The following is a 57,671-nucleotide window of genomic DNA, read 5'->3' on the forward strand; positions in this document are numbered from 1 at the left end:
AATCGAAGTTGTCAACTAAATCCAGTACACATCATTGTGTAAGATGTACATATAAAACATGGGGATGTTGTGTGTGAAAACATCCCCATGTTCTGCACTGGAACATCCCCATGTTTTATATAAGAACATCCGGATGTTTTGGGAATAGAAGTTTAATTTGGGGGTTGCATGAAGTAGGATTAATGGTTGTTGATAAGTATATAGAATATCTTGTGAAGACGATAATGATCCACTCTCTGAATTAGGGCCATTTTTTATACTTCTTTTATTGAAGGATTTTATGTGTAACCCAAAAAAACGTACCTTTGTGGTCTAAACATATGATATAGAAGTATGAATCAGATAAATTCCGTATGTGTTTACAGCGCATCGAGTACCAAGATAGATAAAGTGTATTTTGAAGCAGCCGGCCGGTTGGGCAAGTTGTTTGCCGAACGGCGTATCCGTTTGGTGAACGGTGCTGGAAGTATTGGATTGATGCGTTCTGTAGCCGATGCTGTCCTTGAAAACGGAGGTGAGGTTACGGGGGTTATTCCCCGGTTTATGGTGGAGCAGGGATGGCATCATACAGGATTGACCCGGTTGGTTGAAGTGGAAAGTATGCATGAGCGGAAGCAGCTCATGGTGGATTTAAGTGATGCTGTCATAGCTCTACCCGGCGGATGCGGTACATTGGAAGAACTGCTTGAAGTTATCACCTGGAAACAGTTGGGGCTTTATCTTAATCCGATTGTGATATTGAATACAAACGACTTTTTCGATCCGTTGCTCGACCAGCTTAAGCGGGCTATTGACGAGAATTTTATGCGGAGACAGCATGGCGATATCTGGCATGTAGCTGCCACTCCTGAAGAGGCTGTCGAACTGGTGTATAGGGTTCCCGTTTGGGATGCGTCCATCCGTAAATTTGCGGCTATATGAGTGCGTGGTTGATGCTTGTATCGGGTTTTGAGGGGATACCCCTTCCCTATTCTCCCCGTACGGACGATGTAATTGCATTGGTTCTGCTTGCCTGTTTCTTCTTCTCGTCCTTTGCGTTGGCACGGAGCAAGAAGTTTCTTTCTCAACAAGCAAAGGACTTTATGCTTCATCGCGAACGTACAAGTATTTTTGCTGCCTCTACGGCGGCGGATGTCCGTTATCTGTTGTTGCTGGTATTTCAGACCTGTATCTTGAGTGGTATCTGCATTTTTAACTACTTTAATGATGTGCAGCCGACTTTGATGGAAAAGGTTTCCCCTCCTCTCCTATTAGGAATTTATATTCTTATCTGTTTGCTTTATCTTTTACTAAAGTGGCTGTTTTATTCTTTCTTAGGGTGGGTGTTTTTTGATAAAAATCGGACAACTATATGGTTGGAGTCTTATTCTACACTGATTTATTACCTCGGATTCGTTCTTTTTCCGTTCGTTCTTCTCCTTGTTTATTTCGATTTGAATATCTTGTTTTTAGTTTCAATCGGGCTGTTCTTGATAATTTTTGCTAAAATATTGATGTTTTATAAGTGGATAAAGCTTTTTTTCGATAAGATTAGCAGCCTTTTCCTTTTAATTTTGTACTTTTGTGCCCTTGAAATCATGCCCTATTTACTTTTGTATCAGGGCTTGAGAGAACTAAACAATATATTGGTAATAAAAATTTAGGACGTTGAAAATTAAGAAAGTACTTGTGTCGCAGCCAAAACCTGCTTCAGAGAAATCTCCCTATTACGACATTGCCGAAAAGTATGGCGTAAAAATAGATTTCCGCCCCTTTATCAAAGTAGAAAGTGTTTCTGCTAAAGAGGTCAGACAACAGAAAGTGTCAATCCTTGACCACACAGCTGTCATATTTACTTCGCGTCATGCGATTGATCATTTTTTCCATCTTTGCACGGAGCTTCGTGTGACTATTCCGGAAACAATGAAGTATTTTTGTGTAACGGAACAAGTTGCACTTTATATTCAAAAGTATGTGCAATACCGCAAGCGCAAGATATTCTTTGGCGCTACAGGTAAGATTGAAGATCTGATTCCTTCTATTGTGAAACATAAGACTGAGAAATATCTCGTGCCGATGTCGGATGTGCACAATGATGACATCAAGAACCTGTTGGATAAACATAATATCCAGCATACGGAGGTAGTGATGTATCGCACTGTTAGTAATGACTTTGGCAAGGATGAAGAATTTGACTATGATATGTTGGTATTCTTTAGTCCGGCCGGTGTTTCTTCGCTGAAGAAGAATTTTCCGGATTTTGATCAGAAGAATATTAAGATCGGAACATTCGGCTCTACAACAGCACAAGCTGTTCGTGATGCCGGGCTTCGCTTGGATTTAGAGGCTCCTACCGTACAGGCTCCTTCTATGACAGCCGCTTTGGATATGTTCATTAAGGAGAATAACAAAGGAAAGTAATTAATAAATGACAAACGACGAGCTACAAGTGCTGCGCACCGTGCGTGTGCTTGTAGCTCGTTGTTTTTTATATCGTACGGATGAATACATTGTGTAAAGCTGAAAGGCTTCATAGTAAGATTGTTATTGAAAAGATGTTTGCGGGCGGTTTTTCACGTTCGTTTTCCGTCTTTCCTCTGCGTGCGGTGTATATGTCTGTGGAGCAGCAGGAAGTGCCTGTGTCTATCCTTATCAGTGTCCCCAAAAAGCGGTTTAAGCGGGCGGTAAAGCGTAATCGGGTAAAACGTCAGATACGTGAGGCTTACCGGAAGAATAAGGGGCCGTTGTGGCAGGTTCTGCAAGAAAAAGGACTTGGGTTGACGATTGCTTTTATTTATCTGTCGGATGAGCTGTGTCGTACTGAGGAAATAGAAGAGAAGGTAAAAGTGTTGTTGGCCCGTATCGCGGAAAGGCTGGAATGAAGCGTCTGTTGTCGTACATATTATTGATTCCTATCTATTTTTACCGGGCATGTATTTCTCCTATGCTCCCTCCCTCCTGCCGTTTTACTCCGACTTGTTCGCAGTATGCCATCGAGGCAATTAAAAAACACGGTCCTTTTAAGGGTTTTTATTTGGCTGTAAGACGGATACTGCGTTGCCATCCCTGGGGTGGTTCCGGATATGACCCTGTACCTTAGTTGATTATGAAACTGTTGGATATACATTCTCATCATTTGTCCGAAGATCCTTTCCGGGCAATCTTGAATATTCGTTTTCCGAAAGATAAGTTCTTTCCGGAAGCAGGACGGTTTTATTCTGTAGGCGTACATCCGTGGGAAGTGACGTTGGAAAATCGGATAGACTGGACTTTGTTTGAGGAGTTGGCCGGGCATCCGCAAGTGCTTGCTATTGGCGAATGCGGTATGGATAAACATGTTTATCCGGAGTTATTGATGGCTCAGGAACGCATTTTCTCGCGTCAGTTGGCTGTTGCGGAAAAGTTAGGAAAACCGGTTCTGATTCATAATGTGAAGTCTACCGGGATTATCGGACTTCTGAAAAAGAACGCTTCCGGTCATATCCCCTGGATTCAGCACGGTTTTCGCGGAAAGCCGGAATTGGCTTTGGAAATGCTGCGTTCGGGCTTTTATCTTTCTTTGGGGATTCGTTATAATGAGGATTCTTTACGGGTAATACCGCTTGACAGACTCTTTTTAGAGACGGATGACAGCGAGACGGATATCTGCCAAGTATACGAGAGGGCAGCTCGTACGTTGGGAATCTCCGTAATCAAACTTACGGAGCAGATACAGCATAATATCAAGAAAGTTTTTTTTAATGGATAAGAGTTGTTTCTTCAAAGAAAGAGTCGTACTTTTGCCCTGACTAAATATTTAAAAACTAATATCATTCGATGAATTTTGTAGAAGAATTAAGATGGCGTGGCATGCTGCAAGATATGATGCCGGGCACAGAAGAATTGTTAGCTAAGGAGCAAGTAACAGCTTATCTCGGGATTGACCCGACGGCTGATTCATTGCATATTGGTCACTTGTGTGGCGTAATGATGCTCCGCCACCTCCAGCGTTGTGGTCATAAACCGTTGGCACTCATCGGTGGTGCGACAGGTATGATTGGTGATCCGTCCGGTAAATCGGCAGAGCGCAATTTGCTGAATGAAGAGACTTTGCGTCACAATCAGGCTTGTATCAAGAAGCAGTTGGCCAAGTTTCTGGATTTTGAATCGGAGGTGCCGAATCGCGCAGAGTTGGTGAATAATTATGACTGGATGAAAGATTTCACTTTCCTTGATTTTGTTCGTGAAGTGGGTAAACATATTACTGTGAACTATATGATGGCAAAAGACTCGGTAAAGAGACGTCTGAACGGGGAAGCCCGTGACGGGTTGTCATTTACGGAGTTTACTTACCAGTTGCTTCAGGGATATGACTTTTTGCATTTGAACCAGACTAAGGGTTGTAAACTTCAGATGGGTGGTTCGGATCAGTGGGGCAATATCACTACGGGTGCCGAGCTGATACGTCGCACGAACGGAGGAGAGGTCTTTGCTTTGACTTGTCCGTTGATTACCAAAGCGGATGGCGGTAAATTCGGTAAGACGGAATCGGGTAATGTATGGCTCGATGCGAAATATACTTCACCGTACAAATTCTATCAATTCTGGTTGAATGTCAGCGATTCGGATGCGGAACGCTACATCAAGATATTTACTGCTCTTTCAAAAGAGGAAATCGATTCATTGATTGCAGAGCATCAGCAAGCCCCGCATCTGCGTGTGCTTCAAAAACGTCTGGCCAAAGAGGTGACGATTATGGTTCACTCTGAAGAGGACTATAATGCGGCTGTAGACGCTTCTAATATCTTATTTGGTAATGCTACTTCCGATGCATTGAGAAAACTCGATGAAGACACGCTATTGGCGGTTTTCGAAGGTGTTCCGCAGTTCGAAATGTCTCGTGATGTACTGGTTGAAGGTGTGAAGGCGGTCGATTTGTTTGTAGATAATGCGGCTGTATTTGCATCAAAAGGTGAAATGCGTAAGTTGGTACAGGGCGGAGGCGTCTCTCTGAATAAAGAAAAGTTGGCCGCATTCGACCAGGTGATTACTACGGCAGATTTACTGGATGAGAAGTATTTACTTGTTCAACGGGGCAAGAAGAACTACTATCTGATCATTGCTAAATAAAAAAAATGCCAAAATATTTGGAGATTTAGTTGCATAGCACTATCTTTGCACCGCTTTTTAACAGAAAGCACAGCGAGTTTGTCCTATGGTGTAATGGTAGCACAACAGTTTTTGGTTCTGTTTGTCTAAGTTCGAATCTTGGTAGGACAACACATATATTCTTGGTGGGACAACAACCTTACCAGCAAAAAATTACAAAGCCCGCTAAATTTAGCTTTTAGCGGGCTTTTTCTATTCTAAGCAAAAACCGAATAATTACGCAATAAAGAAACGTCAAGGTTTCAGTTGAGGTTTCAGTCGCGTTTTTCAAATCCCCTTCCACGTACTTTCAGAGCAATGTTTCCTCAAAATCCCATTGTTATGAAACAAAATCAAAAAGTAAATATCCTATTTCAACGGAAACACGGGGAAAGATACATGAATATTTGTGATTACTGAACTTTTCGTTTGTTTATATGTAATATATACGTTACCTTTGCGATATGGTGAAGAAGGTCAGGGAACTCCTTTTGTATAAGTCGTACTTTAAAGAGTTCTATAGAGAGCAATCTCCGAAAGTACAAAATAAGATTATTAAAATCTTAGAAATCTTAGAATATATAGAATGTATTCCGACGAAGTATCTTAAACACATGGAGGGTACAGACGGTCTGTATGAAATACGTATCACCTTGAGTAGCGATATATTTCGTGTCTTCTGTTTTTTCGATAAGGGACAATTGGTAGTTTTGCTTTCCGGTTTCCAAAAGAAAACGCAGAAAACCCCTAAAAAAGAGATAGATAAGGCTGTCCGATTGATGGCTCAATATTATGATGATAAAAAAAGGAGGTAATAATGGATATAACAACATTGGATCAATTTAAAGATGAAATTTACGGTGTAAAAGGTACACCCGGACGAGACAATTTGGAGCGTGAGTTGGAAACACTGCGCATTGGTGTTCAAATCCGTAATGCCCGTCAAAAGAAGGCGATGACACAGGCTCAACTGGCCGAACGTATTGACAAGAAGCGGCCATTTATCTCAAAGATAGAGAACGACGGGAGTAACTTGACTCTGAAAACCCTGATAGATATAGTTGAAAGAGGGCTTGGCGGTAAGCTGAATATTGAAGTACAAATTTAAACGGTTTTGCCCGGATGATGGTCACATTATCCGGGCGAATTGTTTTTTATCATCCGGTTCGTTTTTTATTCCCTAATTCGTATTATAGTTTGTTAAACGCTTCGTTTATTATCTGTCTGTGGACAATATTGATAGATAATAAGAACAAAAATGCAAGGTTTTGCCATTTTCTTTTTCTATTTTTGCATCGTGTACGCAAACGACGTGCACCTGAACTGTAATATTATAAACTATTTAAATAAATAAAGTATGAAAACGAACTATGAAATTCGCTATGCTGCGCATCCGGAAGATGCAAAAAGCTACGACACTACGAGAATCCGTCGTGACTTCTTGATTGAAAAAGTATTCTCAGCTAACGAAGTAAATATGGTATATTCTATGTATGACCGAATGGTGGTCGGTGGTGCAATGCCGGTAGGAGAGGTGCTTAAACTGGAAGCGATCGATCCGCTAAAAGCTCCTTACTTCTTGACTCGTCGCGAAATGGGTATTTTTAATGTAGGTGGTCCCGGTGTGGTGAAAGCCGGTAATGCAGTATTCGAACTCGATTATAAAGAAGCCCTTTATTTAGGTTCGGGAGACCGCGAAGTGACTTTCGAGAGCAAAGATGAAAAGAATCCCGCCAAATTCTATTTCAACTCATTGACTGCCCACCGCAATTATCCGGATAAGAAAGTGACGAAGAAAGATGCTGTGGTTGCAGAAATGGGATCGTTGGAAGGTTCTAACCACCGTAATATTAATAAAATGCTGGTGAATCAGGTATTGCCTACCTGTCAGTTACAAATGGGTATGACGGAACTGGCTCCGGGAAGTGTGTGGAACACAATGCCGGCACACGTCCATAGCCGCCGTATGGAAGCTTATTTCTATTTTGAAGTACCCGAAGAGCATGCTGTATGTCATTTCATGGGTGAGGTGGATGAAACACGTCACGTATGGATGAAGGGTGACCAGGCTGTCCTGTCTCCCGAATGGTCTATTCATTCGGCTGCCGCTACGCACAATTATACATTTATCTGGGGTATGGGAGGAGAAAACCTTGACTATGGAGATCAGGACTTCTCGTTGATTACAGACCTTAAATAAGGATACAATGCACTGATGTGCCAATGTATCAATTTAAACAGGCTCTAAGAAATAGCTTAATAAGAACAATTAATTAACAATCTTCGTGCTGGATGTGTGAATTAGTACCTTTGCCGGTATGTTGGCACATTGGCACATTAATAAATTATTATTATGGTAAACTTTTCATTAGAAGGTAAAGTAGCACTGGTAACAGGTGCGTCTTACGGAATCGGTTTAGCTTTGGCCACTGCTTTTGCTCGGGCCGGTGCAAAGATTGTGTTTAACGATATCAAGCAGGAACTGGTGGATAAGGGTCTTGCTGCTTATCAGGCTGAAGGTATCGAGGCTAAAGGATATGTATGTGATGTGACCAACGAAGAGCAGGTAAACGCTATGGTAGCTCAGATTGAAAAAGAGGTAGGCGTTATTGATATTCTGGTAAACAATGCAGGTATCATCAAGCGTATTCCGATGCATGAAATGACTGCTGCCGAATTCCGTCAGGTAATCGATATCGACTTGAATGGCCCGTTCATCGTGTCAAAGGCTGTTATCCCTTCTATGATTAAAAAAGGTCACGGTAAAATTATCAATATCTGCTCGATGATGAGTGAGCTGGGACGTGAAACTGTATCGGCTTATGCTGCTGCTAAAGGCGGCTTGAAGATGCTGACTAAAAATATCGCTTCTGAATACGGTGAATTCAACATCCAATGTAATGGTATCGGCCCGGGCTACATCGCTACTCCACAGACTGCTCCATTACGCGAGATCCAACCGGACGGTTCGCGTCATCCGTTTGATTCGTTCATTATAGCTAAAACTCCGGCTGCCCGTTGGGGAACTCCGGAAGATCTGGCAGGACCTGCTGTGTTCCTGGCATCGGATGCTTCTGACTTCGTAAACGGGCATATATTGTACGTTGACGGCGGTATTCTGGCATACATCGGAAAACAACCGAAATAAGAGACAAAATACAGTTATATACTGTAGGGCGGGGGAGAACTCCGCCCTTTCGGGTTTTTATAATCAAAATAACGACAGAAAGATGAAAAAACTATTTTTCTTTATTGCAACTGCTCTTGTATGTTTCGCTTGTAATGAGAGCAAAACGGTTACTGTAACGGTAACGAACCCAACTGCTATGGAGCGTGCCGGTGAAATGGTGGAGGTATCCATGAGTGATGTTACTTCTAAATTGCAATTGGCCGATACGGCACAAATTATTGTACTCGATGCTGACGGGCAACAAGTACCTTATCAGATTACTTATGATGAGAAAGTGATTTTCCCGGCCACGGTAAAGGCAAACGGGACTGCCGCTTATACTATTCAGGCAGGTGTGCCGGCTGTTTTCGATACGAAGGCATGCGGACGCTATTATCCCGAACGTGTGGATGATGTGGCATGGGAGAATGACCTGGTTGCTTTCCGTGCTTATGGCCCGGCTTTGCAGGCTACCGGCGAACGTGCTTTCGGCTATGATGTATGGACCAAATACAACACAACGGAACCGGTTGTAGAGGCCCGTTATGCAAGCGAATTGAATCCGGAAACTAAAGCGAAGATCGATGAGTTGAAGAAGACGGATCCGAAAGCAGCGAGTGAGCTTTACCGCTCTGTTTCTTATCATGTAGATCATGGTAATGGGTTGGATTGCTATAAAGTAGGGCCTACACTGGGTGGCGGTACGGCTGCCTTGATGGTTGATGACGAGATTGTTTATCCCTATTGCTATGCTACGCAGGAAATTCTGGACAATGGCCCCTTGCGTTTTACTGTGAAGTTGGTGTATAACCCATTGACAGTGAAAGAGAATACGGATGTGGTAGAAACTCGTCTGATCTCTCTGGATGCAGGTTCGCATATGAACAAGACGGTTGTTGCTTACAGCAATCTGAAAGAAACGACTCCTGTAGTTACCGGTATTGTTCTCCATGAACCGGATGGTGCTGTTGTAGCCGATGCCGCTAACGGTTATATCACTTATGTAGACCCGACGGATAACGTAAACAACAATAATGGAAAGATTTTTGTTGGTGCGGCTTTCCCTGCTACGGTAAAAGAGGCTAAAGTTGCTCTTTTCCCGGAGAAAGAGAAGAAAGAATTGCGCGGTGGGGCAGATGGCCATGTATTGGCTGTCAGTGACTACGAGCCGGGTTCGGAATACACTTATTACTGGGGAGCTGCATGGGACAAGGCTGATATCAAAACGGTTGATGCCTGGAATGAGTATGTAGCTGCGTTTGCACAGAAGTTGCGGGCCCCGTTGACGGTGACCGTACAGTAAGATTAAGAATACTTCAAATAGAAAAAAAGACCGTTGTGGAGCATGATGCTGTGCGGCGGTCTCTTTTTTATGCTCGGAAAATGACTCTAATCATCGTGCATGATGCTTTTTACCTGTTCTCAGGTATGGACGGCGCCATTTTTCTGGGGAGTTCCGGGAGTACTTCTTCCGTTCTTTATATACTGCTGTAAGAGTGCTCTCAATTCTTCTACGATATCCGGATGTTCTTTGTATACATTATGTTTTTCTCCCGGATCCTGATCCATGTCATAAAGTTGGATGGGAGGTAATGAGGCAATTGCTTCTTTGTCTGCATTGGGTTTCGGATAGCTCCAGCCACCGGATCTGGGTGAGCATAGTAATTTCCATTTCCCTCTTCGTATGGCAAATTCTCCACGGATGGAATGATGTACGGTGGCTTCCCGTATTGTTTCAGGTTTGGCGGGATCCTTGATTAACGGCAGGATATCGTAACCTTTTATTTCTTTTATTGGCATTCTCTCAAAAATTGTCACTGCCGTCTCATGTTTGACTTTGCCGGATAGGGGCGATGCGATTGGAGCTTATTCGTTACTTTCCACCTGATGTATGTTTCTCATTAGTCCGGCATATTTGGCCCTTTTTACGGCACTTCCTTTAAAAAGAGTTCTGTATTGCTCTTCTGTCAGTGTGTGCCAGTCTTCTTTCTCCATCTGCATAAAGAGCTCTGTGGGTTGCAGGTCCGGTGCCTGGCAAGGGGTGGCAAACTTGTTCCAGGGACAGGCTTTCTGGCATTCGTTGCAGCCATATATTTTATTGCCCATTTTTTTGCCCTCTAAGAGAGGAATGGCGTCGCGGTTCTCAATGGTAAGGTAAGACAGGCAACGTCTTGAATTGAGCAAAAAAGGGGCCTCCAGTGCTTTCGTAGGGCAGGCCTGTATGCATCGGGTACAATTGCCGCACCGGTTTTTCTGTGGCTGGTCGTATTCGTCTACTTCCATATCGAGAAACAATTCTCCTAAGAAAAAGCAGGAACCGGCATGTGGAATGATGAGCTGGGTGTTTTTTCCTATCCAGCCGAGCCCTGCGCGATAGGCCCAATAACGCTCTAATACGGGGGCGGTATCACAGAACACACGGCTTTGCAAGGGTAGGGGAGAGTGTGCGGAAATGTATGCCTGCAACGCGGTCAGTCTGGTTTTCATCAAGTCGTGATAGTCTTTGCCATAGGCGTACCAGGCAAACTGGTATTGGTCTTCCCGTAATTGCCGGGCAGGATAATAATTGAGAGCTACGGACAGAATGGTCCGTACCCCTTCCATCAGCAGGCGGGGATCGAGGCGTTTGTCAAGATAGTTGCCCATATAATTCATGTTCGCCTGCATTCCTTGTGCCTGCCATCGGCTGAAAGCGTCGGCAATGGCTGTGTTTACCGGTTCTGCCGGCGCCATTCCGCATGCAGAAAAGCCGAGGCGTAGAGCTTCGGCTTTTATTTGACTTGCAGAAAGGGTTTTTACCTCCATGGTTTTGCTTTCACGATTTTATTTTCTGTTATTGCCGTCGTCCGGTGAGCTTCTCCGGGCAGGAAGCACTTTAAAGGCATAGCCCTGTTGTTTCAGGTATTCGATTGAACGGGGCAAAGCGTATTGCAGATTCCCATTGTTCCACGATTTTAGTGAGTCGTGGAAGGTGATGATGGAACCATTGCGCACATACCGTTTTACATTGGCCAAGACCTGCTCGGGACGTCTCTTTTTACTGTAATCACGTGTCACTAAATCCCACATGATGATATCATAGTGTTGTTTTAGTGTGTGATATTGCTTGAAGCCCATATGTCCGTGTGGCGGGCGAAAGAGGTCGGTCTTCATTTCCCGGTTAGCGAGATCGGTGTTTTTTAGGTATTCGTCGGCAGAGTATTCGAATCCGCGAATATGGTTGAATGTATGATTCCCGATCCGGTGCCCGCGTTCGACGACCATTCTGAATATATCCGGATATTTCCGTATATTATCGCCTACCATGAAAAAGGTGGCCTTGATGTCGTATTTATCCAGCAACTCCAATACCCACGGAGTTACTTCCGGGATGGGGCCATCGTCGAAGGTCAGATAAACAGCCTTCTCGTCGGGACTCATCCGGAAGATAGCTTTCGGATATAGAGCGCGGAAAATCCACGGTGGTTGCTCTATAAACATTGCCTTTTATCTTGCTCCTTTCATGCGGGAAACATACATGCCATACAATTCGTCCAGTTTGCCGGAATAGTTGTCTGACAGTTTTGATTTATATTTCTCCATGAGTTTCAATTCTTCGTTCAGCAGAGCGATGTGGTATTCGAATTCCCGTGATGATACGAAGAATTGCGAATTGTCCAGACTGAGATACCAAGTGAGGTATTCGATGGCTTTATTGGCCAATGCGTCCATAATCTTATCTGCTTTTTCTGTCTCTCCCAACTGGTAATAGGCTTCTGCCATTTGTACGGCACCGTTCTGCCAATCGTAGGGAACATTGTAAGCAGGGATCATCTTCTCTGCATAATCCAATGCTGCGAGGGCTTTGTCTTTTTTGCCCTCTTTCATCAACTGCTCTATCAACTGGGCGAACACACGGCGGTGTGTGTAGCACATGCGCATTACGTTTTCGTCAATGTAGATGCCCGGTTTGTCGATGCCGCCGAATTTGAACTTGTTCATCAGGTTGTCGTACATCTTTTCGCTGTCCACGGTTGTTCCTAACTTTTTGGTTTCGAACGGTGTGAAGCGGGAAGCGAGACCTTCCTGGATAAAGTGTTTGTCCATGCCTAACTGATTTTCCCGGCCTACGGTGATGGCCATATACATCGGCCGTTCCCAGTTGGCATGCGCCAGCATTTCGAGCATCATCAGCTCGCTTTTGTAAAGTGCGCGTTTGGGTCTTCCGTTGTCATCTCTCAGCAGGATATTCATGTGATCGGGGATTGAATCGCCCAATGCTTCCGGAATCTTCATACCACTGCGGCGTACGGCTTCTTTATCGATTTTGATGACGATACTGTCAGTCGGAATAACGTGTAACCCTTCTTTCTCGGAACGTATCCAGTATTTGAGGATGTTCTTTAATTCGTAGGGATCTTCTCCGAACTCGTTACGGACATTCTGCAAGGCCTCCGGATTGTCGCTGCTGTTTGCCTGGGCATAGAGGGCGTCGATGGTCTGTTTGATTTCCGGACGGATCTGAATGTATTCATTGGTTCCTTCTACGTATTCTACGCGGTCCCATGTGATGGGGAGTGACGGGGAATCGTAAGCCGGGCGTTTCATTTGGTCGATGTACCAGTCCGTTTGCAGATAGCTCAGGTTGCAGGTACGGGCATCGGTACGGAAACCTTCCGTCTCTTGATTGTACCATAAGGGGAATGTATCATTGTCACCATTGGTAAAGATGATCGGATTGCCGCTTTCCTGTAAAGACATCAGGTAGTTTTGCCCGAAATCACGTGCGACGTAACGTCCCGAACGGTCATGATCATCCCATGTCTGGCTTGCCATTTGGATGGGAACCAGCAGACAGAGTACTGAAACAAGGACAGACGCCGGAAGTTCCTTCATTTTGGCGTAGTCCTGCAAGAGCTTGATGATACCTGCCACGCCCATACCTACCCAGATGGCAAAGGCATAGAAGGAGCCTGCATATGCATAATCTCGTTCACGGGGCTGGCTCGGGGTCTGATTCAGATAGAGCACAATGGCAATACCGGTCATAAAGAACAGGAAGAATACTACCCAGAATTGCTGTACGCCTTTCTGTCCCCGGTAGGCTTGCCAAAGGAGGCCGATAATACCTAAGAGCAGAGGCAGGCAGTAGAATACATTGTGTCCTTTGTTGTCTTTCAGTTCTTGCGGAAGCAGGCTCTGGTCGCCTACCAGCCAGTTGTCGATGAACGGGATGCCTGTAATCCAGTTGCCATGTTCTATTTCACCGCTTCCCTGGAGGTCGTTTTGACGTCCGGCAAAGTTCCACATAAAGTAACGCCAGTACATGAAATTGAGCTGGTAGCGGAAGAAGAACTTAATGTTTTCCCATTGGGTCGGAATGTTGACCATGATGGCATTGCCGCATTCGTCGTAGGGGACGTCGACACCGTTGATATCTACCCATCCTTTGTATTGTGCTGCGTGTGCGCTGCTGTACATACGCGGGAAGAGCATGTTTTGTGCATATTTATATTCCACACGTCCGGGAACCTCGATGTACGAGTCTTTTTCGTCTGCGGATGTTTTTTCTTTACGGATATATTTGGTGGTACTGTTGGCTTCTACAGGAACGCAATATCCGTCTTTGACTTCCAATTCTACTTTTGAAGAGTAGGCCTGTCCGTAAAATAACGGACGGGTTCCGTACTGTTCACGTCCCAAGTATTCGCCCAGTGTGAAGATATCTTCGGGAGAGTTTTGGTCCATCGGAGTGTTGGCCGTTGAACGGATAACGATCAGGGCATACGACGAATAGCCTACCATGATCATCATGGTACAGAGTAGGGCGGTATTCATGGTGCGTGCAGATATCTGGTATTTCTGATCGAGTTTTTTTGCGAACAGGTAAAGTCCCAAGGCTGCCAGTACGATAATACCGATAATGACGCTGCTTGCTCCGTGTCCGTAGAATGGGATACCCAACAGGGCAATGGTAAGCATAAAAGAGATATTCATGCGTGGGCGGCTGGTTTCCGTATAACTTTCGTATACTCCCCAGATGATGCTCGCTGCAAGTATAATGATATAAACAATAACACCGGTATTGAATGGCAGCCCCATGCTGTTGACAAAGAGCAGTTCGAACCATCCGCCTACTTTTACAACTCCCGGTACAATGCCGTAAAGTACGATTCCTACCAGTACCATAGAACCGAAAAGGGCCAAAAGCGAACCTTTGGCATTGGCGTTGGGAACTTTTTTATAATAATATACCAATACGATGGCGGGTAAACAAAGCAGGTTCAGCAAGTGAACACCGATGCTTAATCCTGTGAGATAGGCGATCAGGATGATCCAGCGATCACTGTGTGGCTGGTCGGCCACATCCTCCCACTTCAGAATCAGCCAGAATACAACGGCTGTGAACAGGGATGAATAGGCGTAAACTTCACCTTCGACGGCACTGAACCAAAAGGTGTCGCTGAAGGTGTATACCAATGCACCGACAAGTCCGCTACCCATAATGGTGATCAGTTGACCGGTCGTAATGTTGTTTTCGTCCTTGATAATGAGTTTGCGTACCAGATGGGTGATGCTCCAGAAAAGGAACAGAATACAGGCACCGCTCATCAGGGCGCTCATGTAATTCACCATTTTGGCCACGGTGGTGGCATCGGATGCAAATTGTGAGAATAGGTTGGCTGTCAGCATGAAGAAAGGTGCGCCGGGCGGGTGACCGACTTCCAGTTTATAGCCGGTAGTAATGAACTCGGGACAATCCCAGAAACTGGCTGTCGGTTCTATTGTCATGCAATAGACCGTGGCAGCGATAATGAAAGTAAGCCAACCGACGAGGTTGTTTACGGTTTTGTACTGTTTCATTAAAACGATAGTTGTTTATTCATTAACATGTTAAGTGGGCGCAAAGATAATGATTTACATGTATAAAGAAGTGGAAAGGGAGGAATAATTATAAGATTTTAGGAAGAAGCCTATACGGGATGTCCGTCGATATGCTTTGTTTGCGGAGTGTGCAGGTTGAATAAAGGTGATAAGGCAGTCGCTCTTTTATGTTTTTTCTATTGCTTTTTTACTGTTTCACAATTGTGAGGAGAGCGTCTCATGGTTGTGAGACGCACGTCTCTCATATGTGAGGAACTCGTTTCACAACTGTGAAACGATTAAGACTCTTATTGGTTTCTCTCTTTCCTCTAATGATGATGGTGATGCTCTCCCAGTACGCGGTGTGGCAATGTGCCGTGCCCTAATAATTCGATAGGGCAGTTGAAGTTACGTTCCAGCCACTCTGTCGTGACTTCCGTATCCGGGTGATAATCCAGTGTTTCGTTGACGCAGGCGATGGACTTGACCTGTTGCAGTACCGTGCCGATGTCGTGACTCACAAGGATAATGGCGCATTCTTTGTTTATTTCTGCCAAAAGCTCGTATAGGCGGGCTTCGAAACGTTTGTCTATGTAAGTACTCGGTTCGTCGAGGATAACGACCGACGGGTCACTGACAATGGCACGCCCCAATAAAGCACGTTGTAATTGTCCGCCACTGAGTTGTCCGATCGCACGGCTTTCCAAGCCTTCCAGTCCCATACGGGCGATGGTTGAACGCACTTTCTCGCGTTGTTCGTCTGTAAATCTACTGATGAGTGACTTTTTGGAACTGAGTCCGGATAATATTACCTCTTCAACGGAAATAGGAAATTTACGGTCGATCGTATTGTATTGCGGGAGGTAACCCATAGTCGAAATATTGTATGTAATCTTTCCGGCTGTAGGTTTTAATAACCCTAAGATGCATTTGATGAGAGTTGTTTTTCCTCCTCCGTTGGGGCCGATAATGCCTAAGAAATCATTTTCATAGACAGTAAGGTCGATGTCATGCAGCACGGTACGTCCGTCATATCCGGCGGAAAGTCCGTGAACTTCTATTATCGGTTGTGTCGTCATCGGATCGTTTATTGTTTATCGTTGTTTGCCAATGCCCGGGCAACTGCCTGCATTTCTGCTTCCCAGTCGTAACTGAGAGGATGGATGGGGATAATTCTTGTCCGGGTTTCTTTAGCTATGATTTCTGCATTACGATGATCAAACTCGGGTTGGATGAAAATAACACGGACGTCTGCCTGGCGGCAAACATCTACCAACTCTTTCAAATGGGCAGGAGAGGGCTCCTTTCCGCCCTCTTCGATGCTGATTTGTTGCAGTCCGTAATCGCGGGCGAAATAGGAAAGGGCCGGATGATAAATCATAAATGTCCGGGTAGCACCGGGCTCTTTCAAGGTTTCCCGGATAATGCTGTCTGTCTGTATGATACGTTGGCTCAGACTGTCGTATCGGGCCAGATAATAGGCTTCGTTCTCTTTATCCAGCTGACAGAGCGCTTTGTACGTATTACGCGCGATGATGAGGGCATTGCCGGTCGAATTCCAGATATGTGGTTCCACGCCTCCGGCATGGCGGTGGTCTCCGTGAATCTCTTCTTCTTCAAAAATGAGGTCTACATCTTTCGACGTATCGAATACTTGAATGTGGGGGGTATTGTCTGTGAGACGATCCATCCAGACTTGTTCGAAGCCAATATAGCCGATGCGGAAATAGGCTTTGCTGTCTCCAAGTGAAACGAGCTGTTGGGGCGTCGGATCGTAGGTTTCCGGACTGCTGCCTTTGGGTACGATGCTGATGACATCGAATTTATCTCCGGCAATGGCTTCGGTGAAATAACGTTGCGGCTCGATGGTGACGGCAATAACCGGCTTCTCGTTATTTTGTTTTGACTTTCCTGTATTGCACGATGTCAGGCAGATGATTATCAGGAGAAGAGCGAAGATATGTCTCATATATATTGTTTCTTTTTAGATGGTTATTTTTTCTCCGGCGGACAGTCTTTCCGGGCTCTTAGTATTTCTCGTTTTCCTCCTGGGGGGCCGGGAAGGCGTTCCACTGTAAAGCCTGCTGCCTGTAACATACGGCGTACTATCCCTTTCGCACAATAAGTGGTGAGTATGCCTTTCGGATTCATTATAACATATAGCCGGTTGAATAGTTCTTGCGACCACATCTCCGGTTGTTTCTCGGGTGCAAAAGCATCAAAATAGATAATGTCCCAATGTGTTGCCGTGCCGATCCCCCGGTTACTGTCAGGTATCACCGTGTTTTCAGCAGATAGATTGCCACATGGACACATAAATACATTGTTTACATCCGCTTGTACTTTTCTTAACGTAAAGTGGGGCGTTATTATTGCATCCTCACCCCAGGGAATCATATGTAATGTTTTGAACAACGGGTTGTTACTATATCCCAACGGCTCTACTATATCCCAGGAAAGCGGGTAGAGTTCGATACCGGTATAGTGCACTTTCCGAAGGGATCTTTCTGCTGTTTCAAGTGTAAGCAGAGCATTAAATCCCGTTCCGAAACCTATTTCGAGAATATGTGGCTCTACGGCTTCGGAGGCATTCAATCCCATGTCGATGAAAATATGTTGAGACTCGGTTCTGGCGCCTTTCACAGAATGATAATGTTCGTTCAACTCCGGAACGAAAAGAGTGGCGCTGCCATCGGCAGTCAGTTCAATGATTCGTTTCATACCATTAAGTCGATCAGCCCCCTCGCTGCAAGGATTACTAATATATAACGCAGCATTTTTCCGGCCAGCATAGAGATGGAAACTACCCATATATTGCTTCGCAGAAATCCCAGTGCAACGGCTATTACGCTTCCGATAATGGGAAGAAAAGCGAAGAAAGCCATGAAGCCGCTTCGTCCGTTAAGGTAGGCTTGCATACGTTCTACCTTTTCCCGTTTCATGTGGAAGTATTTTTCAAGCCAATCCATACGGCCCATGCGCCCCATTGCATAGCAGGTCAGGCTACCTAAAAGGTTGCCTGCCGAAGCTGATAACAGGCAGATAACAGGACTCAAACCTGTACTGGGCAGAACCAATGCTGCCAACACCGCTTCCGAGCTGAAAGGAACAACGCTCCCAGCCAGTACGGCAGAAAGAAACATGCCTAAATAACCCCATTCAATAAGAAAATTTATAAAAGCGTCCATACATTGAAACAGAATAAGAGAATTAATCCGGTCATGGAACCGATAAAGAATAGATTAGCGGCTTTACTGTTGGTTAAAACAAACAAATGTCCCACAAGAATACTGACTCCTATCAGAAGTAACGATAGTAGGTCCATGCAGTGGGCCGGTTGCAGGAATATGAACAGGAATATGCAGAAATTTATGAAAATCAGGAAATGCAGATAAGAACGGGTACGTATCTTGTCTTCGAATCCACTGACAATGCAATGCGCTGCGCTGACTATGAACAGGATGAATAGATAACCAAGCGTAACGAGCTCCCAAAGTTGAAGGTCCTTGCCGGGATTGACCGGTTGGAAATGAACCAGCTCGACGAATGGTTGGTAGAACAGCTCCATCTGGCCGTAGAAGAACGCATGGCCGAACAAAAACCAATAGGAAACACTCAACCCTATCAATGCGGCACAAAAACTACGGGCTGTGAGTGATTGGAAGTAATAAGCTCCTATCAGCCAAAGGGGAATGAAATATAATAATTGTGGAAACAGCAGGCTTCCCGCTCCTATAAAAACGAAAGAATGGAATATATAACTCACCGGACGGGGGTGCTGATAACTTTTAAATAAGAAAAACAGAGAGATGAGGAAGGCTACGGCGGCTATATCTCCTGCATACAACAGGTGCATGCCCGGACAGATGGTTACCAATAAAAAATAAATGGAGGTCTGTACCGAAGCCCGCATACGGATAATGGCGAACGTATTGTTGAGCTCGATCAGAAAATATCCGATGGCGGCGTATAGCATAAAGCTGATGACCCTGTCGGCCCAGGCAGGGAGATAAAGTGTGCAGACCGACTGCCACAATGCATATCCGGCTTCTTTTTCCGAACTCATTGCAGGCAGCAGGATGGAAGTGCCTATCCAGCAGACGATGCAAATAAGGATAACAGCGGGCAGTGTGAATCTGCCTGCTGTTATCCGGCCTTGTAGTCTTCTATTTCTCATTATAAATCAAATCCGATATCGTGCCGGAGGTTTTTCTTTTCAAATTGTATCATCTCGGACACTTGATAGCTCTTTGCAAGTGCTTCTTCTTTGGAATTTCCATACGAACTGATGGCAATGACACGTCCTCCGTTGGTTACGATTTGACCCTCTTTTAAGGCCGTGCCGGCATGAAAGAGAATGCTTTCCGTATCTTGGGCCTGTTCAATGCCGCTGATAGGAAATCCTTTCTGGTAAGTTTCCGGATAGCCGCCGCTTACCAGCATGACACATGCTGCCGTGCGAGGATCGATCTCGAGCGTTTTTGTATCTAAGTTTTTCTGGGCTACTCCCTCGAAAAGCTCTACGAGATCGCTTTTGACGCGAAGCATTACGCTTTCTGTTTCCGGGTCTCCCATACGGACGTTGTATTCGATCACCATCGGTTCTCCTTTTACGTTGATCAGCCCCAGGAAGATAAAGCCTTTATAAAGAATGCCCTCTGTCTTTAGTCCGTTGACGGTAGGTTCGATGATCCGTGTGCGGACTTTTTCCATAAACTCTTCATTGGCAAAGGGAACCGGAGTAACGCTGCCCATACCTCCCGTGTTGAGACCTTTGTCGCCTTCACCGATACGCTTGTAGTCTTTGGCTACAGGAAGTACTTTATAGTGTTCGCTATCCGTCAATACGAATACGCTGCACTCGATTCCACTGAGAAACTCTTCGATAACCACTGTTGCCGATGCGTCTCCGAACATACCGCTAAGCATCTCTTTCAGCTCTTTTTTTGCTTCATCCAGAGTCGGAAGTATCAATACTCCTTTTCCGGCACAGAGTCCGTCGGCTTTCAATACATAGGGTGCTTCCAGACTTTCCAGAAAAGCAAATCCTTCTTCCAGGGTATCGGCTGTGATACTCTTGTACCGTGCGGTCGGAATGTGATGGCGTTGCATAAATTCTTTGGCAAATTCTTTACTGCCTTCCAAACGGGCACCTTCGGCAGTAGGCCCGATAATGGAGATATGCTTTGTTTCAGGGCTGTTTTGGAAATAGTCATAAATACCTTCTACCAACGGATCTTCGGGGCCGACTACGATCATATCGATTTTCTTTTTAAGAGCAAATGCTTTCAGTGCATCGAAATCTGTAGCTTTGATGTTTACGTTCTCACCGACCGAAGAGGTTCCGGCATTACCGGGAGCGATGTATAACTTTTCCACTTTGGGGCTTTGGGCTATTTTCCATGCTAAGGCATGTTCACGGCCGCCCGAACCTAAGAGTAACAGTTTCATATTGATAATTGGGTTAATATGCCGATATACCAATGTGCGCGTCCGGCACCGGATATGTGGCATTTGTTCTTACTTATAATTTATTTATCGCATCTTTAAAACAGGCACCGGTTTACAGGTTATCTTCAAAATAGCGGGTTATCTTTTCGTGTAAATGTACGCGGTCGCGTCCCATTACATTGTGTTTATGTCCCGGGTAAATGAAGAGATCCGGATAAGTACGGGCGTCTACGCAGGCTTTCATGAATGAAAGTGTATGCTGGGGCACACAGGTATCATCGTGGTCATCATGGATGATGAGTAGATGCCCTTTCAGGTTGCCGGCCAGATTTTTCAGATTACACTGTTCATAACCTTCGGGATTGCTTTGAGGGGTATCCATATACCGTTCTCCGTACATTATTTCATAATAACTCCAGTCGATAACAGGACCACCGGCTACACCTACTTTGAAAATCTCCGGATAGCGGAGTAGCAGTGCAGTAGTCATGTGGCCGCCGAAGCTCCATCCATGCACGCCGATCCGGTTTTTATCTACATAAGGCAAGCTTTGTAGAAATTCGGCTCCTTTTACCTGGTCTTTTCCTTCTTCGATACCTAATTGGCGGAAGGTAACATTTTCAAATTCCAGTCCACGATTAGAGCTGCCGCGATTATCCAGACAGAACATGACGTATCCTTTATTGGCCATGTAAATATCCCATCCGCGGGCACCGTTTTGCCAGCCTCCTGTGACCATTTGAGCATGGGGACCTCCGTAGACATATACAATGGCGGGGTATTTTTTGTTCGGATCCATGTCAGCAGGTTTGATAAGGCGGTAATACAAATCGGTTACACCGTCTGCGGCTTTGATCGTACCGGTTTCGATAACCGGCATTTTGTAGCCGTCGAACGGATTGGCTGCTGTGAGCAAGTTGATGTTCTTTCCCGTTTGAGTATCGATGATGTCAATTTTTCTGGGAATGGTGGGAGTAGAGTAACTGTCAATCACATAACGGCCTGATTGACTGGCTGTAGCATTGTGTACTCCTTCGGTATCTGTATGCATACTGAAAGGCAGACTGCGTTTGCCTGTTTTTACATTTACGGAGAAGTTATCCCGTCCTGTAGCATCGTTGACACTGAAAAGAATTTCTTTCTTTTTTTCATTGAAGCCCAAGATGCTATTAACCAGCCATTGCCCTTCGGTCAGTTGCTTGATCAGCTTGCCGGTGATGTCATACAGATATAAATGATTGAAACCGCTACGTTGGCTTTGGTAGATGAACTTAGTAGAATCCCAAGGTAAGAAAACGATGGGTTGCTGAGGTTCTACATATTTGGGATGTGTCTCTTCGAGGAGGGTAGCGGCCAGTTCTCCGGTTTCTACATCATATCGGCACAATTTTGCATGGTTCTGATCGCGGTTTAATTCTATCAGATAGAGGCTTTTTCCGTCCGGTGACCAACTGATATTGGTAAAATAACGGTCAGTAGGGTCTCCGGTCTTTAAATAGTGCGTTTTGCCGGTAGTCGGATTGTAGATACCTATCATGACTTGATGGCTGGTCATTCCCGCCATTGGGTAACGGATGTTGTTTACTTCTCCTATACGGGCGGTTATATCTACCAGTGGATATTGAGTCACCATACTTTCGTCCATACGGTAAAATGCCAGCAGATCGCCTTTGGGATTCCAGAATGTGCCTTTGTAGATGCCGAATTCGTTTCGGTGTACGGATTGACCGCAAACAATGCCTTCGGGCTCATCGGTAACAGGATTCTCGTTTACGTACAGATTGTTCCCGACCGTATAGGCCACGTTTCTGGTAGCGGTACAATAATCTTGATTAGAAGCACCTTTTGCCAATGTAACGGTAGAAACGATCCGGTTGTTTTTGAAGTCATAGACAACATATTTGCCGGGCAGTTCGATCAGCATTTCTTCTTTATCTGCCCAAGGGAAACTTGTGGAATAGAAATGCGGCAGTTTTCCTGTCTGTTCTTTTTCCAGTACTTTGTTTACGGTTTCCCGTATGGCGATGATCTTCTCTTTTCCTGTTTTGGGATCGATAACGAATAGAGTATCTATACTTGGTTTGATACATTCATCCCCCCACCATTGTAAGCTGTAAAGATTTTCGGCATAACGGTAGGTCTCGCCGCCGGGAATCAGATCTTCCAGTGTCGGCGTTTTTAATTCTTGCGACATGATATTTGTGATAAATAGGCTATAGATCAATCCTATCAGTAGATAACCTTTTTTATTCATCATTTTCTTATTTATCCTCTTGGTTTTTGAATCCTTGTATCTTGACCCTGTTTAAAGGAGCCGTTTTAGATTGAATGATGGCACTGACTTTGGCAAAGGCTGTGAACAGCTCTTCGAACTGTTTTTCATAGCTTTCCCGATCGGAGGATATATCTTCTTCGAGATATTCCACACGTTTTCTTAATTCGTCCAGTTCTTGCTTGGGGATGTTCGAAAGCAAATATTGGCGCATGTGGACAAAGGCACGGATAATATTGATATTGATTTCAATGGCCGTTTTGCTTTTTAGTACACTTGATAACATCACTACTCCATACTCTGTAAAAGCAAAAGGAAGATATTTAATGTTATGTCCCTGTCCTGTTTTCAAGGTCACAGATTGTGATCTTGAAAACTCTGCTTCTTCTTTAGTAAGTTCAAACATGAATTCTATTGGAAAACGTTCGATGTTGCGCCGTACAGCTTGTTTTAATACTCGAGTCTCTACGCCGTACATTTCTGCCAGATCAAAGTCCAGCATTACTTTCTGTCCTCTGATTTCATAGATCTTATTTTCTATGATAGCTAATTCATCCATCATTGCTACTTTTCAGCCTTCGGCTTCTAATTTTTTTTGAATTCTCTCGGCTTTCTGTCGCCATTATTGAAGCTTTGTCCTTCTCTTGGCCTTCTGTCTCCGGAGAAACTACGGCCTCCTTCTTCACGGCGTGGACGGAATTCTTTTCTCTCTCTCGATGTTTTTTCTCCATTCTCTTCGCCGCTTTCCTGACTCTTGAATTCCTTGTATTTACCGTCGAATATTTCGTATTTACGGAACTCGCATTCCAGTGCTCCGTTGAAAAGTGGGGTCTTTTGACTGGGTTTTAATCCTATCTGGTCGAAACATTCTTCACGATACGAGAGTATCCATGCATCATTGCCCACAAATGCATGCTTTAATCGTTCGCCGATCATGCTGTACAGTCCTAAAAGGTCATTGGTGGATATACGTTCACCATAAGGCGGGTTCGTGATGATAATTGATTTTTCGGCCGGTTGTTCGAATTGCTGAAACGGTTGTAGTTTCAAAACGATGTCTTTTGATACACCGGCAGCCTTGATGTTATGCATGGCAATTTCATTGGCTTTCGGGTTGTTGTCATAACCGTATATTTTATGTCCGAATTCCCGTTCCTGCGTATCGTCGTTGTAGATATTGTCAAATAGTTCCTGATCGAAGTCTACCCATTTTTCAAAAGCGAACTCCTTGCGGAATACACCCGGTGCGATATTACGGGCTATCAATGCAGCTTCGATGGGGATTGTTCCCGATCCGCACATCGGATCGATGAGATCGCATTCGCCCTTCCATCCGGTCATTAAAATCATACCGGCTGCCAATACCTCGTTTAGCGGTGCTTCAACAGCTTCTTGACGGTAACCGCGTCGATGTAGGGATTCGCCGGATGAATCGAGGGAGAGAGTACAGGTCGTTTGTGCGATATGGATATTTAATAGTACATCCGGTTTGTTGATACGCACGGATGGACGTTTGCCGTTCAATTCGCGGAAATAGTCAACGATAGCGTCTTTCACTTTATAAGAGACGAATTTGGAATGACGGAATTCTTCACTGAATACAACGGCATCTACGGCGAAGGTCTTGTTTACATCCAATATATTTTCCCAATCGATGGCTTTGATTTGATCATAAACTTCGTCGGCATCCTTGGCTTTAAAATTTTTGATGGGCTTCAGAATGCGGATGGCGGTGCGCAGGCAAAAGTTCGCTTTGTACATCATCTCTTTATCTCCGGTGAATGAGACCATTCTTCGACCTATCTGTACGTCATTGGCTCCTAATGCCGTCAACTCCTCTGCCAGTATCTCTTCCAATCCCTGGAAGGTTTTGGCAATCATTTCAAATTGTTCGCTCATAATGAATAATGTGCCAATATGCCAATGGGGGTAATGTGCCGATTGGCTGGCGCGTTAATTTGTTAATTATTCAAGTTATTAATTTCTTATTCTCTTAATCGGTACATGGGCATACTTGCACATTGTTTCCTTTATTTTTTGGCTTTGGTCTGGACGATTTTCGCTCCTGCAGGTACGTCTTCCGTCACCCAGATGTTACCGCCTACTGTCGCATTTTTACCAATAGTGATACGTCCTAAGATAGTTGCGTTGGAATAGACGATCACATTGTCTTCCAGTATCGGATGGCGGGGAATGCCTTTGATCGGCTTGCCGTCGGCATCCAACGGGAAACTTTTGGCACCTAACGTAACCCCTTGGTACAGTTTCACGTTCTGTCCGATGATACTGGTGGCTCCGATTACCACACCGGTTCCGTGGTCTATGGTAAAATAGCTTCCGATCTGAGCACCCGGATGAATATCTATGCCCGTTTCACTGTGTGCCATTTCCGTAATGATACGGGGAATGAGCGGTACACCTAATTCCAATAATTCGTGGGCAATGCGATAATTACTGATGGCTCTGATGGCCGGATAACAGAAAATCACTTCGCCGAAGCTTTGGGCTGCAGGGTCGCCATTGTAAGCTGCCTCCACATCCGTGGCCAGAATACGACGCATATGTGGTAACTTACTGATAAACTTTGCGGCAAGACGGGCTGCTTCTTCGCGCTGTAATTCGTTGCAAGTACCGCATTCTTCATTTTTTCCGAAACACAATCCTGCCAGAATCTGTTCTGACAACAGGCCGAATAATTTTTCAATATTAACTCCGATGTGATAATTGATTGTCCGGCTGTTGATCGTGGAATTACCGAAATACCCGGGAAAGAGAATGGAACGTGACAACTCGATAATTTCGCACAATACCCGTGCAGAGGGCAAGGGTTCGCCGTCTTTGTGTTGATGAAACAGTCCTTTATATGATTCGCTTTCCGAAAGCTCATCGACTGCCTGTGTCAGAATGTGAGTGAAGTTTAATGGACTCATTAGATTCCTGTATTCTATAATATTGGCTACAAAGATAAGTAATTTTGCTTATAATTTCTATCAGAATATATATATCATTCAGAAAAAGAATGTATTTTTGTTGCAATATTCTATAGATAAGGAGATGGTAGATAGATATATTCAGGGAGTTATTGTATTCATCTGTTCATTATTGTTTGTGTGTGGATGTGACGAGCATGTAGACATATCAGAAACGGGTGGCGAAGATGATATTGTGACTTTATTGGAAAGAAAAGCGATGGATTCTCTGTTCACGAATAATGCCTATTCCCGTTCTTTATTGCGTAAGAATATGTCGCAGACTGCAGATAGTTTGTCCTATTATCGATTAATGAATGTCTATTCTAAGGCCTGTTTTGCTGCTTCTCAGTTTGATTCGGTTGTGTATTACAGCCGGATAATTCTTCATTTTTGTCAGAAATCTTCTGACTCTCCACAAATACACGATCTCTTTTCTGCCACTTACAATATGATGGGAAATGTATGGGGGAGATGGAATTTTCCGGATTCTGCCGTTGTGTATTATCAGAAAGCTTATGAACATCGCAAGCAGGGTAATGAATTGTCTTATTTGCCTGATATTTGCATAAATCTGGCCGACGGTAATGTTCATAAAAGCGATTATACCGATGCGGCTTATTATTATCGGCGTGCGTTGTTCCTTTGTGATTCATTAGGCTTGCCCGACCGCAATAAGTTTCCTATTTATTATGGTTTGGGACAGACGTATATGGAATTGCGTGATTTCGATCTTTCTAATCATTATTATGAGATGGCCGGTCGTTACTTTTCGCAGATGAGTGTTCCTGAGAAGTTTACTTATCTCAACAATCGTGGTAACCATTTTTATTATAAGAAAGATTACCGGGAAGCTTCTTGCTACATGGAGCGTGCTTTAGCTGTTGTAGCTCCTTATTCTCAGATGATTTATGAACAGAATCTGTGTAAAGCCAATCTGGGTGAGTTGTATGTATTGACTGATAAGTTGGATTCCGCTCAACTATATCTGAATGACAGTTATCGTTTCTTTTCCGGTATGAATAATCGTTCGGCGATGTATTATATTGAAACTCAAATGATAGAACTTGCACTCCGACAGGGTGATGTGTCACTTGCCAGCCGGATGATTGCGCGTACTGTTCCTGACGGGCATGTCGATGCCAATATGATTAATATCCGTAATCAGTATTTGCAGCACTATTTTGAGCAGACAGGTGATTATCGGCGTGCTTATGAATATTTGAGACGTGATCAGGAGTTGAATGATTCTATCCGGAACGAGCAGATACGTACTCGTGTTGCGGAGTTAGACATGCGATATAGTCAGGACACGATTGTAATGCGGCGTGAACTTTTGATTGAAAAACAGTCGGGAGAGATGAAAGTCTTGCGGCTTACATCGTACATTTGGGCTATTGCCTGTGTTGGCTCTATCGCTGTATTATTTTTTCTTTATCGTTTGATGAAAAAGAAACGTGCTTTTTTGCAGGAACGTCTTCTTAACCAGATAAGCCGCCTTCGTATGGAGAATATCCGTAATCATGTTTCACCTCATTTTACTTTTAATGTGCTGAATCGTGAGATTAGCCGTTTTAAAGGGACTGACAGAGAACGTTCGGGATTGGTTGATTTAGTGAAATTGTTGCGTAAGAGTTTGGAAATGACAGAGAAACTAAGTGTGCCGCTACGGGAGGAATTGGATTTTGTACAGACGTATATCGGCTTGGAAAGGGACCGGTTAGGTGAAAACTTTATATTGGATTTATCGGTCGATACGACCTTGGATGTAGAGAAAATCATTGTACCTTCCATGATTGTGCAGATTCCGGTAGAGAATGCTATTAAGCATGGACTTGCTGGTATGGAAGGGGAGAAGCGGTTAGAGATATCTGTTATGCCTGAAGGGAATGGCGTACGGATAATGATTGCAGATAACGGACGGGGATATTTACCTCAGGTTATGTCGCCTACCCGGGGAACAGGCACAGGTCTGAAAGTGCTTTATCAGACAATTCAGTTGTTGAATGCAAAAAATAAAGGAGAAAAGATACGTTTTGAAATAACAAACCTTGCTGACGGGATGCGAACCGGAACTGGTGTTTCTGTGTATATCCCATGCAATTATTCTTATGACCTATGATAACAATGAATGGAATTTGCAAAGTAGTGATTGTGGATGATGATCGTACGGCGATAGAAAATCTGTGTCGGGAATTGGCGTTATATCCCGAAATGGATGTCAGAGGGACTGCTGTCAATGGGGCTAAAGGAAGAAAATTAATCATGGAGCAACATCCTGATCTTCTGTTTTTAGACGTAGAATTACCGGATATCCAGGGGATCAGGTTACTGAGTGAAATGCGCGACGAGGTATTGTGGGATATGAAGGTTGTTTTTTATACAGCCTATGACAAATATTTGCTTCAGGCATTGCGGGAATCGGCATTTGATTATTTATTGAAACCCTTTGTTTCAGGAGATCTCGAATTGATTATTGAACGTTATCGGAAAGCAGCGCTTTCCCATCCGGCGATTCCGGCCTTTGCGGCGTCTGTGAGTGCATTATTGCCACAACGCGATACCTTCATGATAAGTACTGTGACAGGTTTTAAGTTGCTTCGTATTGAAGAGATAGGTTTCTTTGAATATTCAAAAGATAAACGACAGTGGCAGGTGACACTTTTCAATCAGGCCAGATTGAGCCTTAAGAAAAACACGAAAGCTGAAGATATTATAAGCTATTCGGAGTCATTTGTACAGATTAGTCAATCAATAATTATAAATGTCAGCTATCTGGCTGTTATTAATGGCAAACAATGCCAACTGTATCCCCCTTTTAATGATCGGGAGGATTTGCGTATTTCACGTGGGTTCTTGAAAGAATTGCAGGAACGTTTCTGTCTGATATGATTTTTTTTCGCTATATAAGCTCTAATTTTGTCGCCTTAAGCGTGTTTTGATTCGGAATGTTCGTTTTTCGCAAATCTGATATTTGATATTTTCCTTTTTTTGTGTTACTTTTGTAGAGTTAGGTAAAGATTGAATGTTTTTTAGTTTTTAGATGATAAATTCTCTGTAACTGGTTGGGCCGGGGATTTTTGTGAAAAAACTCCGGCTGTTTTTTCTATTCTGTTAATTTTTCGTACGAATTTATATCTGTAGATTTGTTTCTTCTTCAAATATCTTGTTAAAAACATTTCTTAATTCTTCCCGGTTGTTGATAAGTGACCGTAATTCTCGTAATTTTTCTCCGTTTTTTGAGTGTTCGAACCATAACTTCAGATATCCTCCTTCGGCATATTTATTTAAGAGATGATTTAGGAAGCGGTTGTAATGCCATTCTGTGTTTTCTGCCGGATTCTGTTTCAATCCGTATTGTACGGTTCTTCTTAATGTAATTTCCGGATCTATAATTCTATCTGCTTCTGCTACAATTTTTCCGTAAATACTGCGTGGCTCATGGTCAGAAGAGGCTCTGTGGTCTTCTACGGCTTCTTTCATTACTCTTATTTCTTTCTCTGTAAACCATCTGTACAGCATTTTATCATTCTCAAGAATTTCACCGGAGACAAGATGGTGTGTGGCTCTGTCTTTACATAATCCGAGATCATGGTAAGCTGCTATGGTATAAACCATGTTCGTATTTAGGGGGTAATCTTTTGCCAGTATCAGGCTTTCGGCAATGACAGTGCATACATGTGTCCGGTTATGGGCCTTATCAAACATTTCATATTTTGGAATAATGGTGGTTTCTACGTACTGCTTTAATTCTTGATTCATGAGGAGTTGTTTTGGTGTTTATGAGTAGACAAAGGTAATAAATATCTTCTAATGTATTCATCTTTATGCATTTGTTCCACGTGGCACACAGGAAGTGGGAAGCCGTTTTTGAAGAGAACCCTGAAAGTCTGATAAAAACTTTCAGGGTTCTCTGGCATGTGGCGATTGGCTTTTTTAATGTGCTTCCAGCCAGTTTTTTCCCCAACCACAATCTGCTTTTAAGGGGACATGCATCTTATAGGCTTTTTCCATTTCTTCAATGACTGCTTGTTCTACCCGTTCCCGTTCTTCTATCGGAACACTGAAGTTTAATTCGTCATGTACTTGCAGTATCATTTTAGCTTTCAGCCCTTCGCGTTTGAAACGTTCGTAGATACGTGCCATGGCGACCTTTATTATATCGGCTGCACTTCCCTGGATGGGCGCATTGATGGCATTACGTTCGGCATATCCGCGTACTACTGCATTTCTCGAGTTGATATCCGGTAGGAAACGTTTACGGTGGAATATGGTTTCGACGTAGCCTTTTTCACGTGCTACCTCGATGCTTTTGTCCATATAGGCTTTTACTTGTGGATAAGTCTCAAAATAACCTTCTATGAGCTCTTTAGCCTCTTTCCGGTCCACATTCATTCTTTCTGCCAGGCCAAAGACGGAAATGCCGTATATGATCCCGAAATTAGCTGTTTTGGCTTTACGACGCATATCGGAGTTTACATCTTCAATATTGGTTTTATACACTTTGGCTGCCGTGGCAGCGTGAATGTCATAACCGCTTAGAAAAGCATCTATCATATTCTTATCTTCGCTCAGATGTGCCATGATACGTAATTCTATTTGCGAATAGTCGGCAGAGAAGAACAGACATCCTTCATCGGGAATAAATGCTTTGCGGATCTCTTTCCCGTTTTCATCACGAATAGGGATATTTTGAAGGTTGGGATTACTGGAACTGAGACGTCCGGTAGCCGTAACCGTTTGATTGAAAGAAGTATGTACACGTCCTGTACGTGGGTTTATAAGTAACGGTAAGGCGTCTATATAGGTACCCAGTAATTTTTTCAGCCCACGGTGTTCCAATATCTTTTCTACTACGGGATGCTTATGCCGCAAGCTTTCGAGTACCTCTTCCGATGTGACATACTGGCCGGTTTTGGTCTTCCGGGCTTTGTCTACAATTTTTAGTTTGTCGAATAGTATCTCGCCTACCTGTTTGGGAGAAGCGATATTGAATTCTTCACCGGCCAATTCGTAAATTTCTTTTTCGATGGCTGCCATTTGTGCTGTAAAGTGTTCTGACGATTGCTTGAGCGCCTCTGTGTCCAAAAGTACACCATTGCTTTCAATGTTTACAAGTACAGGGACGAGTGGCATTTCTATTTCATAGAAAAGCTTTTCAGCATCATTCTCTTTCAGTTCTTTTTCGAGTACATTTTTTAATTTTAGTGTGACATCTGCATCCTCGCAAGCATATCGGTAGATGTCTTTGGGATCGAGGTCGCGCATGTTTTTTTGGTTCTTTCCTTTAGGGCCGATAAGCTCTTCGATATGAATGGTCTGGTAGTGGAGATAAATTTCGGCCAGATAGTCCATTCCGTGACGAAGTTCCGGTTGGAGGACATAGTGTGCTACCATTGTGTCGAAAAGAGGGCCTTTCACTTCCACTCCATAATTTTGGAGGACGATCATATCATATTTGATATTTTGCCCGACTTTCAATGATTTTTCATTTTCGAAGACTTTCCGGAATTCATTTACTATTTTTAACGCTTCTTCCCGTTCGGCAGGTACCGGTACATAAAATCCCTGATTTTCTGCAAAACTGAAACTCATTCCTACCAATTCTGCTTCCATTGGCTCGGTACCTGTAGTTTCCGTATCTAACGCGAGAATTTTCGTTGTAAGTAACTTTTGAATTAATTTACTCCTTTTGTCCTTATTATCAATAAGTTGGTAATCACATTTTAATGTTTCTAACGTGTGTAGATTCGTTTTTTTCTCTTCAACTGTCCCGTTGGCCGTAAATTCTGCGAATAAATCGCCTTGAATCGGAGTGTTTGTTTGTGCAAAAAGAGGTCCGGGAGAAGAGGAGAGAGGCTGATTGTCTTTTTTGAAGATTCTATCTATTAATGTACGAAATTCCAATTCTTCGAAAATTTTTCGTAGTGCTTCTTCGTCTGCTTGTTCACGAACCAATGTGTCCATGTCTAATTTGATAGGAACATCTGTTTTTATAGTTGCCAGGAATTTGGAGAAAGTAATCATTTCCCGGTTTGTCTTGACTTTTATTTTTAGTGCACCTTTCAGTTGGTCAGTGTGCTCAAGTAAATTTTCGATACTACCGAACTCGGCAATTAGTTTCTGTGCTGTTTTTTCTCCTACACCGGGGCAACCCGGAATGTTATCTGAAGCGTCCCCCATCAATCCTAACATATCGATGACTTGTACAGGAGATTGAATATCGAATTTCGCCTTGACCTGTTCCACGCCCATTACTTCGAATTCTTTATCTCCGTATTTGGGGCGGTACATGAATACATGGTCTGTTACCAATTGGCCGTAGTCCTTGTCGGGGGTCATCATATAGGTAGTAATACCTTGTTGTCCGGCTTTAGTAGCCAGTGTGCCGATTACGTCGTCCGCCTCATAGCCCGCTATTTCGAGTATAGGTATGCGGTAGGCCCGGATGATATCTTTTATGATAGGTACCGATAGGCGGATTGCTTCCGGTGTTTCCTCACGTTGTGCTTTATACTGTTCGTATGCTTCGTGTCGGAAGGTGGGGCCCGGAGGATCGAAAGCCACGCCGATATGTGTAGGGTTCTCTTTTTTCAATACGTCTTCCAATGTATTTACAAAACCTAAGATTGCCGAGGTATTGAAACCTTTGGAATTGATTCGTGGATTTTTGATAAAGGCGTAATAAGCCCGATATATAAGTGCGTAAGCATCCAAAAAGAAAAGTTTACTGTTTTGATTCATATTTATCTAATTTTTCATGGTAAAAGTACAAAAAAATACGGTATTAACCGTTTTATTATTACTTTTGTGCTCAAATTGTGTCATATATGGATAGTTTACCCCTAATAAAGTCTCCGATAACAACGGAACTGGAAGACTTTAAGAGACTATTTGATAGTTCTCTGTCCAGTTCGAATCTTCTGCTGAATAACGTGATTGCTCATATCCGGCAGAGGAATGGGAAGATGATGCGTCCTATTTTAGTGTTATTGGTGGCACGTTTGTATGGTGCTATTCGGCCTGCCACTCTTCATGCGGCTGTTGCGCTGGAACTTCTTCATACGGCCAGCCTTGTTCACGATGATGTGGTGGATGAGAGTACCGAGCGTCGCGGGCAGCTCTCTGTTAATGCCATTTATAATAATAAAGTAGCGGTGTTGGTGGGTGATTTTCTACTGGCTACCAGTCTTGTGCATGCCGGAAAAACGATGAGTCACGAGATATTGGAGGTTGTTTCTTGTCTGGGCCAAGATTTGGCTGAAGGCGAATTGTTGCAGCTTTCCAATGTAAGCAATCCGCAATTCTCTGAAGAAATCTATTTCGATGTGATTCGTAAGAAGACAGCAGCGCTCTTTGCTGCTTGTACTAAATCGGCGGCATTATCTGTGCATGCTGATGATGAAAAGGCGGAGATTGCCCGTTTGTTTGGCGAATATATTGGGATTTGTTTTCAGATAAAAGATGATATTTTTGATTATTTTGAGAATAAAGCGCTTGGTAAGCCGACGGGTAATGACATGTTGGAAGGGAAGTTGACTTTGCCTGCCATTTATGCTTTAAATTCTACTGCCGATGCGTGGGCACAGGAAGTAGCTGTCAGAATAAAGGAGGGTACTGCTACATCCGGTGAAATCGCCCGTTTGATAGAGTTCTCCAAAGAGAATGGCGGCATCGAATATGCCGTAGAGAAGATGAAGTTTTACAAAGAAAAAGCCCTTGATTTACTCCACACCATCACATCTGGTTCCGATGTTTGTGAAGCGCTTGAAGCTTATCTCGATTATGTGGTTGATAGGGAGAAATGATTTTTTCTCCATGGACTGTTTTCATCTTGTGTGGCCAGGAGAAAGTATCTGATTGCTCTGTCGGCTTCTTCTTTTTTGTCCGTTATCATGGCTTGTCCGATTAAATAACTCTTTCCTATTTCATTCCAGTTCCGGAATGTCTGTCGGCATTGTTCTCCTGCATATTTAATATATTCCCAAGCGGTTTTTTCGTCGATATATCCGGTTTCGCAAGCGATTCGTGCCCAACTGATCAGTTCTCCCATATCCCATGCCAGAATCCCCCGTTTAAGGTCTTCTTTTTCGATGGATACGATGTTTTTCTTATTCACATATTCCAAGAAATGATATAAGTTTTTAGCGCGGTGTATAAACAATTCTATGCCGAAAAAACGTTCGCGAAGGATTCTTTCTGTTTCGTCTCCGTTGTTGGCTGTGAGCAGATAAGGTATAAGGATGGAGTAGGAGGTTCGTTCGCCTTCGTTGCGAAGGAGGGACAGCATTTCGATGATAGCGGCTTCCTGTTTCAGTTGTGGCGTTTCTGCCAGTAGTCGATGGAGTCTTTCATGTTCTATGCCTGTCTCCAAACTATCGACAAAAAGGCCCGTTTTCATACTGGATATTAGCCCGATAAGCAAATTCTGTGTATTGTTGACTGCTAAGATGTCGTTTCTTTTGTTCGGGTTGAAACGTACTGAAATACTGTTTTGTTCCATACTCTTGTCTTTTTTAATCTTTTGTTAACCGAAAAGCGTGAGAACTGTTGCTCTGTATCTTTCCTGGGGCTTCGGCAAGCCGTTATGACGATACAAGCAACAGTCTCACGCTCCGTTCGATATATAACAAGAGTATATACGTGAAGGTGCGTGAGACCCGTTTGCTTATTACCTTTCATAACATGAATTTTGCCGAATTCCAGGAAAAAGATAATAAATGAAACGTTCTCTAATACAGTGCATTATCCTATTCTCTATAGTCTAATGTCCGGCAAAGATAGTAAAAATATGAGTATTTGTAAGTAAGGAACTTTAGTTTTTCTTAATTATAGATATGAGTTTGCAATCGTAGCAGGAGTCTTAATATGAAAACTCCCCCTCTTTGCAGGAGGAGGAGTTGGCAGTATGTCAGAAGAATTTTGTTTCTTCACCTTTTATTTCAGAAAGCAGCAGGTTCGCTAATCGGCTTGTTCCCAAGCGGAATAATTCGTTGTTTAACCATTCCTCTCCTAATATTTCCTTGACTATGGTGTAATAAATCAGTGCATCATTTACAGTATTGATGCCTCCGGCCGGTTTGAATCCGACCTTGTTTCCGGTCTTATCGTAATACTCTTTGATGGCTTCACACATTACATATGCTGCTTCCGGAGTGGCTGCCGGTTGCTGTTTTCCGGTAGATGTTTTGATAAAATCCGCTCCCGAGTACATGGATAGGATAGAGGCCTTTTTGATGTTGGAGGCTGTTTTTAAAGCTCCGGTTTCAAGGATTACTTTCAGATGGCGTTCTTTACAGGTGTCTTTCAATTCCTGAATTTCCTCACACATCGTTTCGTAGTCTCCGCTAAGGAATTTCCCGACGGAAATAACGATGTCTATTTCATCAGCACCTTCCATTAGCGCCATGGCTGTTTCGGCTATTTTTACTTCGATAAATGTTTGCGAAGAAGGGAAACCTGCTGATACACAGGCTATCTTTATCCCGTCAACATCCAATGTGTTTTTAACGGCTTCTGCAAAGTTCGGATATACGCAAATAGCAGCTACGTTTTTCAAGTCGGGAAACTCGTTATCGAACTGATTTACCTTTTCAGTAAATTTCATAATGCTTTCATCGTTGTCCGTACTGTTCAGACTTGTAAGATCTATACAATTGAAAAGGAATTTTTTTACCTCTTCCGTATTATTTTCCGCTACTTTGTTTGCAATGATTGCAGCTACGCGGGCTTGCACGTCGGCATCGCTCAGGTTGGTATTGTACTTAGCCAACGCAGCTTCATACTTGCTTAGGTGGGTGTCATTCTGTTCCATGGTCACTCAATTTGGGGTTATTTATATGTCTTTTATTATCTCTTTGGGTCTTCTTTTCCAGATTACGGGTGAAGGCATCGGTGAGATCTACACCGGTTTGATTGGCGATGCAAAGAAGTACCCAGAGTACATCTGCCATTTCATCGGAAAGGTTGTCTTTCTCTCCTTCCTTGAAAGATTGGTCACCATACTTGCGTGCCATTATACGCGCCAATTCACCTACTTCTTCGGTGAGTACGGCCATATTCGTAAGTTCGCTGAAGTAGCGCACTCCGTACTTTTTTATCCACAGGTCTACCTGTTTTTGAGCTTCTTCCAGTGTCATTATTCTTTGTTTTTGGTATCTATACAAATGGTTACCGGGCCGTCGTTCAGTAGTTCCACTTTCATGTCTGCACCAAATTCTCCCGTACCTATCTCCTTACCAAGGAGAGAACTCAATTCTCTGCAAAATTGTTCGTAAATAGGGATGGAAATATCCGGCTTAGCTGCTTTTATATACGATGGACGATTTCCTTTCTTGGTTGATGCATGTAGGGTGAACTGGCTGATTACCAGTATTTCACCTCCAGTCTCTACGATCGATTTGTTCATAATTCCATTTTCGTCATCAAAGATGCGGAGACTGATAATTTTTTTACACAGCCATGTAATGTCTTCTGTTCCGTCGGCTTCTTCGATGCCTACGAGGATTAACATTCCTTTTTTTATGGCTGATTTGCAGTGCCCGTCAATGGTTACTGATGCATGGCCGACACGCTGTATTACTACTCTCATTTTCTCTTTTATATTGCTTTTGGAAAGGCAAATTTACAAAAAACGTTATAGATAATCAGAAGTTTAAATGGTTTTTCTCAAAAAAATATTTAAATCGGTATAGGGAATGAAAAGTGCAGTGTGCTAAATAAGTTGATACAGGTTATTTAGTGCACTACATGTTGATCTATTGCCGGTTGGTGGCTTCCGGGGTAGGGAGTGCCTCTTTGATAATTTTGGCTTTTGCTTCTCCTGCGATGGCGCTGATTTCTTCCAATGAAGCCTCTTTTATGCGCTTTACACTTTTGAATTCTTTTAGTAAGGCTGTTTTTGTTTTCTCTCCGATACCCTTAATCGTGTCTAATGCAGATGCTACTTGGCGTTTGCTGCGTTTATCGCGGTGGAAAGTGATGGCAAAACGATGTACTTCATTTTGTATCTGTTCCAGTAATTTAAAGAGGGGAGAATGTTGTTTTAACCCAATGGTTTGCGGTGGAAAGCCGAATAAAAGTTCGGAAGTCCGGTGTTTTCTGTCTTTGGCAAGACCGGCAATGGGTATGGTGAGATGCAATTCTTCCATAACCTGTCTTACGGCTTCCATTTGCCCTTTTCCGCCGTCGGTAATGATCAGGTCGGGAAGAGTGCTCTCTTCGTCTATGGCGCGCTGATAACGTCTTCTGACCACTTCTTTCATGGATGCATAGTCGTCCGGTCCTTCTACCGTTTTGATAATGTATTTCCGGTAGTCCTGTTTGGATGGTTTAACCTTTTTGAATACTACGCAGGCGGCTACGGCATCCGATCCTTGAATGTTGGAGTTGTCGAAACATTCTATTTGAAGGGGTGGTCTGTCTAAATGTAGCTCTTGTTGTATCTCTTTCATTAATCGCATGTTTCTCTGCTCCGGATTTAGCTTTTCCGCTTGTTTCATGCGGTCGGCTTTGTATTGCTTAACGTTGAGTTGCGACAGTTCAAGGAGCTTTTTCTTGTCACCGCGTTGCGGTACGGTGAAAACCACGTTACTTAACTCCATGTCTATTTCAAACGGTACGATAATCTCTCGTGAGAGGCTTTTGTAACGTTCGCGCATTTCAATGATGCCCAGTGTAAGAAGTTCTTCTTTGCTTTCGTTCAGCCTTTTTTTGTATTCGAAAGTGAAAGCTTGGTTGATTGCTCCGTTAGTGATGTGCAGGTAGTTGACAAAAGCGGAGTTGTTCTCGTCTTCTTCAATGGAAAACACGTCGATATTATGCAATATTGAACTTACTACTTCGGATTTGGAACGGTAATTTTCTATCAAAGTATATTTCTCTTTGATCTTTTGTGCTTCCTCAAATTTCATCTCGGTTGCCAGTTCCTGCATTTGCTGAAATAGCATGCGGCTGATATCTTGTGTGTTTCCTTTTAGAATTTCTTTGATTTCACCGATGTTTCTTAAATATTCTTCCTGCGATTGCAATCCGATACAAGGGCCGGCGCAATTTTTTATGTGATATTCAAGGCAAACACTGAATTTTCCGGCACGGATATTTTCCGGTGAAAGGTTTAAATTGCAAGTGCGTAGCGGATAGAGGTGCTTGATGAGGTCGAGTACGGCGTTCATCGATGGCATATGGCTATATGGGCCATAATAAGAGGAGCCGTTACGGATAATCTTTCTGGTTTTGAATATGCGCGGGAAGTATTCGTTTTGTACGCAAATAGACGGATAGGTCTTATCGTCTTTCAGTAATACATTATACCGAGGCTTGTATTTTTTTATCAGGTTGTTTTCTAATAATAGGGCATCTTCCTCGGAATTGACTACGATATAACGTATATCGGCTATTTTGCTGACTAATACTCTCGTTTTTCCAGGTTCGTGTTCTTTGCTGAAATAGGAATATACTCTTCTTTTTAAGTTTTTTGCTTTTCCTACATATATGATTACTCCTTCGGCATTTAAGTACTGATAAATACCGGGACCTTCCGGGAGATTTGCTACAATCCCTTTCAGGTATTCGCTGGTTTTGGTTTTCTGATCGGCTTCCATATTAAAAAGGGCGTAGCTGTATGGCTACGCCTTGCAAATATAGGAAATTATTTATAAAGACAATACCGATTCTATTTCTACATCGTCTCCAAATACGGCCTTTCCGTTCAACTCTTTTAGCTCGATGATGAAGTTTACGTATACTTTCTTCGGTTTTAGCTTTTTGACCAGTTCACAGGCAGCTTTCATTGTTCCACCTGTAGCCAACAGATCGTCGTGCAGTAATACGACATCGTTTTCATCTAAAGCGTCTTTATGTATCTGTATCGTGTCTTTTCCGTATTCTTTGTCGTAACTCTCTTCAATCGTTTCGGCGGGTAATTTCCCGGGTTTACGGATCGGGATAAAGCCTGCATCTAATCGTGTGGCGAGAATTGGTCCCATAATGAAGCCTCTGGATTCTATTCCCACTACTTTTGTGATTCCTTTATCTTTATACATCTCATACATTGTATCCGAAAGTTCCTGCAAGCATGCGGCATCTTTGAATAGGGTAGTAACATCATAAAAGAGTATTCCCGGAATGGGAAAATCGGGTATTTCCCGAATGCTTTTGATAAGCCTTTCTTTGCTCATAATCATTGATTTATTTCGTTTCTTTAAATGTTTTGTTTCACGTGAAACGCACGCTCTTATCTTCCTGAAAGTACCAACAGCACGTTGATGTCGCTTGGTGATACCCCCGGAATTCGGCTCGCTTGTGCTATAGTCTCCGGATCTATCTTGACTAACTTTTGTCTTGCTTCGGTGGATAGGGATTGAATGGAGTTATAATCAAATTTTCCTTTGATTTTGATACTTTCCAACCGGGCAAGCTTGTCTGCGATAATTCGTTCGCGGCCGATGTATCCTTCGTATTTAATCAGTATTTCTGCAGCCTCGATAATTTCTTCTTTGCGTTCTGTGATTTCGTCGAGTACCCGTTTGAATGCCGGCACATGTTCGGCTATATTTTCTACTGTGATTTGAGGACGGTTTATTAGGTCTATCAATTTACATCCCTGACGTAGAGGAGTAGTACCCAGTTTTTCGAGTGAATCGTTGATAAGTGCCGCTTTTATCGAATAGTTGCGTGCGAAAGAGACAATGCGTTCTATCGCTTCTCGCTTCTTTTTTAGTAATGTATATCTATCATCTTTTACTAATCCCAATTTCCATGCTTTTTCTGTCAAGCGCATGTCTGCATCGTCCATTCGTAATAGAATGCGATATTCAGCACGGGAAGTAAACATCCGGTAAGGTTCATCTACTCCTTTGGTTACAAGATCATCGATGAGTACTCCGATATATGCTTCGTCACGCGCCAGTGTAAACGGTTCACCTCCATGACAATTGATATGTGCATTGATACCGGCAATGATTCCTTGGCCGCCGGCTTCTTCATATCCGGTAGTTCCGTTTACTTGTCCGGCAAAGAATAAGTTTTTGATTTTCTTCGATTCCAACGAATGTTTTAGTTGGGTCGGATCAAAGAAGTCATACTCAATCGCATATCCGGGACGATAAATAACCAAATCTTTAAAAGCTGGAATCTTCTTCAACGCTTCAATTTGTATGCTCATAGGGAGTGAAGAAGAAAATCCGTTCAAGTATAATTCTTGTGTGGTTTCCCCTTCGGGCTCCAAAAACAATTGGTGTTGCTCTTTATCGGGAAAAGTGACGATTTTAGTTTCTATACTTGGGCAGTAACGTGGCCCTATACTTTGAATTTGTCCGTTGAAAAGGGGAGATTCGGACAATCCTTCACGCAAAATACGATGTGACTCAGGATTGGTGAAACATGTCCAGCATTGTAGCTGTTTGAGATGACGCACGTGAGTATCCATGAAAGAGAATTTATGGAAATCGGCTTCTCCGTCTTGCGTATCCATTAATTCATAATGCACGCTTCGTCCGTCTATACGCACAGGGGTACCTGTCTTCATCCGACCATAGCTGATACCATGCCGTGCGATGGATTCGGTCAACTGGTAAGATGCCGGTTCTGCCATACGTCCGCCCGGGAGCATGTTTTTCCCAACGTGCATCAGTCCGTTGAGGAATGTACCTGCGGTAAGTATTACACATTTTGCATGAAAAGTAACTCCCCACATTGTTTCTAATCCCACAACTTCTCCGTTTTCAACGAGCAATTCTTTTACTGTATCTTGCCAGATGTGAAGATTGGGTGTGTTTTCTAATGCTTCTCTCCAAGCCCAGATGAATTTATTGCGGTCGCATTGCGCGCGCGGACTCCACATTGCCGGCCCTTTCGAGCGGTTCAAGATACGGAATTGAATGGCTGTTTGGTCCGTTATCAGTCCCATTTGCCCACCCAGCGCATCTATTTCACGTACAATTTGTCCTTTGGCGATACCGCCTATTGCCGGATTGCAACTCATCTGGCCGATTTTATTCATATCCATCGTGATGAGACAGGTTTTTGAGCCTAAGTTTGCTGAGGCTGCTGCTGCTTCACAACCGGCATGGCCGGCACCGATTACTATTACGTCGTACTTAAAGTCCATTCGTTTTAATACTTCTTTTTCAAACGGTGCAAAGTTACGAAAAAGTTCTGTTTTTATAATGAAAAAGAGAGTTATAAGCACTTAAGAAGATGGGCTGTGGGGTAATATGAGTGCGCTCCAAAAGTCAGATATAAAACTTTTGGAGCGCACTCATGGTTATAATGTGGGCGATTTGATGGTAGGGGTGCACCCTTTCCGCTTATTTGAACACTTGTTTCATCGGGCGTCCTATCCATACTTGTGGCTGTTTTAGGCCGAATACATAGGCGATGGTGGATGCCACATCATATTGCATCATACTTTCATTGAAATTCAATCCTTTTTTGATGTTTTTTCCGCAAATAATAAAAGGAGTTTCCATTTCATTCATTGTTTTTCCACCGTGACCTTTATTGATACCACCGTGGTCGGCTGTTATGATGAAAATAGTCTGGTCAAATGTTCCTGCATCTTTGGTAGCTTGGATGATTTGTCCGATATATCCGTCCAGTTCTTTTAGTTTTGCATAGTATTCGGGCGTGTCATGACCGACACCATGACCTATGTGATCGGGGTTATCAAATGCCACAAGGGTAAGGGCGGGTTTCTTTTCTTTCAAATAGCTTACGGCCATTTTGCACAGGGCAGTGGGGTGTTTGTTGTAATCCGGAGCTTGTTGGTAATAACTCAATGCAAGCGTGTCTACCAGGTATTTGATGCCGTTCCATTCGTATAAGCAACCTATTTCCGCTTCCGGAGAAGCATCACGTAGTAGTTGGAAGATGGTTGGGAAAATACCGTGTTGGTTCAATTCGCGTGACGGAAGTTCCGGCGTTTTGGATCCCCATTCGGTATAGCCGTGTAGTTCGGGACCGGCTCCCATAAACATGGAGGCCCAATTAATGGCGCTTGACGAGGGGAGTGCCGAACGTTTTTTCAACGTGTACGCTCCATTCGCCATCACGTTTTTGATGTTGGGAATATCCGCTTTTTCTACACTGTATGCTCCCCATCCGTCCAGGCCGATCAGAACGACGTGTTGCGCTTTCCATTTGGTGGCAAAACTGTTGGGAACTACGATAAACAGGGCAAATAATAGGATTGCCCAAGTTGAAAATAAATGTTTCATGGTTTATAGTTTTATAAATGGTTAATGTTTATAATATACATAATTTTAATTTTACGTCGATCCCGGAATGGTTTATCATTCGAGTTATGCAAATAAAGTGGATTTTGTCCAGTGAGAATTGTACTCTGTGTTTTGGTAATTACCATAATTGTATTTCGGACAAAATTACCCCTTATTAAAGATAATACATGTCGGTTTTGATTGGGTATTGGATGGTGGAGAACCTTGCATAAACATATATTTAGTTGCTTTATGACTTAGGCAAAGTGATGGATGTATTCTATAATTTATGTTAGATATTTCATCTTATTCTTAGTAAATAATAGTCTGTATCCTTACATTGTTGGAACTCTATTTTCCATTCGTACAACATCCGGATGTTCTTATCTAAAACATGGGGATGTTGTCATATAAAACATCCGGGTGTTGTGATGCAGAACATGGGGATGTTGTGAGGGCTTGGGACTGTACTGATAAACAGATATAATATATCTATTGTACATTGAGAAGTGTATCTTGTTATGTATATTGTTGATATATAATATATTATAGCGATGTCTTACTCCTTGAAACAGGGATAAATACCTCTTTTATGGATCAGCGATAAAATCTTTTTTATGACTGAATATGCCTTTCCCATTAACAAGATTATTCGTCGGTTTATTTTCTTATTTCCAATGCCCTGTTTTCGGCTGCTTCCATAATTTCGCGCTCACCCGGCCCTTTATCGTTAATGCCGCACAGGTGAAGGATACCATGGATGATTGTTCGGTGAAGTTCCTCATCATACGTAGTCTTGAATTGTTCGGAGTTGGTTTTTACTGTGTCCAGACTGATGAAAAGATCGCCGGAAAGACGATCACCCTCACAATAATCGAAAGTAATGATATCCGTGTAGTAATCGTGTTGCAGATACTGGCGATTTACCTCCAGTATTTTTTCGTCCGAACAGAAAATATACGCGATTTCACCGACTTTTTTGCCATATGTGGCAGCCACGGATTTAATCCATTCCGTTGTTTCCCTTTTTTTGATATCGGGCATTTTTACGTCCTCTGTCTGATAAGTTACAGCCATGATATTGATGTATTAAAAGAAGAATAAATAACTGATTAGTATGGCGGCAATGATTCCTGAGAAGTCGGCTATCAGCCCGCACGTAACTGCGTTACGTGTTTTAGTGATGCCTACGCTGCCGAAGTACACTGCTAAAATATAAAACGTTGTGTCCGAAGCACCGCGCACAACGCAACTGACGCGCGATACGAAAGAGTCCGGTCCGAATTCTTTCATCGTATCGATCATCAATCCGTTGGCAGCGCTTCCACTGAGCGATTTCATCAATCCGGTGGGTAGAGCGCCGACAAAGCTCGTGTCCAGTCCGCAGAGTCCTACTACATAGCCAATACCGTCTACGAGGATATCCATTGCCCCGGAAGTACGGAATACAGCAATACCTACCAGAAAAGCGACCAGATAAGGAATGATGCGTACAGCGGTGGTGAAACCCTCTTTCGCCCCTTCTACAAAAGAATCGTATACATTGATCTTTTTTCGTATTCCCGTCAAGATGAAAAGAATGATGACTCCGAAGAGTATGATGTTGGCTATCAGCGTAGAATAGATTCCCATTTCTTCGCGTGAAAGGGTGGTGAAGAGATATATCAACCCTCCTAAAATGAGACTCAGGATGCCGATTAATATTAGTATAGGCTTGTTTATCAGATTGATACGTTGAGATATACTGACGGCAATCACTCCAACCAATGTTGAGACGAACGTACTCAATAGGATAGGGATAAAAATATCGGTTGGTTGTGCCGCTCCCATCTGTGCACGATATACCATGATGGAGATAGGTATAAGTATCAGCCCCGAAGTATTGATAACGAGAAACATAATCATCGGGTTACTGGCTGTGTCTTTTTGGGGATTCAGTTCTTGCAGTTCTTTCATTGCTTTCAGTCCCATCGGAGTAGCGGCATTGTCGAGTCCTAACATATTGGCAGACATATTCATGAATATGGATCCCATTACCGGATGTCCTTTCGGAATATCCGGAAAGAGACGACAAAACACAGGACTCAGCCATCGGGACAGTGCATTGATAAGGCCGCTGTTTTCTCCGATCTTCATAATGCCTAACCACAAAGACAAAACACCGGTCAATCCGAGCGAGACTTCAAAGGCGGTCTTTGACGAATCAAAAGTGGAATTGATGATATCGGTAAATATTTGTGTGTTTCCTGTAAAGATGAGCTTTCCTAATGCCACAATAAAAGCGACGATGAAGAATGCTATCCAGATGTAATTTAAAACCATAGTCTGATTACTGTATTATTTGCAAAAATAGATATAACTTTCCATTATTCCCCCATATTTTGTTTATTTTTGGTGCGGATTGCTTTACTGCAAGCCGCTTGAATTTATACGGAAGATCATATGAGAACAAAGGCAGCAGAGATTCAGAAAGAGTTGGAAATGTATATCGACCCGGTGAAAAGGGAGTATTTGCCCAATTTTTTCAAAACAGGAAAAGGGCAGTATGGTGAGGGTGATAAATTTCTCGGGATTGTCGTTCCCAATACCCGCTTGGTGGCAAAGCGTCATAAAGAAGAACCGTTTGAAGTGATAGCGGATTTATTAGAGAGTGAGTGGCATGAATGCCGCTTATGTGCATTGCTGATGTTGGTGGAGCGTTTCAAGAAGTCCGGTGAAAAGGCACGAAAAGAGATTTATGATTTCTATCTGACACAGACTGTCCGTATTAATAACTGGGATTTGGTGGACCTGTCTGCTCCTTATATTGTAGGAGAATATTTAAAGGATAACCCCCGTGAGGATTTGTACCGTCTGGCTGACAGCACACTTCTTTGGGAGCAGCGTATTGCAGTAGTTTCTACGATTACACTGATCAGAAATGATGATTTTATCGACATTCTTCGTCTTTCCGAATTGTTGTTGCATCATAAACATGACCTGATGCAAAAAGCCATAGGTTGGATGCTCCGTGAGATGGGTAAACGCGACCAGAACCTGCTGTTACAGTTTCTTGATAAACATGCCGGTGAAATGCCCCGTACGATGCTTCGCTATTCGATAGAAAAGCTGACGGAGGAAGAACGGAAATATTATATGAAACGGTAATGTTACTGTATTTGCGTACGCTTATAATATTTTGATTACTTTATCTTGAAGTATATGATTCATTAAAGTGCGGCAATATGACCGAATAATTAATTTAATGTGGGTTAAGATACATGTTTTAAAAATAGAAAATAATTTTGTGAAAGAGTTTGTTGTTAAATAAAAAAGTGCTTCCTTTGCAAGGAATAATCTCAACTTTAAGAGTAAAGGAGATTTATAAAATGTAAAAAAAGACGTTTACGGCATTATCTTTTGGATTCCAAACTTCGCAAATTTGAAACCTCCAAAAAAGATAGAGCAACGGAAACGTCCACTTTAGATTATATCTAAACATTACGCGCGACGTGGTGTTCTGTATATCTATCTTGACGTGGGCTGTGTACGTTGCTTATCTTTGGAGGTAGGCAATGCGAAGGCCTGGAATCTGGATAAGCAAAAGTACAGACTCCCACGTCTTTTTTGTATAATACCGAATCCGGGGAGGCTATAGGCACATGAACATGACGCAATGCAATTACAAACATCTGTAAAGGAACGGATGCGGTTTTTCTTGTTCCTCTTTTTATTCTTATTTTCTTTTATACTTGCACATGGTGAAGAGTATGTGTTTAGTAAACTTTTTGATTCCGATTTCCGGCAGGTTGACTCCAGTCATCCACTCTGCCTTAACCTAAAAGGGCGTATGTATAATCTGGGATTTTTCAAAGACTTTTATGGTAATTCAACGATTTCTTTGCTTATCAATGGGGAATCGGTTGGTATGTATGCATATGAGCAGTATCAGAACGGTTGGTACATTTATAAATCCTGTATTCCTTATGCCGGCTGTGCCACCTTCTATGTTTACAAGGATAAATCTGTTATCCGGCACTCCGGATTATATGATGCAGGGTACTTCTCCGAGGCTCGCTTGATTCCTGCGCAGAATAAGATACGACCAGACTGGTAATATTATTATATATTAGTAATCAATCTATTATTTATGAAAGAGAAAAAAAAGAATGAAGAATTTCACTCCAGACGTGAATTCTTTAAAAAAGCGGTGAAAGGAATACTTCCTTTTTTAGGGGCTGTTATGATCGTTCCTTCTATTTTGTCTTCTTGTGACGATCCTGACGATGACGAATCGTATGGTGGTGGCGGTTCTTCCGGTGGCGGTTCTTCAAGTTGCTCTACTTGTGTAGGAGGGTGTGGAGCGAGTTGTGCCACTGCATGTCGGGGGAAGTCGTCTTATTATCCTTCTGGATGTTCGGGAACTTGTAAAAGTGCGTGTTTAAGTACATGTAAGGGTTTGTGTATGGCTACTGCCCGGAAAGGGCTTTAAATATTTAAGGTATGAAAAAGAAAATCAAGAATGAAGAACTTTATTCAAGGCGTGAATTCTTCAAAAAAGCAGTGAAAACAGCCTTGCCGATTATAGCTACAGTGGTATTGGTTAGCAATCCTGTTGCTTCTAAAGCAGCTAAAGTCGCTATGGGGTGTGAAAGTTATTGTACAGGTTCTTGTTACCGTGCCTGCTATCATGGCTGTAACAACACCTGTATGGGAACTTGTGAGAGAACTTGCCAAGGTAGTTGTATAGGGACCTGTCGAGGTACCTGTACAGGCTCGTGTACAGGTTCATGTGCGGGATGGAATAACTATTAACATGTAAAAGGATATGCTGCATTTAGTGGGTATATCCTTTTTAAATCATAAAATGATGGGACAAATAAAGGAAGCTAAAAAACTGTGGCAAGATGGCATAGCTAAAAATATAACTTTTATTGTTACGAAAGATTGCCAATTAGCATGTAAATATTGTTATCTCGTAGGTAAGAACTCGAAAGAACGTATGTCTTGGGACATTGCCAAACAAGCTATTGATTATATATTGGATAATGAACAGAGTTTTCAGGAAAAATCAGTAGTTTGGGACTTTATCGGCGGAGAGCCTTTTCTTGAAATAGAATTGATAGAAAAAATATGTAATTATATAAAGATTGAATTGTTTAAACGAAATCATCATTGGTTTGATTCATATCGCTTTAGTTTTTCTACTAATGGTCTTAATTATCATGAGGAAAAAGTACAGAGCTTTATTAAGAAAAATATAGATCATTTGAGTATCGGTATAACTATTGACGGGACAGAATTAAAACATGATCTTAACCGTATTTATAAGAACACCGGAAAAGGCTCATATAAGGATGTGGTACGAAATATTCCGCTGTGGTTAGAACAGTTTCCCGGTGACGGTACTAAAGTGACGATTAGTAGCCCGGATCTCCCGTATATAAAAGAAAGTGTCTTGCATTTGTATAATTTAGGTATTCATGAGGTCAATATTAATTGTGTATTCGAAGATGTATGGCAAGAGGGTGATGACTCTTTGTTTGAGGAGCAACTGATTCAACTGGCCGATTCGATTATTGATAATGGACTTTATGAGAAAAACGATTGCTCTTTTTTTTCCGAGCATTTGGGTAAGCCTTTGGACTGTAAATTGCAAAATCAGAATTGGTGTGGTGCCGGAATGATGTTGGCGGTAGATGCGGCCGGTAACTTTTATCCTTGTACACGTTTTGCCCAATATTCTCTCCGAAACAAAAAAGCATGGATTATAGGTAATGTGCATGATGGTCTTGATAAAAATAAATTGCGTCCTTTTTTAACTCTTGACCGATGTACACAAAGTACCCCGGAATGTATTGATTGCGAGGCGGCTGAGGGATGCGCTTGGTGTCAAGGTGAGAATTATGATGCGGCGGATACAAATACGATTTATCAACGTAGTACGGCTATTTGCAAAATGCATAAAGCGCGTGTTCGAGCCAATAATTACTATTGGAACAAACTTTACCGGAAACTGGAATCGGAGGATGAATGTGACAGGTCTGGAACGGGCAAGAATGAGTCAAACGATATAAATAGTTAATTTTATGCTTCAATATCTTGTAATTTTATTAGACGATACGAGCGTTTCTTATTGTCATTATGATAACCGGAAATCTGAACACAGATTAATTAGTCTGGAAAATTTAAAGGCAGGTATTCTTTTTGCTATGAAAGAAAACCTGATGCTTCAATTTGTGTATCCGCATTATGAATTACCGCAAGCCTATAAAGATGAGATAGAAACAATCGATCATAGCAAAATTGTTCCGGTAGAATACCGGGATGAGGCTGATGTGGTGGTTCTTGATGATTGGGAACAGTTGTCGGTATCAGGTTGTGATATTCAAAAAACTTATGTATTGAGAACAGGAAAGACCGGCTTCTTTAAAAATTATACAATTCTTAATGAAGTGTTGGATAAGGTTTTAAGGTTGAATGTTGTTCTGGTTGATATTGATACCTTTACCGAATCTGATTTCGATATCTATAAATCGGTTTTAGATGAATTGGCTTTAAAACTGAAAGGCATGTATCTGGAAGGAATGGCTCCGCAATTGAATTTATTGACCGACCGTATGATGCTGGACAAAATGAATAATTGTAATGCCGGAGTTGAAAATATTACATTGGCTCCTGATGGTAAATTCTATATTTGTCCTGCATTTTATTTGGCTGACGACGGGTATTCCATCGGCAGCTTGGTTGAAGTTTTGGATATAAAAAATCCAAAACTCTATAAACTATCTTACGCACCTCTGTGTCGCAATTGTGATGCATACCAATGTAAACGGTGTATTTGGATGAATTGGAAAACGACTTTAGAGGTAAATACACCCTCGCATGAGCAGTGTGTAGTAGCTCATCTGGAGCGTAATACCTCTCGCTCATTACTGCTTGATATTCGCCGGTACGGGACATTTCTTCCCGGACATGAGATAAAAGAGATTACATATTTGGATCCATTTGATGTGAGACAGGAGTTTTGATGTGTTATAAGGATACTCTTATGGAGTATGCTTTCCTCGGGAAAGTTGTTGTATGAGTAAATAAAAAAAATGAGTATTATGAAAAAACTGGTAGGAACTGTTACAAATGAAGAAAAGTGTGAAATTCAAACACTTTTTGAGCGGCGTAACGGATTGAACGAATTGGCCGGAATACTTACTGTAGATAATGAAGTGCTGTATGAAAAGTTAGTAAAAGATATAGGTGAAACCGGTATGAAATTTCAGAATTGGTGGGATCGTATGTCAAGTCAATATCAATGGGAAAGTACCGAAAATGGTAATTGGGAGATTGATTTTGATACAAATGAAATTTATTTAATATACGAATGATGATACAACCTTTAATGATTGGCACTACTGAATTAATTGTGATTGGGGGTGCTGTACTGCTTTTATTTGGTGGAAAGAAGATTCCGGAGCTGATGCGTAGCTTAGGACAGGGAGTGAAAAATTTCAAGGAAGGCATGCACGAAAAAAGTGAGCCGGAAGATGAATCGTTGTTGGAAAAAACGGAAGTTACAGACGAGTTGAAAAGGATAGATGAAGAATAAATCGGATGATATTCAGCTTTTGACATTCGGGGGGCATCTGGAGATGTTGAGAAAGATGCTCTTCCGTATTGTCTTGGTTATAGTCGTGTTCACGATATTGATTTTTTCTTTTAAAGAGTGGACTTTTCAACTTTTATTAGCTCCGCGTGAATGGAATTTTGCTACTTATAGATGTATTGAAGAATTTGTCCGTTGGTGCGGATTTGATTTTCGGTTTGAACCTTATCAGATCGATCTGATAAGTACAGAATTGGCATCGCAGTTTATGATGCATATTTCATCATCGGTGTATTTGGCTTTGTTGGGGGCTTCACCCTATATATTATACGAGTTGTTTCGTTTTATAAGTCCGGCTTTATATGAAAACGAGAAAAAGTACTCTTTGATGATAGTTGTATCCATGTATGTCCTTTTTTCATTGGGAGTATTGATGAATTATTACATTGTATTTCCTGTTTCATTCCGATTTTTAGGAACTTATCAAGTGGATCCGTCCATTCGAAGTACGATAACCTTGGCATCTTATATCTCAACTTTTTCAACTCTGACATTTGTTATGGGACTGGTTTTTCAATTACCTGTAGTGGCATTTATATTGGCTAAGCTCGAATTGATTACTTCTACTTTTATGGTTCGATACAGAAGACATGCCTTTATCGGTGTTATGGTAACGGCTGCCATTATTACTCCGCCGGATTTGTTTACTTTGATATTGGTGACGGTTCCAATGTATTTGTTGTATGAACTATGCATTGTCATAATTAAGCGGATAGAATAAAAATTAAGTATTTATATTGCTTCTTAGGTGATTATTGTGCTATCTTTGTCTACAGGAACTTTTTAAACTCCAAAAGATTATGAGTAACAAGATTTATCCCATCGGTATACAGAATTTTGAGAAACTTCGTTTGGGAGGTTATTTTTATATTGATAAGACCGCACTCATCTATAAAATGGTCAAGACAGGTAGCTACTATTTTCTTAGCCGCCCCCGCCGTTTTGGGAAGAGTCTGCTCATTTCTACGCTTGAAGCGTATTTTCAGGGGAAAAAAGAACTTTTTGAGGGGCTGGCGATGGAGAAACTTGAAACGGAGTGGAGGCGGCATCCGATTCTTCATATGGACCTTAATATCGGAAAGTATGATACGCCGGATAGTCTTGACCGTATATTGAACAAGGCTTTGACGGATTGGGAAGCCATTTATGGTACAGGGGCGGCTGAAACGACTTTGGCGTTGCGCTTTGCCGGTATTATAAAGCGGGCTTATGAACAGACAGGTGAGCGAGTCGTTATTCTGGTCGATGAATATGACAAACCAATGCTTCAGGCTATCAATAACGAGGCCTTGCAAGCCCATTTCCGCGATACATTAAAACCTTTTTATGGCGTTTTGAAAACGATGGATGGCTGCATCCGGTTCGGTATGCTGACGGGGGTTACGAAGTTTGGCAAGGTGAGCGTTTTCAGTGACTTGAACAATCTGGATGATATCTCGATGTGGGATGAGTACGTAGGTCTTTGCGGTATTAGCGAACAGGAGTTGTATGATTATCTCACTCCGGAAATGCATGAATTTGCAGCTGCTCAGCAGATGGATTATGAAAAGTTTTGTTCAGAGTTGCGTGAGTGCTATGACGGCTATCATTTTGTGGAAGATTCCATCGGTATTTATAATCCTTTTAGTCTCTTGAATGCTTTCAAACGGAATAAATTCGGTAGTTATTGGTTTGAGACAGGGACACCTACTTATTTGGTTGAGTTGTTGAAGAAGCACCATTACAATTTAGAACGTATGACACACGAAGAGACCAGTGCCGATGTGCTGAACAGTATCGATTCTTCGTCTACCGATCCTATCCCGGTTATTTATCAAAGTGGTTATCTGACAATTAAGGGATACGATCCTGAATTTGCTATCTATCGTTTAGGGTTTCCTAATCGGGAGGTAGAAGAAGGTTTTGTTCGGTTTTTATTACCTTTTTATGCTAATTCCAATGTGGTGCAGTCCCCTTTTGAAATTCAGAAGTTTGTGAGTGAGATACGTTCCGGTGATTATAACGCATTTTTCCGTCGTCTTCAAAGTTTCTTTGCAGATACTCCTTATGAATTGATCCGTGATTTGGAGCTACATTATCAAAATGTCCTTTTTATCGTCTTTAAACTTATCGGCTTTTATGTTCATGTAGAGTACCATACGGGACAGGGACGTATTGATCTTGTTTTACAGACGGACAAATTTATTTATGTTATGGAGTTCAAATTAGATGGCACGGCAGAGGCCGCATTGCAGCAAATCAATGAGCGGCAATATACCCGTCCTTTTGAATCCGATCCTCGTGAACTTCTCAGGATTGGTGTGAATTTTAGTTCGGAGACACGAAATATAGAGAAGTGGATTGTGGAATAATCTTTTTCCGGTTTAATTCTACGCCGGGGTAATAATTATCTTATCCCCCCGGCATCATCTTTCTTTGAATTATGTTATCTTTGCCCTCTATATATAGAAGAACGGGAATGTAATTTTATGGAAGAAGATTTCAATATACGTAATCAACAACTGACCAGTAAAGAACGGGATTTTGAAAATGCGCTCCGTCCGCTTAGTTTCGAGGATTTTAGCGGACAGGATAAAGTCGTGGAGAATCTCCGTATTTTTGTAAAGGCAGCCCGTCTCCGTGGAGAGGCACTTGATCATGTGCTGTTGCACGGTCCTCCCGGATTGGGAAAAACTACACTTTCAAATATTATTGCCAATGAACTTGGGGTAGGCTTTAAAGTCACCTCCGGTCCGGTGCTCGACAAACCCGGTGATCTTGCCGGTGTGCTCACCAGTCTTGAACCCAACGATGTTCTGTTTATCGATGAAATCCATCGTTTGTCTCCTGTGGTGGAAGAATACTTGTATTCTGCCATGGAGGATTATCGTATCGATATAATGATAGATAAGGGGCCGTCTGCACGAAGTATTCAGATTGATTTGAATCCGTTTACTTTGGTAGGTGCAACTACCCGTAGCGGCTTACTGACAGCACCGTTGCGTGCACGTTTCGGCATCAACCTGCATCTTGAATATTACGATGATGACGTGTTAAGTAATATTATCCGGCGTTCGGCTGCTATTTTGGATGTGCCTTGCTCGATACCCGCAGCAGGCGAGATAGCTTCACGCAGTCGCGGTACGCCTCGTATTGCCAATGCGCTGCTTCGTCGTGTCCGTGACTTCGCACAGGTGAAAGGCTCCGGTTCCATCGATACGGAGATCGCTACTTTTGCTCTCGAAGCATTGAATATTGACAAATATGGTTTGGATGAGATAGATAACAAGATACTCTGCACCATTATCGATAAGTTTAAAGGCGGCCCCGTGGGATTGACAACCATTGCTACCGCGTTAGGTGAAGATGCCGGAACCATTGAAGAGGTATATGAACCGTTTCTCATCAAAGAAGGGTTCTTGAAACGGACTCCCCGCGGGCGTGAAGTAACTGAGCTTGCTTATAAACATTTGGGACGGAGTATTTATAATAGTCAACAAACATTGTTTTGATTTACGATCAGACGATTTACGACTTACGATTGAAATTGTACCGTAAATTATTTCTGAATCGTCTGATAGTAAATCGTCTAATTGTAAATAAAATACATGGCCGGATTAAAATCATTGGCAAAAGACACCGCTATCTATGGTGTCAGTAGTATCGTAGGGCGTTTCCTCAATTATCTGCTGGTGCCTATTTATACTATTTCCATGCCTGCTTCTACGGGAGGATACGGTGTGATTACGAATATGTATGCAATTACGGCGTTACTGCTTGTTCTGCTTACGTGTGGTATGGAAACCGGTTTTTTCCGTTTTGCCAATAAGGGTGACGATGACCCTATAAGGGTTTATTCTACTACTTTGCTTACCGTCGGATCGATTTCTCTTTCATTCCTGGCAGTCTGTCTGTTGTTTTTGAAGCCGATAGCCGGTGTGATGGGGTATGAAGAGCATCCTTGGTATTTGGGGATGATGCTGATAGTAATAGCTATGGATGCCATTCAGGCCATTCCTTTTGCTTACCTGCGTTATAAGAACCGTCCTATTAAGTTTGCCGCTTTGAAGATGCTGTTTATCTTCGCCAGCATTGCATTGAATATTGTTTATTTCGTATTTATGAAAGGAACCGATGTCGGTGCGGCTTTTCTGATCAATCTGATTTGTACATCGTTGGTGATGGTCTGCCTGATATCTGAGTTGCGTGGTTTCCGCTATACGCTCGACCGTGATTTAGTGAAGCGGATGTTTCGTTATTCCTTTCCCATTCTGATATTGGGTATTGCAGGTATACTGAATCAGGTTGTCGATAAAATCATTTTCCCGTTTGTCTATCCCGATGAAGCAGAGGCGGCCGTACAGTTGGGAATATATGGTGCAACAAGTAAAATAGCCATGATCATGGCTATGTTTACACAGGCATTCCGCTTTGCTTATGAACCGTTTGTGTTTGGCAAAAGCAGAGAGAAAGACAACCGGCAGATGTATGCACAGGCTATGAAGTTCTTTATCATCTTCACGTTATTGGCATTTCTTGCAGTGATGTTTTATCTCGATATCCTTCGTTATGTCATCGGGCGTGACTATTGGGAAGGATTGAAGGTAGTTCCTATCGTTATGGCTGCCGAAATGTTTATGGGGGTATATTTCAATCTTTCCTTCTGGTATAAACTGACAGATGAAACAAAGTGGGGTGCTTATTTTTCTATAACGGCCTGTACGATTGTTATTCTGATGAACGTTTTCCTTATTCCCGTTTATGGTTATGTGGCTTGTGCCTGGGCCGGTTTCACCGGATACGCAGTTGCCATGCTGCTGTCTTACTTTGTCGGGCAAAAGAAATATCCGATAAATTATGATTTGAAAAGTATCGGTGGATACGTACTTTTAGCATTGGTCATCTACGCTGTGGGAGAATGGATGCCTTTGGAGAATACAGTACTCCGTTTGCTTTTCCGTACAGTGTTATTGGCTGTATTTATAGCATATATTATTAAACATGACTTACCATTGAAGCAAATCCCTGTTATTAATCGTTTTTTAAGGAGGTAAAATATGAAAACAGACAATCGGAACATTTTTGCCATAAAGAGCTTTCTCCGCGAGTATCTTGACTTACGAAAGGACAAAGATAATGAGTTGGAAACCATCGATTCCATCCGCAAGGGAGTCGAATTCAAAGGGGCCAATCTGTGGATTCTGATATTTGCCATTTTTATGGCATCATTGGGATTGAATGTGAACTCTACTGCCGTAATAATCGGTGCGATGTTGATCTCTCCGTTGATGGGGCCTATTATGGGAGTGGGGCTTTCCGTTGGAATGAATGATTTTGAACTGATGAAACGCTCTTTGAAGAGTTTTCTTATTACGACTGCATTCAGCGTAACCACCGCTACTGTTTATTTTCTTTTTACCCCTATTGCTGAGGCGCAATCGGAACTCTTGGCGCGTACATCTCCTACCATTTATGATGTTTTTATAGCTCTCTTCGGTGGATTGGCCGGTGTTGTGGCTCTCTCTACCAAGGAGAAAGGAAATGTGATACCGGGTGTTGCCATCGCCACTGCATTGATGCCGCCACTTTGTACGGCAGGATACGGATTGGCATCCGGCAATCTGATTTACTTTCTCGGTGCTTTTTATCTCTATTTCATAAATTCTGTCTTTATCAGTCTGGCTACCTTTCTCGGTGTGCGGGTAATGCATTTTCAGCGAAAAGAATTTGTAGATAAGAATCGGGAAAAAACGGTTCGCAAATACATTATCCTTATTGTCATTATTACCATGTGCCCGGCTGTTTATCTGACTTTTGGCATTATTAAGAGCACTTTCTATGAAACGGCTGCCAATCATTTCATCAATACGGAACTGAACTTTGAGAATACGCAGGTACTCGACAAGAAGGTGAGTTATGAACATCGCGAAATACGTGTCGTCCTTATCGGGCCGGAAGTTCCTGAGGCCTCGATAGAGCTGGCGCGTAGTAAGATGGAGCGATACAAGTTGGAAGAGACTAAGCTCATCGTATTACAGGGAATGAATAATGATGCGATGGACATTTCGTCTATACGGGCTATGGTGATGGAAGACTTCTACAAAAACAGTGAACAGCGCTTGCAAGAACAGCAAAAGAAGATCGCTGCTTTGGAGAAGAACTTGGAGAAATATAAATCTTATGATGAAATGAGCCGTACCATCATACCCGAATTGAAAGTATTATATCCTTCGGTGACGGCGGTCTCTATTTCTCATACTTTGGAGACTACGGTAGATTCGTTGAAAACGGATACGGTTGCACTTGCTGTGTTGAAGTTTGGCCGCCATCCGAGCGAAAGTGAGAAGAAGAAAATCTCCGAATGGCTGCAAGCCCGTGTAGGAGCGAAGAAGTTACGTCTGATAACCGAATGATGCTTCTTTGATTTGAATTATAAAAAATGTCCACTTAATCCCCCAATTGAATGAAACTTAAACTATTTGCAATGATTGCTCTTTTCCTTTCATCGGCCGCCCATGCCGATGAAGGGATGTGGCTGTTAGGGAATTTGAATAAACAAACGCAGAAATCGATGAAAGAGCTTGGTTTGCAGATGCCCGCTAAGAAACTTTATAATCCTAAAAAAGCCTCTTTGAAAGATGCTGTAGTCAGTTTCGGGGGATTTTGTTCCGGTGTTGTCGTTTCGGAAGACGGATTGGTCTTTACCAATCATCACTGCGGTTTCAGTAGCGTACAACAACATTCTACGGTTGAACACGATTATTTGAAAGAGGGGTTTGTAGCCCGCACTTTTGAAGAAGAACTGCCTAATCCGGAACTGTATGTCCGTTTTTTACTGCGTACGGAAGATGTGACGAAACGCGTGCTCAAGGTAACCCGTGACTCCATGACCGAGCCGGAACGTATAGCGGCCGTCGATTCCATTACACGTTTGATAGCCGATGAGGTGAGCCTCAAAGACTCTACACTTGTGGGGGTAGTTGATGCTTATTATGGCGGAAATGAATTTTGGTTGTCGGTTTATCGCGATTTCAACGATGTGCGACTGGTATTTGCTCCTCCGTCTTCTATTGGAAAATTTGGTTGGGATACGGATAATTGGATGTGGCCGCGCCATACCGGTGATTTCTCGGTTTTTCGTATTTATGCCGATAAGAAGAACGAACCGGCCGATTATTCACCCGATAATGTGCCTTATCACCCGTCGTATGTAGTTCCTGTCTCATTGGATGGGTACAAGGAAGGTTCTTTCTGTATGACTTTGGGTTATCCGGGCAGTACGGAACGTTTTCTATCTTCTTTTGGCATTGAAGAGATGATGAACGGCATGAACCAGGCGATGATAGATGTGCGTGGTGTGAAACAGGCTATCTGGAAGCGCGAGATGGATCGTAGAGACGATATCCGCATTAAGTATGCTTCTAAGTATGATGAAAGTTCTAATTATTGGAAAAACAGCATAGGAACGAACAAGGCGATCCGTAAGCTGAAAGTACTTGAGAAGAAGCGGGAGTTGGAAGCTACATTGAGGCAATGGATTCAGAATACTCCTGCTGAGCGTGAAAAGCTGATGCATCTGCTCTCTTCGCTCGAATTGAACTATAAGAGTCGGCGGGAAGTGAATCGGGCGCTGGCTTATTTCGGTGAATCGTTCATTAACGGGCCGGAGTTGGTACAGTTGTCGCTCGAAATTCTTAATTTTGATTTTGAAGCAGAGGAGAAGCAGGTGGTTGCACGGTTGAAAAGTTTATTGGAAAAGTATGCCAATCTGGATATTGACATTGATAAGGAGGTGTTTACAGCACTTTTGAGAGAATATCGCGAAGAGGTGCCTGCCAAGTATCTGCCACCGATGTATCAGACTATCGATACACTTTATAATGGCAATGAGCAGGCTTATATCGACACTTTGTATGCCCGCTCGGAAATAACTTCTCCAAGAGGCCTGAAACGCTTTCTGGAACGTGATACAACGTTCAATATCATCGACGATCCTGCAATCTCGTTAGGTATCGACCTTATTGTG

Annotated in this window: 55 protein-coding genes and 1 tRNA gene (1 of these 56 running past the window's edge); 30 read left to right on the forward strand and 26 right to left on the reverse strand. The window is 42.7% G+C overall.

Features of this window, described 5'->3' with window-relative positions; translation table 11 throughout:
* The first annotated feature begins 333 nt into the window (after nt 1–333).
* From QVP90_RS07755 to QVP90_RS07815, 13 genes are all read left to right on the forward strand, one after another.
* Nucleotides 334–921 carry a TIGR00730 family Rossman fold protein gene (locus tag QVP90_RS07755; RefSeq protein ID WP_021936095.1) on the forward strand — a complete coding sequence of 196 codons (588 nt, stop codon included), beginning with the start codon at nt 334–336 and terminating at the stop codon, nt 919–921.
* Nucleotides 918–1,643, forward strand: a complete 726-nt coding sequence (locus QVP90_RS07760; protein WP_005927892.1) for a DUF4271 domain-containing protein — start codon at nt 918–920, stop codon at nt 1,641–1,643. The genes QVP90_RS07755 and QVP90_RS07760 overlap by 4 nt, the downstream gene beginning before the upstream one ends.
* Before the next feature lie 4 nt (nt 1,644–1,647).
* A complete protein-coding gene (locus QVP90_RS07765) occupies nt 1,648–2,400 on the forward strand; it encodes a uroporphyrinogen-III synthase (RefSeq protein ID WP_005927890.1) in 753 nt (250 codons plus the stop codon).
* 80 nt (nt 2,401–2,480) lie between these two features.
* Nucleotides 2,481–2,861: a ribonuclease P protein component gene (gene rnpA / locus QVP90_RS07770; RefSeq protein ID WP_005927887.1), complete on the forward strand. Its 381-nt coding sequence runs from the start codon at nt 2,481–2,483 to the stop codon at nt 2,859–2,861.
* Complete coding sequence (gene yidD, locus QVP90_RS07775; RefSeq protein ID WP_005927884.1) at nt 2,858–3,079, forward strand: membrane protein insertion efficiency factor YidD; 222 nt, start codon at nt 2,858–2,860, stop codon at nt 3,077–3,079. Before rnpA ends, yidD begins: the two co-directional genes overlap by 4 nt.
* Before the next feature lie 6 nt (nt 3,080–3,085).
* Nucleotides 3,086–3,727 carry a TatD family hydrolase gene (locus QVP90_RS07780; RefSeq protein WP_007479505.1) on the forward strand — a complete coding sequence of 214 codons (642 nt, stop codon included), beginning with the start codon at nt 3,086–3,088 and terminating at the stop codon, nt 3,725–3,727.
* 68 nt (nt 3,728–3,795) lie between these two features.
* The gene (gene tyrS / locus QVP90_RS07785; protein ID WP_021936097.1) at nt 3,796–5,088 is read left to right on the forward strand and encodes a tyrosine--tRNA ligase; all 1,293 of its coding nucleotides are present in this window, start codon (nt 3,796–3,798) and stop codon (nt 5,086–5,088) included.
* Nucleotides 5,089–5,167: 79 nt separating this feature from the next.
* Nucleotides 5,168–5,238 (forward strand) — tRNA-Gln (locus QVP90_RS07790).
* A 332-nt stretch (nt 5,239–5,570) separates the two neighbouring features.
* Nucleotides 5,571–5,921, forward strand: a complete 351-nt coding sequence (locus tag QVP90_RS07795) for a type II toxin-antitoxin system RelE/ParE family toxin (RefSeq protein ID WP_021936098.1) — start codon at nt 5,571–5,573, stop codon at nt 5,919–5,921.
* Between the two features lie 2 nt (nt 5,922–5,923).
* Nucleotides 5,924–6,214, forward strand: coding sequence for a helix-turn-helix domain-containing protein (locus tag QVP90_RS07800; RefSeq protein ID WP_021936099.1), 291 nt, complete (start codon nt 5,924–5,926; stop codon nt 6,212–6,214).
* 249 nt (nt 6,215–6,463) lie between these two features.
* The gene (gene kduI / locus QVP90_RS07805) at nt 6,464–7,306 is read left to right on the forward strand and encodes a 5-dehydro-4-deoxy-D-glucuronate isomerase (protein WP_005927876.1); all 843 of its coding nucleotides are present in this window, start codon (nt 6,464–6,466) and stop codon (nt 7,304–7,306) included.
* Between the two features lie 153 nt (nt 7,307–7,459).
* On the forward strand, nt 7,460–8,254 hold the full coding sequence (locus tag QVP90_RS07810) for a gluconate 5-dehydrogenase (RefSeq protein WP_005927873.1): 795 nt from the start codon (nt 7,460–7,462) through the stop codon (nt 8,252–8,254).
* 82 nt (nt 8,255–8,336) lie between these two features.
* Nucleotides 8,337–9,578, forward strand: a complete 1,242-nt coding sequence (locus tag QVP90_RS07815; protein WP_021936101.1) for a DUF4861 domain-containing protein — start codon at nt 8,337–8,339, stop codon at nt 9,576–9,578.
* Nucleotides 9,579–9,697: 119 nt separating this feature from the next.
* Here the strand turns inward: QVP90_RS07815 and QVP90_RS07820 are convergent, their stop codons facing one another.
* The 14 genes from QVP90_RS07820 to epsC all read right to left on the reverse strand — a co-directional run bounded on the left by QVP90_RS07820 (nt 9,698) and on the right by epsC (nt 25,771).
* The gene (locus QVP90_RS07820; protein ID WP_264380916.1) at nt 9,698–10,075 is read right to left on the reverse strand and encodes a hypothetical protein; all 378 of its coding nucleotides are present in this window, start codon (nt 10,073–10,075) and stop codon (nt 9,698–9,700) included.
* A 66-nt stretch (nt 10,076–10,141) separates the two neighbouring features.
* Nucleotides 10,142–11,080, reverse strand: coding sequence for a tRNA epoxyqueuosine(34) reductase QueG (queG, locus tag QVP90_RS07825; RefSeq protein WP_021936103.1), 939 nt, complete (start codon nt 11,078–11,080; stop codon nt 10,142–10,144).
* Between the two features lie 18 nt (nt 11,081–11,098).
* Nucleotides 11,099–11,755: a polysaccharide deacetylase family protein gene (locus QVP90_RS07830; RefSeq protein WP_005927860.1), complete on the reverse strand. Its 657-nt coding sequence runs from the start codon at nt 11,753–11,755 to the stop codon at nt 11,099–11,101.
* Between the two features lie 6 nt (nt 11,756–11,761).
* Nucleotides 11,762–15,118 (reverse strand): glycosyltransferase family 117 protein, encoded by a 3,357-nt coding sequence (locus tag QVP90_RS07835; protein ID WP_021936104.1) that lies wholly within the window; start codon nt 15,116–15,118, stop codon nt 11,762–11,764.
* Between the two features lie 329 nt (nt 15,119–15,447).
* Nucleotides 15,448–16,197: a metal ABC transporter ATP-binding protein gene (locus QVP90_RS07840; protein ID WP_007479494.1), complete on the reverse strand. Its 750-nt coding sequence runs from the start codon at nt 16,195–16,197 to the stop codon at nt 15,448–15,450.
* A gap of 8 nt (nt 16,198–16,205) precedes the next feature.
* Nucleotides 16,206–17,087 (reverse strand): metal ABC transporter solute-binding protein, Zn/Mn family, encoded by an 882-nt coding sequence (locus QVP90_RS07845; protein WP_021936105.1) that lies wholly within the window; start codon nt 17,085–17,087, stop codon nt 16,206–16,208.
* A 23-nt stretch (nt 17,088–17,110) separates the two neighbouring features.
* Entirely contained in the window at nt 17,111–17,839 is a 729-nt protein-coding gene (mnmD, locus tag QVP90_RS07850; protein WP_021936106.1) for a tRNA (5-methylaminomethyl-2-thiouridine)(34)-methyltransferase MnmD, read from the reverse strand.
* Entirely contained in the window at nt 17,836–18,306 is a 471-nt protein-coding gene (locus QVP90_RS07855) for a YqaA family protein (protein ID WP_005927846.1), read from the reverse strand. Before QVP90_RS07855 ends, mnmD begins: the two co-directional genes overlap by 4 nt.
* Complete coding sequence (locus tag QVP90_RS07860) at nt 18,291–19,295, reverse strand: hypothetical protein (RefSeq protein WP_005927842.1); 1,005 nt, start codon at nt 19,293–19,295, stop codon at nt 18,291–18,293. Before QVP90_RS07860 ends, QVP90_RS07855 begins: the two co-directional genes overlap by 16 nt.
* Nucleotides 19,295–20,569 carry a phosphoribosylamine--glycine ligase gene (gene purD / locus QVP90_RS07865; RefSeq protein WP_021936107.1) on the reverse strand — a complete coding sequence of 425 codons (1,275 nt, stop codon included), beginning with the start codon at nt 20,567–20,569 and terminating at the stop codon, nt 19,295–19,297. The genes QVP90_RS07860 and purD overlap by 1 nt, the downstream gene beginning before the upstream one ends.
* Before the next feature lie 112 nt (nt 20,570–20,681).
* Nucleotides 20,682–22,823, reverse strand: a complete 2,142-nt coding sequence (locus tag QVP90_RS07870) for a S9 family peptidase (RefSeq protein ID WP_264381107.1) — start codon at nt 22,821–22,823, stop codon at nt 20,682–20,684.
* A 7-nt stretch (nt 22,824–22,830) separates the two neighbouring features.
* The gene (locus QVP90_RS07875; RefSeq protein ID WP_172680665.1) at nt 22,831–23,400 is read right to left on the reverse strand and encodes an ORF6N domain-containing protein; all 570 of its coding nucleotides are present in this window, start codon (nt 23,398–23,400) and stop codon (nt 22,831–22,833) included.
* Between the two features lie 26 nt (nt 23,401–23,426).
* Entirely contained in the window at nt 23,427–24,740 is a 1,314-nt protein-coding gene (locus QVP90_RS07880; RefSeq protein ID WP_021936109.1) for a THUMP domain-containing class I SAM-dependent RNA methyltransferase, read from the reverse strand.
* Nucleotides 24,741–24,871: 131 nt separating this feature from the next.
* On the reverse strand, nt 24,872–25,771 hold the full coding sequence (epsC, locus tag QVP90_RS07885; protein ID WP_005927827.1) for a serine O-acetyltransferase EpsC: 900 nt from the start codon (nt 25,769–25,771) through the stop codon (nt 24,872–24,874).
* A 124-nt stretch (nt 25,772–25,895) separates the two neighbouring features.
* Here epsC and QVP90_RS07890 point away from each other — a divergent pair, with 124 nt between their 5' ends.
* Nucleotides 25,896–27,932 (forward strand): tetratricopeptide repeat-containing sensor histidine kinase, encoded by a 2,037-nt coding sequence (locus QVP90_RS07890; protein ID WP_044093852.1) that lies wholly within the window; start codon nt 25,896–25,898, stop codon nt 27,930–27,932.
* Entirely contained in the window at nt 27,929–28,702 is a 774-nt protein-coding gene (locus QVP90_RS07895) for a LytR/AlgR family response regulator transcription factor (protein WP_005927822.1), read from the forward strand. The genes QVP90_RS07890 and QVP90_RS07895 overlap by 4 nt, the downstream gene beginning before the upstream one ends.
* 240 nt (nt 28,703–28,942) lie before the next feature.
* Here QVP90_RS07895 and QVP90_RS07900 read toward each other — a convergent pair whose 3' ends face one another.
* Nucleotides 28,943–29,572: an HD domain-containing protein gene (locus tag QVP90_RS07900; protein WP_021936110.1), complete on the reverse strand. Its 630-nt coding sequence runs from the start codon at nt 29,570–29,572 to the stop codon at nt 28,943–28,945.
* A gap of 174 nt (nt 29,573–29,746) precedes the next feature.
* Nucleotides 29,747–32,554 (reverse strand): DNA polymerase I, encoded by a 2,808-nt coding sequence (gene polA, locus QVP90_RS07905; protein ID WP_021936111.1) that lies wholly within the window; start codon nt 32,552–32,554, stop codon nt 29,747–29,749.
* An 86-nt stretch (nt 32,555–32,640) separates the two neighbouring features.
* Between polA and QVP90_RS07910 the strand changes: the two genes are divergently transcribed.
* The gene (locus QVP90_RS07910) at nt 32,641–33,618 is read left to right on the forward strand and encodes a polyprenyl synthetase family protein (protein WP_005927813.1); all 978 of its coding nucleotides are present in this window, start codon (nt 32,641–32,643) and stop codon (nt 33,616–33,618) included.
* On the opposite strand, the gene QVP90_RS07915 is transcribed toward QVP90_RS07910, so the two are convergent.
* From QVP90_RS07915 to QVP90_RS07960, 10 genes are all read right to left on the reverse strand, one after another.
* The gene (locus QVP90_RS07915) at nt 33,594–34,313 is read right to left on the reverse strand and encodes a DUF1266 domain-containing protein (RefSeq protein ID WP_005927811.1); all 720 of its coding nucleotides are present in this window, start codon (nt 34,311–34,313) and stop codon (nt 33,594–33,596) included. The two genes, QVP90_RS07910 and QVP90_RS07915, sit on opposite strands and share 25 nt — an antisense overlap.
* A gap of 408 nt (nt 34,314–34,721) precedes the next feature.
* On the reverse strand, nt 34,722–35,624 hold the full coding sequence (gene deoC / locus QVP90_RS07920; RefSeq protein WP_005927809.1) for a deoxyribose-phosphate aldolase: 903 nt from the start codon (nt 35,622–35,624) through the stop codon (nt 34,722–34,724).
* Complete coding sequence (locus QVP90_RS07925) at nt 35,611–35,949, reverse strand: nucleotide pyrophosphohydrolase (protein ID WP_005927806.1); 339 nt, start codon at nt 35,947–35,949, stop codon at nt 35,611–35,613. Before QVP90_RS07925 ends, deoC begins: the two co-directional genes overlap by 14 nt.
* A complete protein-coding gene (gene dtd / locus QVP90_RS07930; RefSeq protein ID WP_005927803.1) occupies nt 35,949–36,401 on the reverse strand; it encodes a D-aminoacyl-tRNA deacylase in 453 nt (150 codons plus the stop codon). The genes QVP90_RS07925 and dtd overlap by 1 nt, the downstream gene beginning before the upstream one ends.
* Nucleotides 36,402–36,567: 166 nt before the next feature.
* The gene (uvrC, locus tag QVP90_RS07935) at nt 36,568–38,412 is read right to left on the reverse strand and encodes an excinuclease ABC subunit UvrC (RefSeq protein ID WP_021936112.1); all 1,845 of its coding nucleotides are present in this window, start codon (nt 38,410–38,412) and stop codon (nt 36,568–36,570) included.
* Nucleotides 38,413–38,463: 51 nt separating this feature from the next.
* On the reverse strand, nt 38,464–38,994 hold the full coding sequence (locus QVP90_RS07940; RefSeq protein WP_021936113.1) for an adenine phosphoribosyltransferase: 531 nt from the start codon (nt 38,992–38,994) through the stop codon (nt 38,464–38,466).
* A 50-nt stretch (nt 38,995–39,044) separates the two neighbouring features.
* Nucleotides 39,045–40,919 (reverse strand): tRNA uridine-5-carboxymethylaminomethyl(34) synthesis enzyme MnmG, encoded by a 1,875-nt coding sequence (gene mnmG, locus QVP90_RS07945; protein WP_005927796.1) that lies wholly within the window; start codon nt 40,917–40,919, stop codon nt 39,045–39,047.
* 199 nt (nt 40,920–41,118) lie between these two features.
* Nucleotides 41,119–42,027 (reverse strand): alkaline phosphatase, encoded by a 909-nt coding sequence (locus QVP90_RS07950; RefSeq protein ID WP_021936114.1) that lies wholly within the window; start codon nt 42,025–42,027, stop codon nt 41,119–41,121.
* Nucleotides 42,028–42,687: 660 nt separating this feature from the next.
* Nucleotides 42,688–43,104 carry an rRNA maturation RNase YbeY gene (gene ybeY / locus QVP90_RS07955; RefSeq protein ID WP_021936115.1) on the reverse strand — a complete coding sequence of 139 codons (417 nt, stop codon included), beginning with the start codon at nt 43,102–43,104 and terminating at the stop codon, nt 42,688–42,690.
* Between the two features lie 12 nt (nt 43,105–43,116).
* The gene (locus QVP90_RS07960; RefSeq protein ID WP_021936116.1) at nt 43,117–44,349 is read right to left on the reverse strand and encodes a nucleoside recognition domain-containing protein; all 1,233 of its coding nucleotides are present in this window, start codon (nt 44,347–44,349) and stop codon (nt 43,117–43,119) included.
* 120 nt (nt 44,350–44,469) lie between these two features.
* On the opposite strand from QVP90_RS07960, the gene QVP90_RS07965 reads away from it, so the two are divergent.
* The 14 genes from QVP90_RS07965 to QVP90_RS08030 form a co-directional block, all read left to right on the forward strand.
* Nucleotides 44,470–45,174, forward strand: coding sequence for a DNA alkylation repair protein (locus QVP90_RS07965; RefSeq protein WP_021936117.1), 705 nt, complete (start codon nt 44,470–44,472; stop codon nt 45,172–45,174).
* 508 nt (nt 45,175–45,682) lie between these two features.
* Nucleotides 45,683–46,123 carry a hypothetical protein gene (locus QVP90_RS07970; RefSeq protein WP_224203634.1) on the forward strand — a complete coding sequence of 147 codons (441 nt, stop codon included), beginning with the start codon at nt 45,683–45,685 and terminating at the stop codon, nt 46,121–46,123.
* A gap of 33 nt (nt 46,124–46,156) precedes the next feature.
* A complete protein-coding gene (locus QVP90_RS07975) occupies nt 46,157–46,498 on the forward strand; it encodes a hypothetical protein (protein ID WP_005927781.1) in 342 nt (113 codons plus the stop codon).
* 11 nt (nt 46,499–46,509) lie between these two features.
* Nucleotides 46,510–46,821: a Cys-Xaa-Xaa-Xaa repeat radical SAM target protein gene (locus QVP90_RS07980; RefSeq protein ID WP_005927778.1), complete on the forward strand. Its 312-nt coding sequence runs from the start codon at nt 46,510–46,512 to the stop codon at nt 46,819–46,821.
* 13 nt (nt 46,822–46,834) lie between these two features.
* On the forward strand, nt 46,835–48,091 hold the full coding sequence (locus QVP90_RS07985) for a radical SAM peptide maturase, CXXX-repeat target family (protein ID WP_021936119.1): 1,257 nt from the start codon (nt 46,835–46,837) through the stop codon (nt 48,089–48,091).
* A gap of 4 nt (nt 48,092–48,095) precedes the next feature.
* Entirely contained in the window at nt 48,096–49,037 is a 942-nt protein-coding gene (locus QVP90_RS07990) for a CXXX repeat peptide maturase (protein WP_021936120.1), read from the forward strand.
* A 78-nt stretch (nt 49,038–49,115) separates the two neighbouring features.
* Nucleotides 49,116–49,388, forward strand: a complete 273-nt coding sequence (locus tag QVP90_RS07995; RefSeq protein WP_005927768.1) for a CXXX repeat peptide modification system protein — start codon at nt 49,116–49,118, stop codon at nt 49,386–49,388.
* Nucleotides 49,388–49,609: a Sec-independent protein translocase subunit TatA/TatB gene (locus tag QVP90_RS08000; RefSeq protein WP_005927765.1), complete on the forward strand. Its 222-nt coding sequence runs from the start codon at nt 49,388–49,390 to the stop codon at nt 49,607–49,609. The genes QVP90_RS07995 and QVP90_RS08000 overlap by 1 nt, the downstream gene beginning before the upstream one ends.
* Nucleotides 49,599–50,387, forward strand: coding sequence for a twin-arginine translocase subunit TatC (gene tatC, locus QVP90_RS08005; RefSeq protein ID WP_005927761.1), 789 nt, complete (start codon nt 49,599–49,601; stop codon nt 50,385–50,387). Before QVP90_RS08000 ends, tatC begins: the two co-directional genes overlap by 11 nt.
* 79 nt (nt 50,388–50,466) lie before the next feature.
* Nucleotides 50,467–52,017: an ATP-binding protein gene (locus tag QVP90_RS08010; RefSeq protein WP_021936121.1), complete on the forward strand. Its 1,551-nt coding sequence runs from the start codon at nt 50,467–50,469 to the stop codon at nt 52,015–52,017.
* Nucleotides 52,018–52,134: 117 nt separating this feature from the next.
* Nucleotides 52,135–53,157 (forward strand): Holliday junction branch migration DNA helicase RuvB, encoded by a 1,023-nt coding sequence (gene ruvB, locus QVP90_RS08015; RefSeq protein WP_007479449.1) that lies wholly within the window; start codon nt 52,135–52,137, stop codon nt 53,155–53,157.
* A gap of 96 nt (nt 53,158–53,253) precedes the next feature.
* Nucleotides 53,254–54,699, forward strand: coding sequence for a polysaccharide biosynthesis C-terminal domain-containing protein (locus tag QVP90_RS08020; RefSeq protein WP_021936122.1), 1,446 nt, complete (start codon nt 53,254–53,256; stop codon nt 54,697–54,699).
* Between the two features lie 3 nt (nt 54,700–54,702).
* Nucleotides 54,703–56,058, forward strand: a complete 1,356-nt coding sequence (locus QVP90_RS08025) for a TIGR00341 family protein (protein ID WP_005927749.1) — start codon at nt 54,703–54,705, stop codon at nt 56,056–56,058.
* A gap of 50 nt (nt 56,059–56,108) precedes the next feature.
* Nucleotides 56,109–57,671 carry the 5' portion of a S46 family peptidase gene (locus tag QVP90_RS08030; protein WP_021936123.1) on the forward strand. It continues 576 nt past the right edge of the window, so 1,563 of the gene's 2,139 nt are visible here — the first part of the coding sequence; it begins with the start codon at nt 56,109–56,111; its stop codon lies off the right edge, out of view.

The organism is Bacteroides sp. CAG:189, assembly GCF_000432295.1.
GTDB classification, from domain to species: domain Bacteria; phylum Bacteroidota; class Bacteroidia; order Bacteroidales; family Bacteroidaceae; genus Bacteroides; species Bacteroides salyersiae.

Excerpts from the sequence above, each read along its gene's own strand:
- kduI (WP_005927876.1), top strand. The coding sequence starts at position 6,464 with ATGAAAACGAACTATGAAATTCGCTATGCTGCGCATCCGGAAGATGCA.
- purD (WP_021936107.1), bottom strand. The coding sequence starts at position 20,569 with ATGAAACTGTTACTCTTAGGTTCGGGCGGCCGTGAACATGCCTTAGCA.
- QVP90_RS07845 (WP_021936105.1), bottom strand. The coding sequence starts at position 17,087 with ATGAGACATATCTTCGCTCTTCTCCTGATAATCATCTGCCTGACATCG.
- QVP90_RS07975 (WP_005927781.1), top strand. The coding sequence starts at position 46,157 with ATGAAAGAGAAAAAAAAGAATGAAGAATTTCACTCCAGACGTGAATTC.
- QVP90_RS07820 (WP_264380916.1), bottom strand. The coding sequence starts at position 10,075 with ATGCCAATAAAAGAAATAAAAGGTTACGATATCCTGCCGTTAATCAAG.
- dtd (WP_005927803.1), bottom strand. The coding sequence starts at position 36,401 with ATGAGAGTAGTAATACAGCGTGTCGGCCATGCATCAGTAACCATTGAC.
- QVP90_RS07835 (WP_021936104.1), bottom strand. The coding sequence starts at position 15,118 with ATGAAACAGTACAAAACCGTAAACAACCTCGTCGGTTGGCTTACTTTC.
- polA (WP_021936111.1), bottom strand. The coding sequence starts at position 32,554 with ATGAATCAAAACAGTAAACTTTTCTTTTTGGATGCTTACGCACTTATA.
- QVP90_RS07910 (WP_005927813.1), top strand. The coding sequence starts at position 32,641 with ATGGATAGTTTACCCCTAATAAAGTCTCCGATAACAACGGAACTGGAA.
- QVP90_RS07915 (WP_005927811.1), bottom strand. The coding sequence starts at position 34,313 with ATGGAACAAAACAGTATTTCAGTACGTTTCAACCCGAACAAAAGAAAC.
- QVP90_RS07940 (WP_021936113.1), bottom strand. The coding sequence starts at position 38,994 with ATGATTATGAGCAAAGAAAGGCTTATCAAAAGCATTCGGGAAATACCC.
- QVP90_RS07960 (WP_021936116.1), bottom strand. The coding sequence starts at position 44,349 with ATGGTTTTAAATTACATCTGGATAGCATTCTTCATCGTCGCTTTTATT.
- QVP90_RS07900 (WP_021936110.1), bottom strand. The coding sequence starts at position 29,572 with ATGAATCAAGAATTAAAGCAGTACGTAGAAACCACCATTATTCCAAAA.
- QVP90_RS07870 (WP_264381107.1), bottom strand. The coding sequence starts at position 22,823 with ATGAATAAAAAAGGTTATCTACTGATAGGATTGATCTATAGCCTATTT.
- QVP90_RS08010 (WP_021936121.1), top strand. The coding sequence starts at position 50,467 with ATGAGTAACAAGATTTATCCCATCGGTATACAGAATTTTGAGAAACTT.
- tyrS (WP_021936097.1), top strand. The coding sequence starts at position 3,796 with ATGAATTTTGTAGAAGAATTAAGATGGCGTGGCATGCTGCAAGATATG.
- QVP90_RS07985 (WP_021936119.1), top strand. The coding sequence starts at position 46,835 with ATGCTGCATTTAGTGGGTATATCCTTTTTAAATCATAAAATGATGGGA.
- QVP90_RS07815 (WP_021936101.1), top strand. The coding sequence starts at position 8,337 with ATGAAAAAACTATTTTTCTTTATTGCAACTGCTCTTGTATGTTTCGCT.
- QVP90_RS07890 (WP_044093852.1), top strand. The coding sequence starts at position 25,896 with ATGGTAGATAGATATATTCAGGGAGTTATTGTATTCATCTGTTCATTA.
- ybeY (WP_021936115.1), bottom strand. The coding sequence starts at position 43,104 with ATGGCTGTAACTTATCAGACAGAGGACGTAAAAATGCCCGATATCAAA.
- QVP90_RS07880 (WP_021936109.1), bottom strand. The coding sequence starts at position 24,740 with ATGAGCGAACAATTTGAAATGATTGCCAAAACCTTCCAGGGATTGGAA.
- QVP90_RS07925 (WP_005927806.1), bottom strand. The coding sequence starts at position 35,949 with ATGACACTGGAAGAAGCTCAAAAACAGGTAGACCTGTGGATAAAAAAG.
- epsC (WP_005927827.1), bottom strand. The coding sequence starts at position 25,771 with ATGAGTCCATTAAACTTCACTCACATTCTGACACAGGCAGTCGATGAG.
- rnpA (WP_005927887.1), top strand. The coding sequence starts at position 2,481 with ATGAATACATTGTGTAAAGCTGAAAGGCTTCATAGTAAGATTGTTATT.
- QVP90_RS08000 (WP_005927765.1), top strand. The coding sequence starts at position 49,388 with ATGATACAACCTTTAATGATTGGCACTACTGAATTAATTGTGATTGGG.
- queG (WP_021936103.1), bottom strand. The coding sequence starts at position 11,080 with ATGGAGGTAAAAACCCTTTCTGCAAGTCAAATAAAAGCCGAAGCTCTA.
- QVP90_RS07875 (WP_172680665.1), bottom strand. The coding sequence starts at position 23,400 with ATGGATGAATTAGCTATCATAGAAAATAAGATCTATGAAATCAGAGGA.
- ruvB (WP_007479449.1), top strand. The coding sequence starts at position 52,135 with ATGGAAGAAGATTTCAATATACGTAATCAACAACTGACCAGTAAAGAA.
- QVP90_RS07860 (WP_005927842.1), bottom strand. The coding sequence starts at position 19,295 with ATGAGAAATAGAAGACTACAAGGCCGGATAACAGCAGGCAGATTCACA.
- mnmD (WP_021936106.1), bottom strand. The coding sequence starts at position 17,839 with ATGAAACGAATCATTGAACTGACTGCCGATGGCAGCGCCACTCTTTTC.
- yidD (WP_005927884.1), top strand. The coding sequence starts at position 2,858 with ATGAAGCGTCTGTTGTCGTACATATTATTGATTCCTATCTATTTTTAC.
- QVP90_RS07755 (WP_021936095.1), top strand. The coding sequence starts at position 334 with ATGAATCAGATAAATTCCGTATGTGTTTACAGCGCATCGAGTACCAAG.
- QVP90_RS07810 (WP_005927873.1), top strand. The coding sequence starts at position 7,460 with ATGGTAAACTTTTCATTAGAAGGTAAAGTAGCACTGGTAACAGGTGCG.
- uvrC (WP_021936112.1), bottom strand. The coding sequence starts at position 38,412 with ATGGAAGCCGATCAGAAAACCAAAACCAGCGAATACCTGAAAGGGATT.
- mnmG (WP_005927796.1), bottom strand. The coding sequence starts at position 40,919 with ATGGACTTTAAGTACGACGTAATAGTAATCGGTGCCGGCCATGCCGGT.
- QVP90_RS07895 (WP_005927822.1), top strand. The coding sequence starts at position 27,929 with ATGATAACAATGAATGGAATTTGCAAAGTAGTGATTGTGGATGATGAT.
- tatC (WP_005927761.1), top strand. The coding sequence starts at position 49,599 with ATGAAGAATAAATCGGATGATATTCAGCTTTTGACATTCGGGGGGCAT.
- QVP90_RS07970 (WP_224203634.1), top strand. The coding sequence starts at position 45,683 with ATGCAATTACAAACATCTGTAAAGGAACGGATGCGGTTTTTCTTGTTC.
- QVP90_RS07950 (WP_021936114.1), bottom strand. The coding sequence starts at position 42,027 with ATGAAACATTTATTTTCAACTTGGGCAATCCTATTATTTGCCCTGTTT.
- QVP90_RS07760 (WP_005927892.1), top strand. The coding sequence starts at position 918 with ATGAGTGCGTGGTTGATGCTTGTATCGGGTTTTGAGGGGATACCCCTT.
- QVP90_RS07965 (WP_021936117.1), top strand. The coding sequence starts at position 44,470 with ATGAGAACAAAGGCAGCAGAGATTCAGAAAGAGTTGGAAATGTATATC.
- QVP90_RS07995 (WP_005927768.1), top strand. The coding sequence starts at position 49,116 with ATGAAAAAACTGGTAGGAACTGTTACAAATGAAGAAAAGTGTGAAATT.
- QVP90_RS08020 (WP_021936122.1), top strand. The coding sequence starts at position 53,254 with ATGGCCGGATTAAAATCATTGGCAAAAGACACCGCTATCTATGGTGTC.
- QVP90_RS08025 (WP_005927749.1), top strand. The coding sequence starts at position 54,703 with ATGAAAACAGACAATCGGAACATTTTTGCCATAAAGAGCTTTCTCCGC.
- QVP90_RS07855 (WP_005927846.1), bottom strand. The coding sequence starts at position 18,306 with ATGGACGCTTTTATAAATTTTCTTATTGAATGGGGTTATTTAGGCATG.
- QVP90_RS07840 (WP_007479494.1), bottom strand. The coding sequence starts at position 16,197 with ATGACGACACAACCGATAATAGAAGTTCACGGACTTTCCGCCGGATAT.
- QVP90_RS07980 (WP_005927778.1), top strand. The coding sequence starts at position 46,510 with ATGAAAAAGAAAATCAAGAATGAAGAACTTTATTCAAGGCGTGAATTC.
- deoC (WP_005927809.1), bottom strand. The coding sequence starts at position 35,624 with ATGGAACAGAATGACACCCACCTAAGCAAGTATGAAGCTGCGTTGGCT.
- QVP90_RS07780 (WP_007479505.1), top strand. The coding sequence starts at position 3,086 with ATGAAACTGTTGGATATACATTCTCATCATTTGTCCGAAGATCCTTTC.
- QVP90_RS07800 (WP_021936099.1), top strand. The coding sequence starts at position 5,924 with ATGGATATAACAACATTGGATCAATTTAAAGATGAAATTTACGGTGTA.
- QVP90_RS07990 (WP_021936120.1), top strand. The coding sequence starts at position 48,096 with ATGCTTCAATATCTTGTAATTTTATTAGACGATACGAGCGTTTCTTAT.
- QVP90_RS07795 (WP_021936098.1), top strand. The coding sequence starts at position 5,571 with ATGGTGAAGAAGGTCAGGGAACTCCTTTTGTATAAGTCGTACTTTAAA.
- QVP90_RS07830 (WP_005927860.1), bottom strand. The coding sequence starts at position 11,755 with ATGTTTATAGAGCAACCACCGTGGATTTTCCGCGCTCTATATCCGAAA.